Origin of the sequence: Candidatus Campylobacter infans, from assembly GCF_013416015.1 — a bacterium.
Taxonomy (GTDB): domain Bacteria; phylum Campylobacterota; class Campylobacteria; order Campylobacterales; family Campylobacteraceae; genus Campylobacter; species Campylobacter infans.
The window spans coordinates 1,434,272-1,491,942 of sequence record NZ_CP049075.1; the positions used below are offsets into that span (position 1 = coordinate 1,434,272).

General features: G+C 37.6%; 51 protein-coding genes and 1 pseudogene (2 of these 52 running past the window's edge). 16 read left to right on the forward strand and 36 right to left on the reverse strand.

Annotated elements, in window-relative coordinates:
* Both CINF_RS07205 and CINF_RS07210 read right to left on the reverse strand, forming a co-directional pair.
* Window positions 1-877, reverse strand: partial view of an ABC transporter ATP-binding protein gene (locus CINF_RS07205; protein ID WP_179975040.1) — the 5' portion only. It extends 338 nt beyond the left edge of the window; 877 of the gene's 1,215 nt are visible here — the first part of the coding sequence; its start codon is at window positions 875-877; its stop codon lies off the left edge, out of view.
* Window positions 874-1,665, reverse strand: a complete 792-nt coding sequence (locus tag CINF_RS07210; protein WP_179975041.1) for an ABC transporter permease — start codon at window positions 1,663-1,665, stop codon at window positions 874-876. Before CINF_RS07210 ends, CINF_RS07205 begins: the two co-directional genes overlap by 4 nt.
* Window positions 1,666-1,806: 141 nt before the next feature.
* On the opposite strand from CINF_RS07210, the gene gmd reads away from it, so the two are divergent.
* On the forward strand, window positions 1,807-2,844 hold the full coding sequence (gmd, locus tag CINF_RS07215; RefSeq protein WP_179975042.1) for a GDP-mannose 4,6-dehydratase: 1,038 nt from the start codon (window positions 1,807-1,809) through the stop codon (window positions 2,842-2,844).
* A gap of 72 nt (window positions 2,845-2,916) precedes the next feature.
* The gene (locus tag CINF_RS07220; protein ID WP_179975043.1) at window positions 2,917-3,519 is read left to right on the forward strand and encodes a UPF0323 family lipoprotein; all 603 of its coding nucleotides are present in this window, start codon (window positions 2,917-2,919) and stop codon (window positions 3,517-3,519) included.
* 188 nt (window positions 3,520-3,707) lie between these two features.
* On the opposite strand, the gene CINF_RS07225 is transcribed toward CINF_RS07220, so the two are convergent.
* The 7 genes from CINF_RS07225 to moaC form a co-directional block, all read right to left on the reverse strand.
* Entirely contained in the window at window positions 3,708-6,302 is a 2,595-nt protein-coding gene (locus CINF_RS07225; protein ID WP_179975044.1) for an efflux RND transporter permease subunit, read from the reverse strand.
* Window positions 6,299-6,913: a Tgt2/MlaC family protein gene (locus CINF_RS07230; protein ID WP_178697387.1), complete on the reverse strand. Its 615-nt coding sequence runs from the start codon at window positions 6,911-6,913 to the stop codon at window positions 6,299-6,301. Before CINF_RS07230 ends, CINF_RS07225 begins: the two co-directional genes overlap by 4 nt.
* Before the next feature lie 282 nt (window positions 6,914-7,195).
* Window positions 7,196-8,317 (reverse strand): ABC transporter substrate-binding protein, encoded by a 1,122-nt coding sequence (locus CINF_RS07235; protein WP_179975045.1) that lies wholly within the window; start codon window positions 8,315-8,317, stop codon window positions 7,196-7,198.
* Between the two features lie 21 nt (window positions 8,318-8,338).
* Entirely contained in the window at window positions 8,339-8,890 is a 552-nt protein-coding gene (locus CINF_RS07240; protein WP_179975046.1) for a c-type cytochrome, read from the reverse strand.
* 147 nt (window positions 8,891-9,037) lie between these two features.
* On the reverse strand, window positions 9,038-10,345 hold the full coding sequence (locus CINF_RS07245) for a major outer membrane protein (RefSeq protein WP_179975047.1): 1,308 nt from the start codon (window positions 10,343-10,345) through the stop codon (window positions 9,038-9,040).
* Window positions 10,346-10,676: 331 nt separating this feature from the next.
* On the reverse strand, window positions 10,677-10,931 hold the full coding sequence (locus CINF_RS07250) for an HP0495 family protein (RefSeq protein WP_179975048.1): 255 nt from the start codon (window positions 10,929-10,931) through the stop codon (window positions 10,677-10,679).
* Complete coding sequence (gene moaC, locus CINF_RS07255; protein ID WP_179975049.1) at window positions 10,928-11,425, reverse strand: cyclic pyranopterin monophosphate synthase MoaC; 498 nt, start codon at window positions 11,423-11,425, stop codon at window positions 10,928-10,930. The genes CINF_RS07250 and moaC overlap by 4 nt, the downstream gene beginning before the upstream one ends.
* 92 nt (window positions 11,426-11,517) lie before the next feature.
* Between moaC and dnaG the strand changes: the two genes are divergently transcribed.
* Window positions 11,518-13,221 (forward strand): DNA primase, encoded by a 1,704-nt coding sequence (dnaG, locus tag CINF_RS07260; protein ID WP_179975050.1) that lies wholly within the window; start codon window positions 11,518-11,520, stop codon window positions 13,219-13,221.
* Between the two features lie 300 nt (window positions 13,222-13,521).
* On the opposite strand, the gene CINF_RS07265 is transcribed toward dnaG, so the two are convergent.
* The 4 genes from CINF_RS07265 to CINF_RS07280 form a co-directional block, all read right to left on the reverse strand.
* Complete coding sequence (locus CINF_RS07265) at window positions 13,522-13,902, reverse strand: type II toxin-antitoxin system HicB family antitoxin (RefSeq protein ID WP_178697398.1); 381 nt, start codon at window positions 13,900-13,902, stop codon at window positions 13,522-13,524.
* Window positions 13,903-13,912: 10 nt separating this feature from the next.
* Complete coding sequence (locus CINF_RS07270; RefSeq protein ID WP_179975051.1) at window positions 13,913-14,131, reverse strand: type II toxin-antitoxin system HicA family toxin; 219 nt, start codon at window positions 14,129-14,131, stop codon at window positions 13,913-13,915.
* Between the two features lie 180 nt (window positions 14,132-14,311).
* Entirely contained in the window at window positions 14,312-14,890 is a 579-nt protein-coding gene (locus tag CINF_RS07275) for an aminotransferase class IV (protein ID WP_179975052.1), read from the reverse strand.
* Window positions 14,856-15,761: an aminodeoxychorismate synthase component I gene (locus CINF_RS07280; RefSeq protein WP_240156112.1), complete on the reverse strand. Its 906-nt coding sequence runs from the start codon at window positions 15,759-15,761 to the stop codon at window positions 14,856-14,858. Before CINF_RS07280 ends, CINF_RS07275 begins: the two co-directional genes overlap by 35 nt.
* Window positions 15,762-16,108: 347 nt before the next feature.
* Here CINF_RS07280 and CINF_RS09025 point away from each other — a divergent pair, with 347 nt between their 5' ends.
* Window positions 16,109-16,585: a type II secretion system protein gene (locus CINF_RS09025; protein WP_240156113.1), complete on the forward strand. Its 477-nt coding sequence runs from the start codon at window positions 16,109-16,111 to the stop codon at window positions 16,583-16,585.
* Window positions 16,586-17,402: 817 nt separating this feature from the next.
* Here the strand turns inward: CINF_RS09025 and CINF_RS07290 are convergent.
* The 5 genes and pseudogenes from CINF_RS07290 to CINF_RS07310 form a co-directional block, all read right to left on the reverse strand.
* Window positions 17,403-18,401: an iron-sulfur cluster assembly scaffold protein gene (locus CINF_RS07290; RefSeq protein ID WP_179975054.1), complete on the reverse strand. Its 999-nt coding sequence runs from the start codon at window positions 18,399-18,401 to the stop codon at window positions 17,403-17,405.
* A 9-nt stretch (window positions 18,402-18,410) separates the two neighbouring features.
* Window positions 18,411-18,848, reverse strand: coding sequence for a copper resistance protein CopD (locus CINF_RS07295; protein WP_179975055.1), 438 nt, complete (start codon window positions 18,846-18,848; stop codon window positions 18,411-18,413).
* 20 nt (window positions 18,849-18,868) lie between these two features.
* The gene (locus tag CINF_RS07300; RefSeq protein ID WP_178696211.1) at window positions 18,869-20,062 is read right to left on the reverse strand and encodes a NifS family cysteine desulfurase; all 1,194 of its coding nucleotides are present in this window, start codon (window positions 20,060-20,062) and stop codon (window positions 18,869-18,871) included.
* A 329-nt stretch (window positions 20,063-20,391) separates the two neighbouring features.
* Window positions 20,392-21,132, reverse strand: a pseudogene (locus tag CINF_RS07305) (pseudouridine synthase); the annotation flags it as partial.
* 96 nt (window positions 21,133-21,228) lie between these two features.
* The gene (locus tag CINF_RS07310) at window positions 21,229-22,182 is read right to left on the reverse strand and encodes a KpsF/GutQ family sugar-phosphate isomerase (protein ID WP_179975057.1); all 954 of its coding nucleotides are present in this window, start codon (window positions 22,180-22,182) and stop codon (window positions 21,229-21,231) included.
* 165 nt (window positions 22,183-22,347) lie between these two features.
* Between CINF_RS07310 and motA the strand changes: the two genes are divergently transcribed.
* From motA to CINF_RS07350, 8 genes are all read left to right on the forward strand, one after another.
* Entirely contained in the window at window positions 22,348-23,118 is a 771-nt protein-coding gene (motA, locus tag CINF_RS07315) for a flagellar motor stator protein MotA (RefSeq protein WP_178696217.1), read from the forward strand.
* A gap of 26 nt (window positions 23,119-23,144) precedes the next feature.
* Complete coding sequence (gene motB, locus CINF_RS07320) at window positions 23,145-23,876, forward strand: flagellar motor protein MotB (RefSeq protein ID WP_179975058.1); 732 nt, start codon at window positions 23,145-23,147, stop codon at window positions 23,874-23,876.
* A gap of 815 nt (window positions 23,877-24,691) precedes the next feature.
* On the forward strand, window positions 24,692-25,798 hold the full coding sequence (locus tag CINF_RS07325) for an ABC transporter substrate-binding protein (RefSeq protein WP_179975059.1): 1,107 nt from the start codon (window positions 24,692-24,694) through the stop codon (window positions 25,796-25,798).
* Window positions 25,799-25,812: 14 nt separating this feature from the next.
* The gene (locus tag CINF_RS07330) at window positions 25,813-26,871 is read left to right on the forward strand and encodes a FecCD family ABC transporter permease (protein ID WP_179975060.1); all 1,059 of its coding nucleotides are present in this window, start codon (window positions 25,813-25,815) and stop codon (window positions 26,869-26,871) included.
* Window positions 26,865-27,659 (forward strand): ABC transporter ATP-binding protein, encoded by a 795-nt coding sequence (locus CINF_RS07335; protein ID WP_179975061.1) that lies wholly within the window; start codon window positions 26,865-26,867, stop codon window positions 27,657-27,659. Before CINF_RS07330 ends, CINF_RS07335 begins: the two co-directional genes overlap by 7 nt.
* On the forward strand, window positions 27,656-28,096 hold the full coding sequence (locus CINF_RS07340; RefSeq protein ID WP_179975062.1) for a pseudoazurin: 441 nt from the start codon (window positions 27,656-27,658) through the stop codon (window positions 28,094-28,096). The genes CINF_RS07335 and CINF_RS07340 overlap by 4 nt, the downstream gene beginning before the upstream one ends.
* Window positions 28,074-28,976, forward strand: a complete 903-nt coding sequence (locus CINF_RS07345) for an ATP-grasp domain-containing protein (RefSeq protein WP_240156176.1) — start codon at window positions 28,074-28,076, stop codon at window positions 28,974-28,976. Before CINF_RS07340 ends, CINF_RS07345 begins: the two co-directional genes overlap by 23 nt.
* Before the next feature lie 784 nt (window positions 28,977-29,760).
* Window positions 29,761-30,240: a type II secretion system protein gene (locus CINF_RS07350; RefSeq protein WP_179975064.1), complete on the forward strand. Its 480-nt coding sequence runs from the start codon at window positions 29,761-29,763 to the stop codon at window positions 30,238-30,240.
* 697 nt (window positions 30,241-30,937) lie between these two features.
* Here CINF_RS07350 and CINF_RS07355 read toward each other — a convergent pair.
* The 5 genes from CINF_RS07355 to mnmG all read right to left on the reverse strand — a co-directional run bounded on the left by CINF_RS07355 (window position 30,938) and on the right by mnmG (window position 35,678).
* Window positions 30,938-31,912 carry a sensor histidine kinase gene (locus tag CINF_RS07355; RefSeq protein ID WP_179975065.1) on the reverse strand — a complete coding sequence of 325 codons (975 nt, stop codon included), beginning with the start codon at window positions 31,910-31,912 and terminating at the stop codon, window positions 30,938-30,940.
* The gene (locus tag CINF_RS07360; RefSeq protein ID WP_178695926.1) at window positions 31,909-32,565 is read right to left on the reverse strand and encodes a DUF234 domain-containing protein; all 657 of its coding nucleotides are present in this window, start codon (window positions 32,563-32,565) and stop codon (window positions 31,909-31,911) included. Before CINF_RS07360 ends, CINF_RS07355 begins: the two co-directional genes overlap by 4 nt.
* A gap of 185 nt (window positions 32,566-32,750) precedes the next feature.
* Window positions 32,751-33,128, reverse strand: a complete 378-nt coding sequence (locus CINF_RS07365) for an HIT family protein (protein ID WP_178695928.1) — start codon at window positions 33,126-33,128, stop codon at window positions 32,751-32,753.
* The gene (gene bioD / locus CINF_RS07370; RefSeq protein ID WP_179975066.1) at window positions 33,112-33,771 is read right to left on the reverse strand and encodes an ATP-dependent dethiobiotin synthetase BioD; all 660 of its coding nucleotides are present in this window, start codon (window positions 33,769-33,771) and stop codon (window positions 33,112-33,114) included. Before bioD ends, CINF_RS07365 begins: the two co-directional genes overlap by 17 nt.
* Before the next feature lie 29 nt (window positions 33,772-33,800).
* A complete protein-coding gene (gene mnmG, locus CINF_RS07375) occupies window positions 33,801-35,678 on the reverse strand; it encodes a tRNA uridine-5-carboxymethylaminomethyl(34) synthesis enzyme MnmG (protein WP_179975067.1) in 1,878 nt (625 codons plus the stop codon).
* Between the two features lie 144 nt (window positions 35,679-35,822).
* Here mnmG and CINF_RS07380 point away from each other — a divergent pair, with 144 nt between their 5' ends.
* On the forward strand, window positions 35,823-37,409 hold the full coding sequence (locus CINF_RS07380; RefSeq protein ID WP_179975068.1) for a flagellin B: 1,587 nt from the start codon (window positions 35,823-35,825) through the stop codon (window positions 37,407-37,409).
* A gap of 12 nt (window positions 37,410-37,421) precedes the next feature.
* On the opposite strand, the gene xseB is transcribed toward CINF_RS07380, so the two are convergent.
* The 8 genes from xseB to CINF_RS07420 form a co-directional block, all read right to left on the reverse strand.
* The gene (gene xseB / locus CINF_RS07385; RefSeq protein WP_179975069.1) at window positions 37,422-37,688 is read right to left on the reverse strand and encodes an exodeoxyribonuclease VII small subunit; all 267 of its coding nucleotides are present in this window, start codon (window positions 37,686-37,688) and stop codon (window positions 37,422-37,424) included.
* Window positions 37,672-38,820, reverse strand: a complete 1,149-nt coding sequence (metX, locus tag CINF_RS07390; protein ID WP_179975070.1) for a homoserine O-acetyltransferase MetX — start codon at window positions 38,818-38,820, stop codon at window positions 37,672-37,674. Before metX ends, xseB begins: the two co-directional genes overlap by 17 nt.
* 137 nt (window positions 38,821-38,957) lie before the next feature.
* Window positions 38,958-39,893 (reverse strand): thioredoxin-disulfide reductase, encoded by a 936-nt coding sequence (trxB, locus tag CINF_RS07395; protein ID WP_179975071.1) that lies wholly within the window; start codon window positions 39,891-39,893, stop codon window positions 38,958-38,960.
* 103 nt (window positions 39,894-39,996) lie between these two features.
* On the reverse strand, window positions 39,997-40,317 hold the full coding sequence (gene trxA / locus CINF_RS07400; RefSeq protein ID WP_178695942.1) for a thioredoxin: 321 nt from the start codon (window positions 40,315-40,317) through the stop codon (window positions 39,997-39,999).
* Window positions 40,318-40,378: 61 nt separating this feature from the next.
* Complete coding sequence (locus CINF_RS07405) at window positions 40,379-40,717, reverse strand: YraN family protein (protein WP_179975072.1); 339 nt, start codon at window positions 40,715-40,717, stop codon at window positions 40,379-40,381.
* Window positions 40,714-41,997 (reverse strand): homoserine dehydrogenase, encoded by a 1,284-nt coding sequence (locus CINF_RS07410; RefSeq protein ID WP_179975073.1) that lies wholly within the window; start codon window positions 41,995-41,997, stop codon window positions 40,714-40,716. The genes CINF_RS07405 and CINF_RS07410 overlap by 4 nt, the downstream gene beginning before the upstream one ends.
* Window positions 41,998-43,203, reverse strand: a complete 1,206-nt coding sequence (locus CINF_RS07415; RefSeq protein ID WP_179975074.1) for an LL-diaminopimelate aminotransferase — start codon at window positions 43,201-43,203, stop codon at window positions 41,998-42,000. It lies immediately after the preceding gene.
* A 322-nt stretch (window positions 43,204-43,525) separates the two neighbouring features.
* Window positions 43,526-48,010 (reverse strand): hypothetical protein, encoded by a 4,485-nt coding sequence (locus tag CINF_RS07420; RefSeq protein WP_179975075.1) that lies wholly within the window; start codon window positions 48,008-48,010, stop codon window positions 43,526-43,528.
* A gap of 249 nt (window positions 48,011-48,259) precedes the next feature.
* Between CINF_RS07420 and nhaA the strand changes: the two genes are divergently transcribed.
* On the forward strand, window positions 48,260-49,759 hold the full coding sequence (gene nhaA, locus CINF_RS07425; protein ID WP_178695952.1) for a Na+/H+ antiporter NhaA: 1,500 nt from the start codon (window positions 48,260-48,262) through the stop codon (window positions 49,757-49,759).
* Between the two features lie 151 nt (window positions 49,760-49,910).
* Here nhaA and CINF_RS07430 read toward each other — a convergent pair whose 3' ends face one another.
* Genes CINF_RS07430 through lysA form a run of 3 tightly spaced genes read right to left on the reverse strand, consistent with a single transcriptional unit; the run spans window position 49,911 to window position 52,860 of the window.
* Window positions 49,911-50,882, reverse strand: a complete 972-nt coding sequence (locus CINF_RS07430; protein ID WP_179975076.1) for an FkbM family methyltransferase — start codon at window positions 50,880-50,882, stop codon at window positions 49,911-49,913.
* The gene (locus tag CINF_RS07435; RefSeq protein ID WP_179975077.1) at window positions 50,879-51,640 is read right to left on the reverse strand and encodes an HAD-IIA family hydrolase; all 762 of its coding nucleotides are present in this window, start codon (window positions 51,638-51,640) and stop codon (window positions 50,879-50,881) included. The genes CINF_RS07430 and CINF_RS07435 overlap by 4 nt, the downstream gene beginning before the upstream one ends.
* On the reverse strand, window positions 51,640-52,860 hold the full coding sequence (gene lysA / locus CINF_RS07440) for a diaminopimelate decarboxylase (RefSeq protein WP_338025055.1): 1,221 nt from the start codon (window positions 52,858-52,860) through the stop codon (window positions 51,640-51,642). The genes CINF_RS07435 and lysA overlap by 1 nt, the downstream gene beginning before the upstream one ends.
* A gap of 122 nt (window positions 52,861-52,982) precedes the next feature.
* Between lysA and pheA the strand changes: the two genes are divergently transcribed.
* Complete coding sequence (gene pheA, locus CINF_RS07445; RefSeq protein ID WP_179975078.1) at window positions 52,983-54,149, forward strand: prephenate dehydratase; 1,167 nt, start codon at window positions 52,983-52,985, stop codon at window positions 54,147-54,149.
* A gap of 8 nt (window positions 54,150-54,157) precedes the next feature.
* Here the strand turns inward: pheA and CINF_RS07450 are convergent, their stop codons facing one another.
* On the reverse strand, window positions 54,158-54,823 hold the full coding sequence (locus tag CINF_RS07450; protein WP_179975079.1) for a class I SAM-dependent methyltransferase: 666 nt from the start codon (window positions 54,821-54,823) through the stop codon (window positions 54,158-54,160).
* 137 nt (window positions 54,824-54,960) lie between these two features.
* Between CINF_RS07450 and lepA the strand changes: the two genes are divergently transcribed.
* Window positions 54,961-56,763: a translation elongation factor 4 gene (lepA, locus tag CINF_RS07455; RefSeq protein ID WP_179975080.1), complete on the forward strand. Its 1,803-nt coding sequence runs from the start codon at window positions 54,961-54,963 to the stop codon at window positions 56,761-56,763.
* 245 nt (window positions 56,764-57,008) lie between these two features.
* Here the strand turns inward: lepA and CINF_RS07460 are convergent, their stop codons facing one another.
* On the reverse strand, window positions 57,009-57,671 hold the 3' portion of the coding sequence (locus CINF_RS07460) for a type II asparaginase (protein ID WP_179975081.1). 375 nt of this gene lie beyond the right edge of the window; 663 of the gene's 1,038 nt are visible here — the last part of the coding sequence; its start codon lies off the right edge, out of view; the stop codon is at window positions 57,009-57,011.

Consider the following 57,671-nt stretch of genomic DNA (forward strand, 5'->3'; position numbering starts at 1 on the left):
AATGCAATCTCACCCTTTGGCCTACGCTAAAAATTTCGCCCCTTTGCCCATTTTCATCACAAATATAAGCTTGCTTTATTTTGGCTTGGCCTGTGCCTGAGATTGTCATTACTCCATGCTCGCTTTTAATCTGCTCGATTTTTACGCCTTCTTTTTTAGAAATTAGCGCGTTATAATAATCAATCACCACGCTTGGGACATCATCTTTTAAAACCCTGCCCTTTTCAAGCAAAATAGCCCTCTGGCAAATGCTAGCAATAGCTGGCAAATCATGCGAGACTAAAAGCAAAGTCGTGCCACTTTCTTTTAGCTCTTTAATTCTAGCAAAGCTTTTATGCTGAAAATACGCATCACCAACGCTTAAAGCTTCATCTATTATTAAAATTTTAGGCTGCCACGCAGTTACAATAGCAAAAGCTAAGCGCACTTGCATACCGCTACTATATAATCTTACTGGCTTATAAAAATACTCGCCTATATCAGCAAAATTTTTTATATATTCTAATTTGTCGTTTATTTCATCTTTACTATGCCCCATTAATCCAGCCACATAATAAACATTACTAAGCCCATTTAATTCAGGACAAAAACCCATACCAAGCTCTAAAATCGAGCATATTGCCCCATTTGCTTTTATGCTACCACTGCTAGCTTTTAGCGTGCCTGTGATTATTTTTAATAAAGTTGATTTGCCAGCGCCGTTTTGGCCTATTATGCCTATGCTTTGTGCATGCTTTACATTAAAATTTACATCAAAAAGCACTTGCGCTTCATCATAGCTTTTACTAGCCATGCCAAACCAGCTAGCCACTCTTGCTAAGTTTGAATGATAGGATTTATAAATTTTGCTTATATTTTTTACTTCAAGAGCATTCATAGCGCATCTGCCATTTCTTCATTAGCTTTTAAATAAACAAAAATCCCCAAAACCATCATAAAAATCCCCAAAACCAAAGGATAAAGCAAGCCAAAAAACTCAGGCGCCTTATCATATAAAATTACATTATGATAGCCCTCAACTATCGCTGTGAGCGGATTAAAATACAATAAGCCTTGATAATTTTGTGGCAAAATATTTACCATATAAACAATGGGCGTCATCCAAAATAAAAATTGCGTCAAAATCCCTAAAATTTGTGAAATATCTCTTAAAAATACATTTATCACAGCAAAAAATAAACCCGCTCCAAAAGCCAAAAAAGCAGTAAGCAAGGCTAAAAGCGCGATATAAAAAATATTAAACCCCACAAAATGCCCAAGGCAAAAAAATATCAAAAACGAAGCAAAAATAAATACCGCATTATTTACCCCAGCACTTAATACCACAATTATAGGCAAGCAAATTTTAGGAAAAGCAATTTTTTTAATTATATTAGCATTAGCACTAAAACTATCCACACAGCGCAAGAAAATTTCATTAAATAACGCCCACATCATCATTCCAGCTATCAAATAAATAGCATAAGCAAAGCTAGAATCAACGCCTGGCAATTTCGCTCTCATCAGCGATGAAAGCACCAAAGCATACATCAAAACCTGCGCCAAAGGATTTAGCAAAATCCAAAGAGCGCCTAGTTTTGAGCGCGCAAAACGCGTGCTAAAATCCACTTTTACAGAACTAATTATAAAATGCTTATAAGTCCAAAGATTTTTTAAATTTTTCACTACAAAATCCTAAAAAAGCGCAATTTTACAAAATTTTAAATTTAATTTAGCTTTTTTAATCCCAAATCCTAGCCCAATTTTAAGCCAGGATTACTAATTTTTTAGCTATTATTCGCGCTTTAATTTTATTTGGAGGCAAAGATGAGCAAAATCGCTTTGGTTACAGGTGCCACAGGTCAAGATGGTGCGTATTTATCGCGGTATTTAGTGGATTTAGGATATAAGGTTTATGGTGGATATCGCCGCGCTGCTAGCACGAATTTATGGCGTTTAAATGAATTAGATCTAACAAATAATGAAAATTTTAATTTAATTGAGCTTGATATTACAGATCCGGTTAGTTGTATAAATGCCATAAAAGCGGCAAAACCAAATGAGCTTTATAATCTAGCCGCCCAAAGCTTTGTGGGCGCAAGCTTTAAAGAGCCACTTCACACAAGCTATGCTAGCGGAATTGCTGTATTAAACTTGCTTGAAGCCATAAGATTAAGCGATAAATCCATTCGTTTTTATCAAGCAGGCACTAGCGAAATGTTTGGCAAGGTTCAAGCCATACCACAAAATGAAAGCACGCCTTTTTATCCGCGCTCACCTTATGGCGTGGCTAAGCTTTATGGACATTTTATGAGTATAAATTATAGAGAAAGTTATGATATTTTCGCAGCTTGTGGGATTTTATTTAACCACGAAAGCCCGCTAAGAGGCTTAGAGTTTGTAACTCGTAAAATCACAAACACAGCTGCTAAAATCGCCCTAAATCAAGCACAATGCTTAGAACTTGGCAATTTAGACGCCAAAAGAGATTGGGGCTTTGCAAAAGATTATGTAGAGGGCATGCACGCAATGTTACAAGCCAAAAATGCCGATACTTTCGTGCTTGCAAGCGGAGTTACTACCACGGTGCGCGATTTTGTAAAGATGAGTTTTGAAGCCTTGGATATTGATTTGGAATTTAGTGGCGATGGAGTAAATGAAATAGCAAAGGATAAAAAAACGGGCAAAACGCTAGTTAAGGTAAATCCAGAGTTCTTTCGTCCAGCCGAGGTGGATTTATTAATAGGCGATCCATCAAAAGCAAAAGCGCAATTAAATTGGAGCGCAAAAACTAATTTAAATCAATTATGCCAAATGATGATAGAAGCGGATTTAAAGAGAATTGAAAGCGGGTTTAAATTTTAAAATTTGTAGCTTAAAATTTTGGCGAAATTTTAAAATTTTAATCTAAGCCAAAAATAAGCTAAAAGGACAAAAATGAAACATATTAAAAATTTTTCTAGCTTAGCTAGCAAGGCCGCAATAGCTGGCATTTTAGCCTCAGGACTTGTAGGGTGTGGCGATTCAACACAAGGCTCGCAAAGTAGCGGGCAAATAGTAAAGCAAAACGCCACAGTTTTCATAGAAAAAACGCAAAACGGCTACAAAATCGCCGATGAGTTTCCAAGCAATGAAACGCGCGTATTTTTACGCGAAAAAGATGAAAATGGCGTAATGAATGAAAGATTGCTAACCCAGACTGAAATGGACGCGTTAATGCGCGAAGAAAACGCCAAAATAGAAGCCGGCACAAGCGCACTTACAAATGGAGCGCAACTAAGTAGCGGTGGTATGAGCTTAGGCGAAGCGATTTTAGCAAGCGCAGCCGGAGCGATAATTGGCTCATGGATAGGCTCAAAACTCTTTAATTCACCAGGCTACAACGCCGCAAAGCAAGGCGCGTATTCAAATCCAAGCGCTTACTCTCGCAGCCAAAATAGCTTTAAAAATAACGCCGCAAAAGCCACAAATACCGGCAAAAGCGGATTTTTTGGTGGCAATAATAAAGCCACAGGCGCCACACCAAGTGCTGGCGGTTGATAATCTAATAATAATTTTAGCCTAGCAAGTAAGCTTTTATCCTAGCAAAATGCTTGAAATTTCGCCTTAATCATATTTCCTGCGTTTTGCTTGTATATTTTCAAACCAAGTCGAAATTTTAAAATGTTAATTTAAAAAAAGCATTGATTTTAAAATTTTAATTTTAAAAAACCAAAATTTTAAAATTTTTAAAATTTTAATTTAAAAAAAGAAACCAACATTGCTGGCATTAAAAGCAAGGCTGATGCAAGCATTAAAAACATAACCAAATCAGTTAAAAAGCCAAAATAAATCGTAGGCCAAAAATTACTACTCATCATCACGCCAAAACCCAAAAACACCGTAAAGCTCGTATAATACATAGCATAGCCGATGCTTGCGTGAGAGTTTATGATGGCGTTATGGCAAAGATTAGTGCTTAAAGCGCGCCTTCTTAGGCGCACCAGCTCGATTTTATAGCGGTGAATATAATGAATAATATCATCAACGCCGATACCTAGGCTAATTGCAGCAATTGTAATGCTCATAATATCCAAACTTATCCCAGCAAGCCCCATCAGACCAAAAACCCCGCAAAGTGGCACGATATTTGAAATAATAGCTATTAGCGATAATTTAAAAGATCTAAAAAGCACTAAAAAGGTAAGAAATAAGGCTATAACCACAAAAATTAGCGTATCAGTTTGTGAGCTTACAAGCGAGCCTAGCATATTATTGTATAAACGCATTACCCCGCTTACTTGCACGCTTACGCCGTCATTTGCTAGCAATTTATTAAGATCAGCTTCTAATGAGCGCAAAAACTCATCTCTTTTTAGCTTTTCATCACTATCGATGGTGCGAATGCTAAAATGGGCTTCATTATTTTCTATATTTACATATGGCGTTAATAAAAGCGCGCGCTGCTCGTCATTTAAGCCATTATACAAAAGTGCTAATGCCAAAGAATCCAAACTCCGCCCGCCATTTAAATCCTTGCCAAGCTCTAAGAGCGTATTAAGCGAGCTTACAGAGCCTACAAACTCACGCTTTTTTAAAAACTCATCTACTTTTTTAATAACAGCCATTTTGTGCGCGCTAAACCAGTATTTTGGATCGTTGGTGTTTTGGCTAAACTCATTTTCAAAACTAGCCAATTCATCATCATCGCTTGTTGATGGCTTGGCGTTATCTTTAAAATTTATAACAATATCAAGTGGCACGGTGCCACCAAGCTCTGTGTCAATTATTTTCATACCGCGATAAATATCGGTATTTTGCTTAAAATAGCCAATAAAGCTATTTTCTACCTCAAGGCGCAAAATTCCAAGCACCCCAAAACAAAAAACAATCAAAGAAAGCAAATAAATATATTTTCGCCCAATGCTTGAAATAACGATATTAGCACAATATTTCGTAAGACTAAAATGCCTCTCAAAACTCATTTTTGGCGCTTTTTTATTAAGCAAGCACATAATCGCACCAAAAAGCAAAAAAGCCAGCACCAAAGATATACAAATTGCCACACTCATCATAACCCCAAGCATAGCCACAGGGCGAATATCAGCAAGCATTAGCGAAATAAAGCCAATAACCGTGGTAAAAACCGCAAAAAAGCAAGGCTTAAAGCGTGAAATCAGCGTAAGATAAACTAGCTGAGCTTGATTTAACCAAGTTTTATTTATAGCAAATTCTCTATAAGCATTTATAAGATGAATCACCACAGATAGCGTAATAATAATAGCTAGCGCGGTGTAGTTTGAGCTAATTACAGTAATTTCAAAACCAAGCAAGCCAAAAAGCCCACTAGCCGTTAAAAGACTAAGCGCGCAAATAAAAATCGGCAAAATCACAAAACGCATTTGCTTATAAAAAAGCCACAAACAAGCCATCGCAAGCAAGGCAGCCGCAAACGAATACACCACTAAATCAGCCTTGACAAAACCAATCATATCATCAGCTATCATATTCATACCGCCTAGGAATAGCTGTGGAATAAGCGTGTTTTGCTTAGATGGAGCATTTAAAATTTCATTTGCTTTAAAATTTGAGCTTGAAGTGGAGTTTTGCTCGCTATTAAAGCTTATGCCGTTATATTTGGCTATTATGGCGCGAATTGCTTTTAGGCTTTCATGTTCGCTAAGCCTTAGGGCATCTCTGTATTCTTTAAACTCACGCTCTAAGGCTTTGAGCTTGATTTTTTCATCATCGCTGGCTTTGCCATCTTTTATTTTTTGCTTTAAAAGGTCGCGCTCTTTTATGTAGGCTTCGTATTTGTCGTTTGGTTCTAAATATATAATTATGCTAGTGGTTTTAAAATCCAAACTCACTAAATTTGCGCGATATAAGGGCGAGTTTAAAAACTCAGCCCTAGCGCGCGCTAAATCAATACCATCATCTTGTAAGTTTGGGATATGCTCTAAAAGCTGGCTTATATTTAATGGTTTATTTTGAAGCAATGGCGCATTTAGCAAACTTAGCACGCTTTTTACGCCCTTTATTTGCTCTAAATCCTTGCTAATTTGGCTAAGAAATTTTAAACTTGGCTGGCTCAATAAATCCATATTTGGAGTATAAGCCAAAACTAAAAAATTTGGCATCTCATAACGCTTGCTTACTTCTTTAAAAATTAGCAAGTCTTTATCGTTTTCAAGTAGTAAGGTTTGCGTTGATGCGTCTATTTCAAGCTTTGAGATATTAATGCTAAGCAAAGCACAAAAAATCAAGCAAAAAACAAGCACACTTTTAGGATAAGCTACTATGCCCCTAGCGATGTTTTTTAGGCTTTTATTTAAAATTTTCATTTATTGTTTGTGGGTTTTGGCTCTTTTTTGTCTAGCTCGTTCATGGCATTTAAACGCGATAAAATAGTATTAAAATCAGCCCTTAGCCCTAAATCCTCAAATTGCGCTTTATATGTTTGGATTAAACTAACGCCTAAAATATCCACATCATACACCAAATAATCATTTTGGCCATTTCGATGAAATTTAAAGCTTAATTTATAAGCCTCGCCATTTTGATTTGTGATTTGCGTGTGTAGAAAATAACGCTTTTCATTTGGGCGTTCATCGCCTGTGATGGTGATTTTTTCATCAGTGTAAAAAGATAATTTTTCACTTAGTGAAAATTTTAATCTTTCTTTAAATTTTTCTTGAAATTGCGCCTTTTGCGCATTATCTAGGCTTTTATAAATCTTGCCAAGCGCAAGCGCGCTCATTAGTTTATAATCAAAATATACATCAAAAAGCTTAAAAAGTTCATTTGATTTTTGCTCTATGCTCGCATTGCGCGCTAGTATTTCAAGTGCGGTGTTTAAATCCTTGCTAAGTTGGGGCTTAATCTGCTCTAATTCTAGCGCACACACTCGCACAGCCATCATCACAGCCAGCACACACAAAAATATTTTTTTCATTTTTTGCCTTTATTTTTTTTGAGATCTTGAATATTAAAATTTCAAAAACTTGGCATTATAAAATAACTTGTTTAAACTACACTAAATTTTAATATTTTTTGTTTTGCTAATTTATTTTTAAAATGAAAATTTTATTTTATCATTCATTTTTTATCTAAAAAGCATTAAAAAATTGAATTTTAAAATTTCAAAAAAATAGCCCAAGTCTAGTAAGCCAGCTAAATTAAGAGCGAAATTTTATAACTTTTAAAAAATAACGCTCAAAATTTAGCCAAATTTTAATTAAGGATTTACAGTATCTTTATAAGTAACCTTGCCGTTTTTGATTTCTTTTATAACGACTGAGCGCACGGCATTGCCCTTTTTATCGATATTTATATAGCCTGAAACGCCCTCAAATTTTTGTGTGTTTTTGATTTTTTGATTTATACAAATAGGATCGCTTGGATTATCACAGCGATTCATCGCATCAAGTAATAACAAATACGAATCCGCTCCAAGCGCTGTAAAACCTGGTATATCAGCACCTTTTTTGCTTTTTGAATACTCAGCAATAAAATCCTTGCTTACTTGCGTTGGAGGATTGGCACTATCAAAAACATCAGTATAAAGATAGCCATTGCTTGCGTCCCCAGCTAGTTGTAAAAAAGTATCATTTGATACTCCATCACCTGAGCCAAATACCGCTTTTACGCCTATTTGGCGGGCTTGGCGCACTAGCAAGCTAGCTTCTGGGTGATAAACCGGCACATAAACAATAGCCGGATTTAAACTAGCTATTTGAGAGACTATCGCCTTAAAATCTTTATCGCCACTGCTTATTTTTAGCTCATTAAGCACCTTGCCACCTGATTTTTCAAACTCTTTTTTAAACGCTCTTGCAAGCCCCAAAGAATACGAAGTGCTTTGATCTGTTACAATCACGGCACTTTTTAATTCATTTTTAATAGCAAATTTTGCAAAAGTTGTGCCTTGAAATGAATCCATAAAGGTTACGCGCGCGCCAAATTTTGCGCGATCTAGCAATTTATCAGCCGTGGCTGCTGGGGCTACTACTGGCACTCTTTTTTCTTCTGCTATTTGTAAGACTTGTTGGGTATTTGCTGTAACCATCGCACCTATTAGCGCGCTTACTTTATCTTCTGTAATTAGCCTTGTAGCGGCATTTGCCGTTTCTACTTTATCGCCTTTATTGTCGATTAAAACAAGCTTTATTGTATCGCCATTTTTTAGGGTTGGAGATATTTTATTGGCTATTTCGATGCCAGCCCATGCGGTTTGGCCGTATGCTGCCACAGCACCAGTAATTGGCATAATCACGCCTATTTTAATCTCAGCGGCATTTGCGCTAGCTAGAATAGCTGCCATACTAAAAGCAGAGATTACCTTATGAAAACTTTTCATTTTTTACCTTTCTTTTGGGATTTATTCTATATAAACGCCTTGTTTTGTTGGTTTTGTAGATATTGGCGCGTTGCCTTTGTTTGTGAATATTAGCGCATTTTCGCCTTTTAAATAAGCCACTATATCGCCCAAATCTCTATGGCTTACGCGCATTGCTGCTGGGCGCATTAGCTGTTTATTTTTGCCGCCATAAGATGCATCATCGGCGTAATTACCGACAATATCAACTATTTGTTTAGCACTTAATTTGCTTAATTTGCGCGATGAGCCAAAAGGCTTTTTTTCGCCTTTATTGCCGTGGCAATGCGCGCATTGTCTTTTATAAAGCTCTTGGCCGCGAGCAAGATTAAAATTTTGATTAGGATTTATGCCTATGTTTATTAAGCGTTTATCTACTTCGTCAGGCTGTGCTTTATAGATATTTACGCTTATATTATTGTCTTTTGAGTGCTTTTTTACTAGCTCTTGTAGCTCTTTGCCAAACTCGCCATCGGCATCTAAAATGTAAGAGTTCGTATCATTAGCCATCAAATAACTAAAAGCAAAAAACAGCGCAAATATAAGCCCTTTCATACCTAAGCCCTTTTAAAGTAAAAAATTTTAAGATTATACTAAAAGAATTTTTAAGAGAGTATAAAAATATGCTTATTTTAAACAAAAAAAGGGTCAAAGCTAAAAAGCCTTGACCCAAAAGCTTAACTTAACTTTGCATTAAGCAAATTAGAAGTTATAGCGAGCTTCAAAACGGAAGTGATGAGATTTATCTTTTACATTATCTTTTTTATTTTCAACCCAGCTATAATAGCTTGTGAAGTCTAGTTTTTCATTGTATTTATAGCCAAGGCGACCTACGATTTCTTTGTTTTTATCTTTTGATTGTGCGCCTTCGTATTTTACATCACCTTGAACATAATCAGCACCAACTGAATATTGATCCATTGTGTATTTAGCTGTTACAAACCAATATTTGTTTTCACCATTATATAAGGTGTAATCTAGCAAATCTTCACCAGCTACGATGAAACCGCCATTATCTTCAAATGATGAAAGACCATATCTATCATCTTTACCAAATTTTAAATAACCTGCATCAAAATCAAAGCCAGAAGCGCTTAAACCTGCTGTTAGACCCCAGAACATTGTTTTATCAGCTTTTGCGCCTTTAACTCCTGCAAATACATCATCTTTAAAGCCACCTTTAAGTGCTGTATAAGCAAGATTAGCTTTACCATGAACATTAAAATCATCGCTTATATCATAGTTAAGACCTAGATCTAATGCATATAAGAAAGTTACATTTTCTAAGTAAGCGCCCCAAAGTTGAACATTTACCATATCAAAATCACCAAGAGCTGCTACGCCATATAGATTTTGTTGGTAAGTATAACCGCCGGTACCACCTTTTTTAAGACCTACTATTTGGCCTAAACCGCTTGAACCGATATCGCCATCATCTTCTAAATCGTCCATTGCCAAAGCTGCAAAAGTCATACCATCTACACCACTATATACAGCTTTAATACCTGTACCTAGCATATCATCTGTAAAATATGTACCAAGTGGTTGGCGACCAGCTAGTAGAGTAAGAGCATCTACTTGATAGCCTACATAGTATTGGCGAACTGAGAATGACTCACCATTTGAGCCACCCCAACCATGAGAGCCAGAATTAACGCCTTGGCGGAAACCATTAACATTTGAACCTACATTTACATTTCTGTGATCACCAGAAATGTCGCGTGCATCATAGCGAACGCCTACAACGCTAAAGAAGTTATCATCTAGTGCAGCTTTGAAATTTGCATCTAATGTAAATCTATGGAAAGCATCACTATTTTTTGTTTTTGTTTCTTGATTAGTAGTTGCATTTTTTGTTGTATTTTCTGTGTTTGTGCTGTCATAGCGATAGCGACCAAAACCACTTACATCTACATCTTTAATAGCTTCTTCAAGTGGAGTAGCACTTGCCACGCTTGAAAGAGCACCTAAAGCCACAACAGCGGCCAAACTCATCTTAAATAGTTTCATTTTCTTCTCCTTTTAGAAAATTGTAGAGCGCATTGTAAAGGCTTTAAACTTAAATTTGACTGAATTTTATGAAATTTGTTACCGAGTATTTACCGAACTTATACCAAAAAGTAAATTTTAATATCTTTATTTAATGAAAAATAGGCCAAATTTTAAAAGTAGTTTTGCGGTATAGAGTAAAAAGCAAATTTTAAAATTTCCTAGCGGGTATTGGCTGGTATAGCGCTCATCCACTAGGTTATAGGGGAGAAGAAAACTGATGCGAAATTATAAATTCACTCAGTAAATACTTGGTAATTTTTCCGCTTGAATTAAAATTTTAATTAAAATTTCAAAGCACAAAAGCGCATTTGCTTTTTAATATCTCAAAAATTTCAAGTCTATGGGCTTGATTATTTACTAATAACATTATATTAAAACACTTGTATTTGGCATTTTGCTTAGATAATTTTAATTTATATTGGTGCGGGCTTAAAAGCTCATTAAAAAAGGCCTTTTCATCACAATCCACACTAACAAAAGCCTTATACTCCCACATACACGGATAATGTATCTTAGGCTCTCCAAAACACGAAATATCTTTCATTTGCTAGCCTTTATTTGCTCTAAATCATTATAAATATCGCCACTTTTTCCGCCATTTTTTTGCTCTAAGAAAATATCGCTAATTAGCATAGCTTTATCTACTGCTTTTAGCATATCATAAATATTTAAAAGCCCCACGCTTACAGCATGCAAGGCCTCCATCTCAACTCCCGTTTTACCCTGGCTTTTTACAACAACCTTTAATTTAAATCCTGGCAATTGGTTTAAAGGTGTGATATCAACATCTACGCTAGTTATTAAAATTTGGTGCGCCATCGCTATGCTTTTGCTTGTATTTTTTGCCGCCATAATCGCGCTAATTACGGCTGTTTGCATAATCGCGCCCTTTTTGCCCTCCCCGCTTAATCCTAGCTCATAAGCTTTTTGGCTCATTTTTATAACCCCGCTTGCAATTGCTGTGCGCTGAGTTATTTCTTTTAGCCCTACATCAACCATTTTAGGTAAGTTTTTTTCGTTTATATGCGTTAATTCCATACTTTGCGCCCCTTTTTGTGATTAGCTTCTAAGCAAAATTATAGCAAAGTTTTCGTATGATTTAGGCTTTAAAATTTTAAAGAAAGCTTGCCGTGATAAAAAGAAGTTCTATTGACAATCTAGCCGCCAGCATAGATATAAGCGATTTAATATCAAGCTATGTGCCACTTAAAAAAAATGGCGTCCATAGTTATGTTGGGCTTTGCCCATTTCACGATGACCGCTCGCCGTCTATGCATGTAAGTAGCGATAAAGGGCTTTATCATTGCTTTGCTTGCGGAGCTGGCGGTAATATTTTTAAGTTTATAATGGAGATTGAAAATATAGACTTTGCCAGCGCAGTTGAAAAAATCGCCGATATGTATAATATCAGCTTAGAATACAGCAAAAACGACAATACAAAAGATTACAAAAGCGCAGCAAATGTGCTAAATGAACTAAATGCTAGCTACAAACTAGCTCTTTTTAGCCAAGATGGAGCGCGCGCGTTAAAATACCTAAAAGAGCGCGGGATAAATGATGCGATGATTGAGCGTTTTGAGCTAGGTTGGGCTGGGAGCAGTGCTAAAAGCATAGCTTGCTTACAAAATGCAAATATCGCGCCCTCGCTTGCTCTAAAAGCTGGCGCAATTAAACAAAACCAAAAAGGTTATTATGCTAGCTTTATCGAGCGCATCAGTTTTCCTATTTATAATCATATTGGCACGCTAGTAGGTTTTGGCGGGCGCACGATTAGCGGACATCTGGCCAAATATGTAAATAGCCCACAAAGTGAAATTTTTGACAAATCACGCATTTTATACGGCTACGATAAAGCCAAAAATGAAATTTTCAAACGCAAAGAAATGATTATTTGCGAGGGTTATATGGATTGTATTATGTTGCATTTGGCTGGCTTTACTAACGCAGTGGCCGTGCTTGGCACCGCATTAACGCCTAAACATTTACCGCTAATTAAAAAAGAAAATATTAAAGTAATTTTAAGTTTTGATAGCGACACGGCTGGCGAAAATGCCGCTTTTAAAAGCGCTGGGCTTTTAGCCTTAAATGGCATAGATGGGCGCGCAGTGCTAATAAATGGCGGCAAAGATCCAGCCGAGCTAGTAGCTAGCGGCAAAGCTAATGAATTAAAAACGCTTTATAGTGGCGGGGTTGAATTAGTGGAGTTTTATATAAGAAAAACTATAAAAAATATGCCACTAAATAGCCCAAATGAAAAATTATTAGCATTAGAGGCTGTTAGGGCATTTACGCGTAATTTACGCCCTGAAATAATCGGCTTTTATGAGCCATTGGTTAGCAGCTTGCTTGGCATTGATATTACTAAATTAAACCTAGCTCAAAATAATAATCAAGCATTTAAAAACCAGCGCGCAAATTTCACCCCAAACACTCAAATTTTAACCCAAAATCCTTATAAAAACGCGCATTTGCCCCAAAGCACAAAAGACACCCTAAAACTTAGCATTTTAAAAAATATGCTCTTAGATGAAAATCTTTTAAATTACGCTAAAACCAAGCTAATTGCGGCGATGTTTGGCCAAGAAAGCGAGCATTTTAACGCAGTGATAAATAACCCAAACGATGAAAATAACGAGCTAATTCGCGCTTTAAAAATGGATGAAAGTTTAGAGCAATACGATTTTAGCGATTTTAAGCGCGCTATAAATCGCTTATTAATGTTGTATTTTGAGCGCAAAATCGCTGAAATTTTAGCCAGCACAGACGCCAACAAAAGCCAAAAAATCAAAGATCTTCGCAAAGCCATCGCAATCATCAAAAACGAAGGCATATAAATTTTAAAATTTAGCCCAAATAATTTAGCCCTTTTTAATCATCTATTTAATAAAAATTAAATTTATTATTAGAGAAATTTTGATTTTATTTAAATTATCAACCCAAGCGACATTTTTTTGTAAAGCTAATATCTAATTTGTTATTTTTACGATTAATTCATACTGTTTGGTATTATCATAAATTAAAATTTCATCACATAATGGCATAACTTTTAAAAAATTTTGTGCGCTTTTATAAACCTTTTATCTATCATAAGAGGCTTTATTATTAGTGCTTTAAGTGCCACGCACAGCACTTTATCACGCTTTCATAACATTATTTAAATAACTATCCATTCCCTTAAAAATCAAAGCCGAGCGTGAAATGCCAAGCTCTTTTGCATGGCGGTCTATTCTATCTATTACGCTTTGTTTTAGCGTTATGGCAATACTTTTTGTTTTATCGGTTTTTGCCTTTGGCTCGGGGATTTTTTTGCCACTTTCAATCAGCCCGGTTAGAGCCGATTTAAACGCTAGTTTTAAATCTTTTAAAGCTTCTACTTCGCTCTTGCCATCACCCCAAAATAAAGCCGTGCCTTTAAATTCAGGCATCATAGCACAGTAGCCACCACCGTCATTTTCAGGGATTTTTTCTATCTCTATTTTATAGGGCAAATTTAAATAATACTCTAAATCTTTCATCTTTCTTCCTTTATTTTATAGCTTTTAAGACCATTTTTACATAGTATATTTTCATAGGTTTATGCTTTGGCAGTGTTATTTGGCAGTCGTATTTTGCATAATTGTAATGTGAGCCGTTTATACCTTGCAAAATAAAACCATTTTTAAGTAAAATCTTTTCTAAAATCTCAAATCTTACATTTGTTGGGTTATTTTCTATCTCTTTTAGTAACTTTTCGTATTTACTCATAACAATTATGCCTTAATTTATGTTGATATAATATGATAATATCGCTTAATAATTTATAATATATTGTAATGTAAAAATAAAAATTTTCTATATTTTTTTTAATTAAACACTCAGCATTTTAACAAAGCCTTCATATTTATTTATAAATTTTATCAAAGACCTTTAAAGCAAAAGCAAATTTTAATAAATTTTAAACTCCCCAAGCTCGACAAAACCCATCATTGCGTTCATTATGCCAAGTTTTTTGGCCCTTAAAAGCATTGTTACATTTATATCTTCTTGGCTTAAAAATCCACTTTCAAGCAATCTTGCCCGCGTTGTGCCGTTTAAAAGCGGAGTTTTGGGCGTTAGCCATTTTTTGCCATCAAAAATAGCTAGATTTGCGATACTAGTATCAGTTATGAGAGAGTTTTTAAGCATTATAATCTCGCTAAATCCGTTTTTAGCGCGCTCAATCTGGCTTCTATTTAAATATTTTTTAGAATAATCAAAATTTATCTCTACTAATTTAAACTCGTAAAACTTGCGCATTTCATAAGGAAAATACTCCACGCCCACAAACTCGCCATCTTCGCTATAAATCACCTTTGCTCTAAAAATCCCTTTTTGCTTACAATTTAAAATTTGCCCAAAATCAAAACCAAGCGCGCCCTTTGTAAAACTCTTAGCCCTTAAAATATGAAAATCCAAGTTTTGCGCGATACCATCGCAAATTTTAATTGTTTCAAAAAGGAAAATAGATTTTTTGTATGAGTTCATTATATTCACTTTTTACATCGCTCATCAGCGTTATGCCTCCACCGCTATAAAAATACAATCCATCAGCCCTTTGCTTGATAAATCTAATCAAAACATAGCTTTTACAAACCTTGCCATCAAAATGTATAAAAACGCCTGTATAAAAGCCACGCTCACATTTTTCGCATTCTTTTATTATGCGCATTGTTTCGATTTTTGGCGTGCCTGTTATGCTCCCAGCTGGCAAAAGCGCGCTAAAAATTTCGCCCAAGCTAAGATTTTGCCTTAATTTCCCGCTAATTTGCGAGCTAGTTTGGTATAAATTTCCCACTTTTTGAATATACCTAAACCGCTCCACCCAAACCCGCTCGCAAACCCGCCCCAAATCATTTCGCATCAAATCAACCATCATCGCTGATTCGCTAAATTCTTTTTGGTTGTTTAAAAGTTTAGCCTTAGCATTTGCTACGCTCGCATCTATCGTGCCTTTCATAGGATAAGTATGGATAAATCCATCTTTTATCACCACAAAAGGCTCAGGCGTAAAGCACACAAAATCATCTTTTTTGTAAATAACCGCAGCGCCTTTTGCGTGAGAATAAATTTCATCAAGGTTTAAATTAGTTTTAATCTTACTAGCAAAGCAAAGATTTAAAAGATAGCTGTGGCCGTTTTTTTGGTATTGTCTAACCTTATCAAAGCGCGCCTTATAATCTTTAAATTCAAGCGGATATTTTTGTATAAAATGCTCGATATTTTTAGAATTTTTTGCATTTAGCTTAAATTTTATACCATAATCACTTGCTTTATTTATGGGGATTATAATATCATCATTTGGGCTATCATAGCTAAGCAAGGCTATAAACGGCTCATTTAAAAACGAATAATTCATCATTTGGCTTTAATCTTAAATAAAAGCGCATTCTACTACAAAAATCAAAACCTTACTTAAAATTTCAAAGTAAATTTTAAAAATTATTAAAATTTAGAAAATTTTAATCCCAAAAGCTATTAAAATTTATAAAACATTTACCAAATTTTAAAGAAATTTATTAAAAATTTTTTAAAAAATTGAAATTTTTTTTTAAAAAACTTTATGTAATTTAAGCTTAGTTTAACCCCCCCCCCTATAATTCTTGCGCTTGCTTGAAGCAGGCACTAAGCAGACGGTGGCTTACTCCAAAAAATCTCAATCATTGTGGCTGCCGTTTGTTTAGAAAATCAACAAAAGGAGTTCTTATGAAAAAAGGCTTTACTATGATTGAGCTAATTTTCGTTATCGTAATTTTAGGTGTTTTGGCGTCAGTGGCGATTCCAAGACTAGCAGCTACCAGAGATGATGCAGAGGTGGCAAAGGCGGCGACAAATCTTACTACGGCAGTGAGTGATATTACGGCTTATTATACGGCGAAGGGTAATTTTAACGGTGTTACAAGCGATTTTACCAAGATTACAAACGCACTAACTAAAGATGGCAAGCTTAAAGTAAAAGGCACTGTAGAATGTGTTAGCGTAACATTACCTGGGAACACTACTGGCAATCAACAATCAAGTAAAGTGCAATTGAAACTAACTTTTACAAAAGACGATGCCGTATGCAAACAGCTTACAAAATTGCCGGGTATATTAGCAATGTGCGGACAAAGCGATAAGACTGAACTTAGCAACACCACATGCGACATCCAAGTCGGTGGCTCGGGTGGCATACAATTCTAATCTAATTTAATTAAAATTTTAAATATTTATTTGAATTAAATTTCACCCCGTTAAATTTCAAAATTTAACGGGGTTTTTATTTTTATTCTTTAAATTTTAAATCTCAAAAATCTTTTTCAAAATCCGCGCAAAATTTAAAATAAAAAAAGCAAAACACACACAAAAAAACGCATTGTGAGTAAGCGGGTTTAGCGCATAGGCGCAAAACAGGCGCACGAATGGGTGCAAACAAAAAACGCGTGCCGTATGCCTGAGAGTGTAACGGGCGGGCGAACGCAAATAAAAAAGCACGCTATAAAGCATTAAATAAAAAAACGCAAAATCATAAATTTAAAATCTAAAATAAACACGAAATTTCAACATTTAAAAAATCCGTGCTGAATTTAAAATAGTAAAAAAATAATAAGAAATTTTTAAAAGAACCGCACAAAAAAATAATCAAAATTTTAAAATTTTAAAAATCCGTACAGAATTTAAAATAGTCAAAAAATAATTAAAATCTTAAAATACTAAAAGCAAATTTTAAAAAACAAGATTTGAAATATGCGTGTAAAAATATTAAAAAATTTTAATATTTTAAAATCCGTACATAATTTAAAATAGTAAAAAATAAAAATAAATTTTAAAATTTTAAATCGATATTAGAATTTGAAATATTAAAAAATAATCAAAATTTTAAAATTTTAAAACCCGTGCAGAATTTAAAATAGTAAAAATATTTAAAAATATTAAAAATTTGCGTAGATTTTAAACTAAATAAATTTTAAATAAAAGCAAAATCTACGCTAAGAATTTTAAGCAAAATTAGCAAAATCCATCACACTGGCATTACGCGGATATTTGGGCTTAGGGTTTCGTTTAGCACGCTTTCGATGGCATAAAGCGTGCCACCAGAGCTATGCGCGCAACCCCCACAAGCACCCATATAGCGTATATAAACATCGATTTTGCCATCATTTGATTTTTGTATATCCAAAATCTCTAAATCCCCGCCATCAAAATTTAACATAGGGCGGATTTGCTCGTCAATCACGGCCTCAATGGCTTTTAATTGCTTTACCATCGTAAGCTCATCAAAGCTTAAATCATCGCCAAAATCCGCGCCGCTAATTTTTGCATCGGCTATTTTGCCAAGATGTTCGGCCTCCATTTGCGCTCTGGTTTCAGCCAAAATATCCACCAAATAATACTCTCTTTTTTCATGCCCACCGGGCTTAATACAGGATTTACAAAATGCGCCAGCTTTTGTGTATTCGGTTATTTGCTCAACCGTGGTTAAATTATTTATTCTAATCACATCTTTAATCGTCCCAAGGCTTACCCTAGCGCATTCACAAACGATTATTTGATCCTCAAAATGCTCAGGATCCACGCCTAAATACTGGCTTGCTGCGCGTTTAATCACATCATAAGCCATCACCGAACAATGCATTTTTTGTGGTGGCACAGCTGGCGTGTCTGGCTCATCACGCATAGCGCGCTCTACATCTAAGTTTGTGATTTTTACGGCATCTTCTACCTTTTTGCCACGGCAAAGCTCAGCCATATAATCACTACTTGCGATCGCAGTGCCGCAGCCAAAACTTTTAAATTTCGCATCTTTAATAATATCGCTATTTGGATCAACCGCCCAGTATAAACGCACCGCGTCCCCGCAAGACTCCGCGCCAAAATCCGCCACGATTAATTTACAACCCATCGCCTCTGCTTGCTCACTGGTTATTTCGCCCATATTTTTGGGATTATTCATAGAATCTTGAACCTTTTTAGAATACTCAGCCCATATATTTTTGTTTATTAAATTGCCTTTTGCCATTTTTTCTCCTTAAATATAAAAAGCAAGTTTTGCTAAGATTATGATTATTGCGCCTAAGATTAGCACTATTTGGTGTAAGTATTTAGCATAAAAAATTTCTTTTTTCTTAATTTTCCACACAGCAATCGAAGTAAAAGCAAGCACAAAAATCAAAAGCCCCAAAAACATTTTAATGCTAAGAAGCGTGCTAAGAGAATTAGCAAAAAATGTAGCATCTTTAAAGCTTATGTAATTAGTAATCATACCAAAGCCCGTAATTACCAACAAAAGCAAGGCCACAGGCATAATTTTGCGCCCGCGTGGCATTACCACAGACCAGGTTTTATCGGCCCATTCATCGCCAAGGTGCTTTCTTACAAGATTTAAAAGCACCACATCGCAAAAAATATAGCCTAAAAATATAATCGCGCAAGTTAAATGAATGATAAGTAAAATTGGATAAAGCATTTTTTGTCCTTTTTAAAATTTTAAAGTCCGCTTTCATGGCCATTTGGCGCATACGCAAACGAACTAGAAATCGCCCTTAATCTATCCACGGCGGCCTTTATTTTTTCTATGGCGTAATCAATTTCTGCTTCTGTATTAAAACGCGATAAAGAAAGCCTTAGGGCAGTGTGAGCCAGCTCTGAATCCGCGCCTATTGCTTGCATTATTGGATTGCTCTCTAAGCTTTCACTAGCACAGGCTGAGCCAGTGCTAGCTGCAATGCCTGCTTGATTTAAATCCCAAAGCATAGCCTCGCCTTCAACCCCGCGAATTGACGCTAAAATCGTATTTGGCACGCGTTTGGCCCTATCGCCAACCACATAAACATCACTAATTGTTAAAAGCGCGTCTTCAAGTTTATTTCTTAATCTTTCCACATGCGTTTTTTCAACGCTTAAAAATTTCACAGCATTTTCCATCGCCTTACCCATACCAACGATACCAGCGACATTTAGCGTGCCTGAGCGTCTCCCGCCCATTTGCTCGCCTCCATGAAGTAATGGCGTAAGACTTGCTCCATCTTTAATGAAAAGCCCGCCAACGCCCTTTGGGCCGTGAAATTTATGCGCGCTAAAACTTAAAAAATCCACCCCGCTAACTTGCACATTTACAGGGATTTTGCCTATGGATTGAACCGCATCAGTGTGAAAAAGCGCGCCGTATTCGTGGGCTATTTCGCAAAGCTCATTTATAGGGAAAATCACGCCTGTTTCGTTGTTTGCGCTCATTATGCTAACAAGGGCTACATCATCGCCCATTAAATCTTTTAAACTTTTTGGGTTCAAGCTCGCATCGCTATTTACATTTAAAATACTTACCTCAACCCCAAGGCTTTGTAAAAAACTAGCCGTAGCAAAAACGGCAGGATGTTCTACACCAGAAATTATTATTCTGTTTTTTTCTTTATTTAAAATTTTATCAAAATATATGCCTTTTAGCACCCAGTTATTGCTCTCAGTAGCACAGCTAGTTATTACTATATCGTCATTATCTCTTGCGTTTATGCCAGCGTAGAGCTGATCGATGGCAGTTTTTAATGCGCCGTGAGTTTGTGAGCCAAAAAAATGCAAGGAATTTGGATTGCCGTATTGATCTTGTAAAAATGGCAACATTAGCTCCAATGCTTCTGGATCCAACATAGTGGTTGCGTTGTTATCTAAATACACTCTATTCATTGTTTGCCTTATTTAAGATAATTTTGGTCGAAATATTATCTCAAAATCGATAAATTTATAATAAATATTTTTTAACTAAAAATTTTAAAATTCATTTTTTAGGGTTTTGGTAGCGAATGCGTTGCGTTTTATTTGGGTTTGCTTGAATGTTTTTTAAAATTTGTAGCTTTTTTAGAAAAAGCCGGATTTGATTTAGAATTTATAGAATTTTCATTTTTTGCTGAGCGTGAAATTTTTTGCGCGTTTTTTGGCTCGTTGGATTTAGGATTTTTAGGTAAATTTTCTTTTTCATTTAAAGCTTTTATGCTTTTTTTAGGCTCTAAATTAGCCAAAAAATCGCGCAATCTATCATACTCGCCAGCCCCAAAATACCGCCATTTGCCCTCTTTTAGCGTATCAAGGCTAACCGCTCCAAAAGCCACTCTTTTTAAATCCATAACCTCTAAATCAAAATGCCCAAAAAAGCGCCTTAATTCTCTATTTTTGCCTTCATTGATAATCACGCGCAGACGCGTATATCCGCCACTTTGGCTAACTATGCCAAAAGCAACAAAAGGCGCAAAATCCATAGATTTTATGCGCGTTTTTGCGTGCGCGCCTTTTGTGGCATCTTTTAGGCTTAGCCCCGTTCTCATGGCCTCTTTTACTTCATCGCTTACGCTACCTTTTACCTTTAAATAATATTCTCTTTCTAAATCGCTCCCACTTAATGCTGTGGCGATTTTTGGCGCATCAGTTAGTAGCAAAAGCCCACTACTTGCATAATCCAAACGCCCAACAGGAATAAAATGCTTAAAGCCATTTGGCAAGCTATCATAAATCAGCCTGCGCCCGCGCGCATCGCTTTTGCTTACTAACTCGCCCTTTGGCTTATGATACACAATCACGCTATAATCATTTTTTACACGCACCGCGCGCGAATTGATACTTACTTTATCATTTTTGCGCACATCATAGCCTAAGTTTTCTAGCACGCGCCCATTTACACGCACTTTGCCAGCTTTTATTAATTCATCGGCCTCGCGCCTAGAATGGCCGGTATTGTGTGAAATGTATTGATTTATCCGCATTTTTTGCCCTGTAAATTAAAATTTTAAAATTTATAAATCGCCCAAGCTAGAAATTTTAAAATTTATAAATCGCCAAACTCTAAATTTTAAAATTTATCAAAGCCCAAGCGTGGTTAAATCGTGGATATGCACCACTCCCGCTACTTTTTTAGCCTTTGTGATGATTAAAATTTGTATTTTATACTGCTCTATCATTTTAAGCGCGTCATAAGCTAAAATTTCATCATCATCTAGCGTTTTTGGCTTGGTATTTGCATACTTTAAAGCCTTAGCGTCTAAGCTAAAATCCGCACTTTGCATGGCTCTGCGCAAATCCCCATCACTTAGCACAGCTTTTAGCGCGCCAGTATCATCAACTAATAAAGCCGTGCCTAATTTACCCTCGCTTATCGCATTTATGGTCTCGCGCAAGCTCGCATCTTGGCTAACTAAGGGCAAATTTTTTACTCGCATAATGTCGCTTAATTTTAAATACAGCCTTTTACCAAGCGTGCCACCAGGATGAAAAGACGCAAAATCATTTGATGTAAAATTTCGCATTTTCATCAAGCACACACACAGCGCATCGCCAAGAGCTAGGCTTAAAGTAGTAGAAACAGTAGGCGCAGCACCTAGCGGGCAAGCTTCTTTTAATATATCAAGGCTGATATTTACATCGCTTAGAGTCGCTAGGGTGCTAGATGATTTTGCCATAGAAATTATTTTAATTCCACGGCGCCTAATGTGTGGCATAATGGCTAAAAGCTCGCTGCTTTGGCCACTAAAACTAATAGCAAGCACGCTATCATTTTGGCTTATCATACCAAGATCGCCATGCATTGCTTCTGTGGGATGTAAAAAAAAGCTTGGCGTGCCTGTGCTTGCTAGGGTTGCGGCGATTTTTGCGCCTATATGGCCGCTTTTGCCTACGCCTGTTACTATTAGCTTGCCCTTTGTGTGAAAAATCTCTTCGCAAGCCTTGACAAAACTCGCATTTAGCATATTTTCGTGGCGTTTTAATTCGCTTGCTTCAAGAGCTAGCACATCTTTTGCGGTTTGCAAAATATCCATGTTTTGCCTTATTAAAATTTGGCCGCGATTATAGCCAAAATGCTTATAACTTCGCTTAAATGCTTAATTTTCTGCCAAATTTTATGTTTAGGTATAGCTTTTGCTTAGTTTCATCAAAATTTTGGCATAATTGCAAGATTTTATCACAAACAATAAGGCAAAACTATGGATTTAGCTACTATTCTTGGTATGGTGCTTTCTATTACTAGTATTTCAGTAGGCGATATTTTAGAAGGCGGTAACCCAATTCATGTTATTCATTTAAGCTCGTTTTTGATAGTTATCCCAACAGCTATGATGGCCTCAATGACAGCTACAAACAAACGCTATGTAGGCCCAGCATTTAAAGAGCTTGGCATAGTTTTTAAAGGTGCTGGCGTGGATTTAAATAAACGCATCGAAGAGCTAGTGAGCTATTCTACAATAGCTAGAAAAGATGGCATTTTGGCCTTAGAGCAAAAAGCCCAAGGCGTAGAAAATGAATTTTTAAAATCAGGCCTAAGTATGCTAGTAGATGGTCAGCCAATCGATGAAGTGCGCGAAAATTTAGAATTAGAGCTTGAAACCACAGAAAATTATTACCACGAGTGCGCGCATTTTTGGTTGCGAACTGGCGAGAGCTGCCCTACATTTGGGCTAGTTGGAGCGGTTATGGGCTTGATGCTAGCATTACAACTGCTTGATAATCCACAAGCTATGGCAGCTGGTATTGCGGGCGCATTTACAGCGACAGTTACTGGGATTATGGGCGCGTATGCGTTTTTTGGGCCTTGGGGCAATAAACTAATGAATAACGCAAAAGATTTAATTAAAGAGCGCGAGCTGATAATTGAAGCTCTTGTGGGCATAGCTGAGGGCGCAAACCCGCGAAATTTAGAGGCAAAATTATTTAATTTTCTTGAAAAATCACAGCCTCGCACTTCTCAGTTTAAATAAACAATAAAATAAATTAAAGGCGTAAAATGGCTAAAAAGAAAAAAGCTCCAGAATGTCCTGCTGGTGAAAAATGGGCTGTGCCTTATGCTGACTTTCTTTCTTTGCTTTTGGCGCTTTTTATCGCGCTTTGGGCTATTTCAAATGTAGATCAAGCAAAGGCAAATGCGATGACTACGGCGATGATTAAAATTTTTGAATTCCCAGATAGTAGTAGTGCTACCAAAAAGCAAGAAGGCGGCCGCCAAGGCAGATTAGAAAACGCAAACACCGCCACAGCACTAAATCAGCAAAATCAAGATGGCCAAACCATCAAAATCAATCGCCGCAATGAACGCTACAATATCGCCCTAGATCAAGCAGAAAATCAAATCGCGCTTGATTTACCAACCGAAATAAGATTTGATAATGCTAGCGCAAGCATTGATCGCGATGATATAAAATTATTTTTACGCACGGTTTCTATGATAGCTGCAAAACTGCCTAATTCTGTTTCGGTTGAAATTCGCGGCTTTGCTGATGACCATTTAGATGATATTGAAAATTACCAGCTTTCAGCCAAGCGCGGATTTAATGTGCTAAATCAACTAATCGCAAATGGAGTAGAGCCAAAACGCTTGCAATTTTTAGCCATGGGGCAAAATTACCGCGGCTGGCGAAGCGGCAAGGATTTAAAAATTGCCAAAATTTTCTTTAAAGTCGATATACGCGACCAACGCGCCCAAAAAAGCGTGCTAGATCTTATTAGCACCATAAAATAATGTTTTAATGCTGTGAAATAATATTTTAATGCTGTGAAATGATGTTTTATGCTGTGAAATAATGCTCTATGCTATGAAATAATGTTTGGCGCCCGCGCGCCCGCAGCGCCGTTATTTAAAAGCAATCCGCGCCCGCAAATTCTCAGCCACGCCCACCATACTCTTAGCCAAAATAAAATTTTAAAATTTTAATTTTATTACAACCCCCACAAACTAACCCAAATTTTAACCCACGCGCCACGCAAATTTTTATCCGCCAAAACACCAAAATTTTAAAATTTAATTTAATCCACGCGCCAAAAATCCAAACTCGCCACGCCTTTATAAAACCCACCCGCCAAGCATTATTTAAAAGCAACCCGCGCCCGCCTAGCTCTCAACCGCGCAACCGCCCCGCGCCCGCCACGCCAAATGCGCTAGCACTCTATCCTTGCAAAATTTTTTACACAACGCCCAAATCATCTTAAAATTTTTGCCTTTGAGTTGTGTTTGAGCGTGAATTTTGAGCAAATTTAAACGAATTTAGGTTTAACTTCGCAAAACTGCAAAAACTTAAAACTGCAAAAACCAAATTTGGTTTTTGCAGTTTGTGTTTTGGTTTTTCGAGTAACGGCGGAAAATTTCAAGTCTTCGCCTCGAAATTTAAGTACTTTTACTAATCGCAAAAGTGTTTGTTTTGATTTTGATAAAAAATTTTTTATAAATTTTTTGATATTTAATTTTATTTTAAGAAAGTTTTACTAAATTTTTATTTTTAATAATTAAAATCAAAAATAATTAAATTTCGTTTGCAAATTCTTTATAGGGAGGAAACAATGAAACAGAATTTAGCAAAATTAGTCTTTATCCTGCTTGGGATATTCATCGCAAATTCAGCCTTTGCGGAGGTAAAGGTTCTCAAAGATGTCTTGGGGCGCGAAGTTAAGGTAAATTTGCCCGCTAAACGCATAGCTTTGGGCTTTTACTATACTGATTTCATCGCTGTTGGCGGTGTAAAGGCACTTGACAATGTCGTAGGCTTTTCAAAAGCCGTTTGGACGGACTGGACACCCGCAAGCTGGGAGGTGTATAGCAAGGCTGTGCCTCGTCTTAACAAGCTTGCAGACTTTGGCGAGGCTGAGGTTGGCACTTTTTCGGTAGAAAAGGTGCTTGCTTTAAAGCCTGATTTGCTGATTTTAGCGGCGTGGCAGTGGCAGCTTTTGGAATTTGACCTTGAACCTGTCATTGAGGCGAACATTCCTATAATCATTTTGGATTATAACCGCGAAACGCTTGAAAGACACTTGCTTTCAACCAAACTTTTAGGCGAAATCACAGGCGAGAAAAAGAGAGCCGCAGAGCTTGCCAAATGGTATGAAGGCATAGCAAATGAAGTGCAAAGCCGCATAGCAAAGGCAAATCGCAAAAAGCCTAAAATTTACATCGAATTTGGCAACAAGGGACCAAATGAAGCGGGCATTACTTATGGCAAGGATATGTGGGGTTCGCTTATTGATTTAGCGGGCGGAGAAAACATAGCAGCGCCATTTGTAACGCAATGGGCGCCGATAAACCCCGAGCAAATCATCGTTTCAAAGCCAGAGGTTATAATGATAGCAGGGCGCGAAACAGAGCTTAAAAAGAACAAAGAAGCTATGGTGATGGGCATAGGAATTGACAAAAAAGAAGCCCTAAAAAGACTAGCAGCTTACAAAAAACGCCCAGCGTGGAATTCGCTCCCAGCCATTAGGCAAAACCGCCTTTATGGGCTTTATATGGGTGCTTCACGCAACCTAGCCGATGCAAGTATGATACAATACCTTGCAAAAGCCTTGTATCCTGACTTGTTTGAGGACATTGACCCGATTAAAACCTATGTGGATTTTCACAAAAAATATCTGCCGATAATCCCACAAGGCACTTTTGGCATTCGTGCTGAGTAAATTAAGGACAAATGATGAGCGAGCAAGTTCAAAGCGCACTCAAAGCACACAGAAAGCGTGAATTTAAACGCTTTGTTATCATCATCAGCTTTTTGGCTGTGGCTTTTGTCTCGCTCATTTTTGACATAGCCACAGGTCCATCGCTTTTGCCCCCACGAGAAGTTTTAGACGCGCTTTTAAGCCCTTTTTTCGATGACATAAGTGTCGATGAAACGACTTTGGCGATAGTTTTTGATTTGCGTTTGCCTATCGCGCTTATGGCGTTAGTGGTTGGCGGTGCTTTGGGCGTGGGTGGGGCTGAAATTCAAACCCTACTTAACAATCCTATGGCAAGCCCTTATACTTTGGGACTTGCAGCAGCAGCTGGCTTTGGGGCAAGCCTTGTCATAGCCTTTGGGAGCTTTGGTTTGCCCTTGCTTTTTGCTGTGCCTGTTGGGGCTTTTGTGATGACTATGCTTAGCGCGGCGGTGCTTTTTTCCTTTGCGGCTATGCGCCGTTTTAGCTCAGCCACACTTGTGCTAGTAGGCATTGCGCTTTTGTTTTTGTTTCAAAGCCTACTTTCGCTCGTGCAGTTTTTATCAAGCCCTGAAATTTCGCAGCTCATTTTGTTTTGGCTTTTTGGGTCTTTGCAAAAGGCAAATTGGATAAATTTAGCCGTGATTTTTGCGGTAAGCACACTTTGTATCGCCTCGCTTTTAAAGGACTCGTGGAAGCTCACGGCTTTAAGGCTTGGTGAGGCAAGGGCAAAAAGTATGGGCGTGAATTTAAACGCCTTGCGCTTTCGCACCTTGCTTATCGTCTCCATAATGACAGCCACAGCCATTTCTTTTGTCGGCGTTATCGGCTTTATCGGGCTTGTCGCCCCGCATATCGCTCGCACTCTTGTTGGAGAAGACCAAAGGTTTTTCTTGCCAAGTGCTATGTTTTGCGGTGCAGCCTTTTTGTCCATAGCCTCAGTGCTTTCTAAAATCATAATCCCCGGCGCACTCTTTCCTGTGGGTATCGTTACTTCTTTTGTCGGTGTGCCGTTTTTCTTTTGGATAATTTTATCAAAAAGGAAAAGCGTATGTTAAGGCTTGAAAATTTAAGCATTTATCGCAATGAACTTTGCGTGGCAAATGCCATAAACAGCGAATTTGAAGCGGGCAAAATTTATGCCATACTTGGTCCAAATGGAGCGGGCAAAACCTCGCTCATCTCGGCAATGTTTGGGGATTTAGCCTTTAAGGGCAGCATAGCGCACAAGCAAATGGAGTTAAGTCTCAAAAATCATTTCGCGTGGAAAAAACGCATAGCCTATATGCCACAAGATAGTAGCGTAGATGCGAGTTTAAGCGCGCTTGAAGTGGTGCTTTTGGGGCTGATTGACCAGCTTGGAATGTATGTGAGCGACACGCAAATTTCGCAGGCATTAAGCCTTATGGAAGAACTTGGCATTTTGCATTTAGCCAGCAGAGACATTTTAAATTTAAGTGGCGGGCAAAGGCAAATGGTGCTTTTTGCCTCCGTGCTTATCAAAGCGCCTGAAATTTTGCTGCTTGATGAGCCTGTAAGCGCACTTGATATGCACCATCAATGCGTCTTGCTCGAATGCGTGCGCTCATACACGCGCAAAGAAAAGCTCATCACTGTCATCATCTTGCACGATTTATCGCTTGCTTCGCAGTTTGCTGATGAACTTGTGGTGTTAAGTGATGCCAAAATTTGGGCGCAAGGCGAGGCAAAGGGCGTTTTAACGAAAGATTTAATCGAAAATTTATACAAAATCAAAGCCGATATTTTCTATGATGAGAGCAACAAGCCCGTCATCGTGGCAAAATCAGCACTTAAAACAAATATCTTAACAAAGGAGGAAAAATGAAAAAAATAGTTAAGATTATGTCAGCAACAGCGTTGCTTTGTGCCTTTGCTTATGCAAAGGATTACGAAGTCAAAATGCTTGATGTCAATGATGAAGGCACTATGGTCTTTGAACCCGGTTTCATTCACATACAAAAAGGCGACAGCATTACCTTTGTGCCGACACACAAAACGCACTGGGCTAAAAGCGTGATTGTCCCAGAGGGCGCAAGCAAATTTGAAAGCAAGCTAGATGAAAAAGCCACTTTTAAATTTGACACAGAGGGCGTTTATATCTACGAATGCCCGCCGCACAAGATGATGAATATGCTAGGCATTATCCAAGTAGGCAAGGCGACAAATGCAGCCAAAGCAAAAGCTGCCGTGCCAAAACTTGAAAAAAGAGTTAGCGAAAACAAGGGTCGCCTTGAAAAGTATGCCACACAAATCAAAGAATGATTTCATCATACTTTCGTGCAAGGACTACCCGCAGGGCAACTCAGCCTTGCAAGGACTTTGCGCGCACTTAAAGGCATTTTGGGCTGAAAGGGGCGTTGAATGCGAGGCAAAAATCGCCCCTTGGCGCGAGCTTGATTTAAAAAATTTAAGCTCAAATTCAGTGCTTTTGCCCTTAGCGGTGTGGGATTATAGCCAGCATTATGATGAATTTTTACGCTTTTTAGACGAAATCAAGCGTTTAAATCTTGCCGTTTTCAACCCCTTGCCCCTTTTGCGCTGGAATTTATCTAAACTCTATCTTAAAGAGTTAGAAAATTTAGGCTTTGACATAGTCCCAAGCCTTTTTGTGCGCCTAAGTCAAAATTCCATTGACGAAGCACTCAAACGCGCAAAAATGTGGCAAAATCCCATCATCAAGCCCCTTGTCTCACAAAGTGGCAACGGAGTTTTTAGGCTTGATGGGCTAAATTTAAACTCACTTTTTAAGGACAAACTCTTTAAAAATGGCTTTGTTTTGCAAGAATTTATGAGCGAGATTTCAGACAAGGGCGAGCTTTGCCTTGTGTTTTTTAACGCAAAATTTCACTATGCTATCACACGAAAGGTTGCTTGTGGCGAGTTTCGCGCAAATTCGCAATTTGGCGCAAGCATTCATCGCTGCGAAGTCGTGGAAAAAAGCTACCTTGACACAGCAAGGCAAATTTTAGCGCAAATGCCGCAAAAGCCGCTTTACGCAAGAATCGATTTCATCACACACAAAGGAAAAGCCCTTATAAACGAGGTCGAACTCATAGAACCAAGCCTTTATTTTGATTATGACAAAGGCGCCTTGCAAAATTTTTGCGAAGCTCTTTTTGCAAGCCTTAAACACCGCATTTAAAGCACAAAGGCATAAAATTCGGGTAGCATTTGCGCCTGCCAAATGGGGCAAAAATGATAATATGGCGGGTTGATTTGAAGAGAAAGGCTGTGAAGCCGCGGCAGTTTGGTCAAAAACGGGTTAATGCGTGGGTTGGCTGGGCGGCGTCTTAGAGCAAAACGCGTTAGAGCACCGAAGTGCCAAAATTTTAAAATTTAGCTTTTAATTCGCCCATATAAACGCCCAAATTTTAAAATGTGATTTTTAATCCGCCTGAAAAAACCAAAATTCACTCCGCCTTTATAAAACCCGCGTGCGCGCACACAGCTAGCCAAACCGCCCGCCCTTAAACCCGCGCCACGCGCCCGCCAATCAAATCGCAACGCCATTAAAATTTCGCGCCAAATTCTTAGCCAAAATAAAATTTTAAAATTTCAATTTAATTCAATGCACCAAAAAGCCAAATTCGCCACGCCTTTCATAAAACCCACGCCAAATTCTCAGCCACGCCCAAACCGCGTGCCAATCGAACTGCCCTGCCCTTTAATCTCACCACGCAACCACAAACCCAGCCAAAAAGCATTAAAATTTATAAAACATTTACCAAATTTTAAAGAAATTTATTAAAATTTTTTAAAAAATTGAAATTTTTTTTAAAAAACTTTATGTAATTTAAGCTTAGTTTAACCCCCCCCTATAATTCTTGTGCTTGCTTGAAGCAGGCACTAAGCAGACGGTGGCTTACTCCAAAAATCTCAATCATAGGGCTAGCGTTTGCTTAGGATTTCAACACAAGGAGTTTTCGATGAGAAAAGGTTTTACGATGATTGAGTTAATATTTGTTATCGTAATTTTAGGTGTTTTGGCGTCAGTAGCGATACCAAGACTAGCAGCTACAAGAGATGATGCAGAGGTGGCAAAGGCGGCGACAAACTTAACCACGGCGGTGAGTGATATTACGGCGTATTATACGGCGAAGGGTAATTTTAGCGGTGTTACAAGCGATTTTACCAAGATTACAAACGCACTAAATAAGAGTGGTCAGCTTTTAGTAAAAGGCAAAACAGAATGCGTCAAAGTCACATTGCCTACTAACACTACTGGTACGGGTCAATCAACCACAGTTAATCTTACATTAACTTTTCAGCCAACCGCTGATGCCGTATGCAAACAGCTTACAAAATTGCCAGGTGTATTAGCAATGTGCGGAGAAAGTGATCAGTCTGAACTTAAAAATAATACATGCAAAATCCAAATCGGTGGCTCTGGTGGCATACAATTCTAATATAATTTAATTTAATTAAAATTTTAAATATTCATTTTAATTAAATTTCACCCCGTTAAATTTTTAAAAATTTAGCGGGGTTTTTTATTTTTATTCTTTAAATTTTAAATCTCTTTATCTTTCAAAATCTACACAAATTTTAACCTGCAAAAAAAAGCAGACCTCACAAAAAAACGCGTAGTGTGCGTGGCTGAGAATGTAGCGCAGGCGAGCGCATTTTGCAGGGCAAATGGCATAAAAACAGGCGAGCGAATGGCACGAATAAAAAAATGCGGTGCGCGGGGCAAGAGGCGTAAAAATCAAGACGGGCAACGGCGTGCGAACAGCGCAGACTACAAAATGCGGTGCGCGGGGCGTTTTGTAAGTGTGACAAATTAGCGCGTGGCACGAATATAGCAAAAAAATGCGTGGTGAAAAACGCGTGGCAGGCGTGGCGCAAAACAGCATGGCTGAGAGTGTGGCGTGGCTCGGGCGCGCCAAAAAAAAACGCACTATGGCGAATAAAACGCGTTAGCGCATAGTTTTAAAATCACCAAAATTTTAAAATTTAAGGCATGATTTTTTTATTTTTATTCTTTAAAATTCTAAATTTCAAAAAAACTTTAAATTTTAATTTGCGATTTTTAAAAATTTAAAAATTTGAAATTGCCGAAATTTTAAACTTGCCAAAATTTCAAAACTACCAAAATTTCAAAATTTAAGGCAAGGTGATAGTAAAAATTTTTGGCTCGTTTTGTAAATCTAGCGCGCCTTTATGGGCGTTTATTATTTGCGTGCTAAGAGCTAGGCCAAGGCCGTTGCCTTTTAATTTAGTGGTTTTAAAAGGCTCATACATCACGCTAGGATCGATGCGCGCGCCACTATCGCTAATGCTAAAAATATGCTCGCCATCGCTAAATTTGTGGCTAATGCTAAGCTTGCCATACTCAGCCTCGCTTTCTTCAATAGCATCAATGCCGTTAAAAATAAAATTACTAAAAACAAGATCAAGCAAGTCAAAATCGCCAGTAATTTCGCCCTCAAAACCATCAAAACTAAAATCTATTTGCGCGCTAAAATCATAGCTTTTTACGGCATTTTCACAAGCAATTTTAAGCTCACTTAAAGCAAACTTGCGCTTATTTAAATGCACGCCCTTTGTAAAAAGTAAAGTGGCTTTAATAATGCGCTCCACGCGAAAAAGCGACTTTTGGATCTCTTCAATTAAAGCTATATTTTTTGGCTCGCTACGCTTTAAAAGAGTGCTGGTTAATAAAGCAATGGAGCCGATTGGATTGCGAATTTCGTGGCTTAAATGCGCTGCTATCGCGCCCATTGATACCAGCCTTGCGCTTCGTTTTTCAGCGCTTATATCTGTGGCTAAAATCACGCTATGCTCACCACTTTTGGTGATTTTAACGGCATAATAATGTCCGTTTAGCTCAATTTCTTGGCTTTTATTATCTGCTTTAATGCTAGCAAATACATCGCCATTAGTGCTTGCAAGGCTATTTTCAAGCACGATTTTGCCATTAGAATCCACAACCCAAAGAGCCGCGCCAAGGCTTTCAACTATTTGGCGCACAAAATTACGCATATTATCGTAGCTTGCGCTTAAAATTTTATATTCTTCTTCTACTTTATAAGTGCTTTGAATCAAGCTTTCTAGGGTGCTTTGAATATCTTGTTTCATAAAACCGCCTCAAAATCGTTTAATGAAAAAAGCCAAACATTTTGACCTTTATTTGTTATTAGCTCGCTTGAAAATCCACCAAGAGAAAAAAGCGCGTAATAATCAGGCTTTAAGCCACATTGCTCGCATTTAAATTGTAATTTAGTAAGCAAGGATTTACAAATTTTATGTTCTTTGTATTTTACCTCGCCAACTATTAGCTTAGAGCGCGCATTTACGAATATATCGATCTCAACGCCCTTTTGCCAGTAGCTTGAAATGGTATTTGGCTCTATATTTAGCGTTTTTGCTAAAAGCTTAGCACAAGCTTGCTCAAAACCAAAGCTATAAAAACGCTCTAAATTTTGCTTAATAAATTCTAAAATTTTTTGCCTTGCGCCTAATTTAGGGCTTTTAAGCAAGGCATTATCCGCACAAAAACTAAACCAAAAACGATAAAATCCCTTGCTAAATTGAACTTTATTTTGGATTTTATAACGCCTAATTTCACGCTTTAATTTTTGTCCTTTTATGCGAATAGGCGGGATTTGTGGCGTTTTTTCTAGTTTTAAAATTTCTAAATTAAAAAGCATATTTAAAATGCTTTTTGCATTATGCGTGCTTTTGCTTAGGCTAAAAATCCCGCGCTTTCCGCGCGCTACTCGTTTTAGCAAAATTATCGCATCGCTTGCTTGTTCTTTAAAAAGTTTATTAAAATTTCGCTCGATTTTGCTTGCTTGATTTAAAATTTGCTCATTTATAGCCTCTAAAATATCGCTATATTTACGCCCAAAATCAAGCCCTTCAAAAACAAAATAAAATTTTAAAGCTTCATTTAAGCTTAAATGTGAAAATCTGGCTAATTCTTTGATGATAAACTCTTTAATTGCTGATTTAAATACTCGCTAAATGCGCTAATATCTAGCTTGCGCCTTTGTGCTTGGCGTTGTTTTTGTCCCCACATACTTTGTGGCCAAAAGCTATCGTCTTTAAAGCGCGCTTGAATGTGTAAATGCACGCGCGGGACATAGTTTGCTAGGCTTGCCCAATTAATTTTATCTGGATGGTAAAACTCACGCAAAGCACGCTCACAGCATAATCCAACGCTAAAAAGATACGCCCTAAGATCACTTGGTAAATCGCTTAATTCTTTAAAAGGCTCGTTTGTAAAAATTTTAAGCCAGGGGATTTCAGCTATTTCTAGCTCTATAAAAAGTTTATCATCTTGGTAAATCATCAAGCACCCCTGAAATTAAAATTTGCTCTTTTAGCGATATACAGGCATTTTTAAGAGATTTTTCATCATCAAAATACAAAAGCTCAAAAAATTTTATGTGATTATAATGTTTTTTTAAAAAATCCTTGCTTAATTCGTCTTGGCAATTTGAAAAAATCACGCCTAAAAGCTTGATATTTCGCGCTTTTAAAACCTCTATGCTAAGTGCTGTGTGATTAATGCTACCAAGATATTCACAAGCTACTAAAAACACGCCAAAATCGTATTTTTCAACATAATCAATCATAAAATGCTCTCTATCAAGCGGAGTAAAAAGCCCGCCAGCAAGCTCAATTAGCAAATTTTCATTTTGTGCTGGCTTGATATTTAGGCCGTTTATGTTTAAGTTTTCTTTAATCATACCAGCGTGCGGCGAGCAAGCGTGGGCTAAATCAAAGCCTGCTTTATGGATTTTTATAGTTTTTAAAAAGCTAGGATTTTTAGCGCAATATTTTAAATTAAACTCAGCCATAAACTCACTATCACTTGGTGTGCCAGCTTGAATTAGCTTAAAATATTCATAGCCAAAACTAGCACAAAGCACCGCGCTAGCGTGCGTTTTGCCAGCGTTTGTATGAATGCTGGCTAAAAAAATATTTTTCATTTTTGCCCTTGTGGATTTAAAATTTTAAATTAAGTTTTATTTTTATTTAATTGCTTTATTGAAATTTGTAATATATCAATGGCCGCTGGCGTTATCCCGCTGATATTTAAGGCTGCGCCCAAGGTTTGTGGTTTTAGCTCATTTAGCTTGGATCTTACTTCATTGCTAAGGCTGGCAATGGCGTTATAATCAATATTTTCTGGTATTTTTGTGTGGGCTAATTCTTTCATTTTTGCTACTTCGTCTTTTTCTTGTAAGATGTAGTGATAATATTTTGCTTCTATTAAAATTTGCTCTAAGCTTTGCTGGCTTAAATTTTGAAAAAACGGATCTAGGCTTTGAAGTTTTTGGGTGTTAAAGCTCTTGCGCGCGGCGATTTTTTGTAAGCTTGCATTTTGGCTAATAGGCTCTTCATCTAAGCTTTTAAGCAAGGCTAGATTTTGTTTATTTGGCGTAATAATCTTGTTTAATAAAAGCTCCATACCGCGCGCTATATCATCTTTTAGCTCTCTTATGGCTTTAATATCTGCCTTGGTTAAAAGCCCAAAATTATAGCCATATTCACCAAGCCTTAAATGCGCGTTGTTCTCGCGTAAAAGCAAGCGAAACTCAGCCCTGCTAGTAAAAATTCTATAAGGCTCATTCGTGCCTTTTGTAACTAAATCATCGATTAAAACGCCAATATACGCTTCTTCGCGCCCTAAAATAAAAGGCTCTTTACCATTTAAAGCAAGGCTTGCGTTTATTCCTGCCATCAAGCCCTGCGCTGCTGCTTCTTCATAGCCTGTGGTGCCGTTTATTTGCCCTGCTAAATACAATCCACTAAGTGCCTTGCTCTCTAAGCTATGTTTTAGCTGGGTTGGCTGTGCGTAATCATATTCTACCGCATAGCCTGGACGCGTTATTTTGGCGTTTTCAAGGCCTTTGATGGAGCGTAGCATAGCAAACTGGACATCATAAGGCAGGCTTGTTGAAAGGCCGTTTAAATAATATTCGTTTTTTTGTGCAGTTTGTGGCTCGATGAAAACATGATGCCTCAAACGCTCGCTAAATTCATAAATTTTAGTTTCTATACTAGGACAATACCTTGGCCCTGTTGAGTTAATCTGCCCTGTAAATAACGGAGCGCGCGAAAAATTTGAGCGAATAATTTCGTGTGTGCGCTCATTTGTGTAGGTTATAAAGCAAGCTAGCTGAGTGGGATTAAAATTTTTTGTGCGAAAGCTAAAAGGGTGCGGTATTTCATCGCCATTTTGGGCTTCAAGCACGCTAAAATCAATGCTACTTGCTAGCACGCGCGGGCAGGTGCCAGTTTTTAGCCTACCTAGCTTAATGCCGTGATGCTCTAAGCTTAGGCTTAGTGCGCTACTTGCTAGCTCGCCTACGCGCCCAGCATTTTGCTTGGCTGTGCCAATGTGAATTAGCCCGCGCAAAAATGTCCCAGTAGTAATTATTAATTTTTTACAAGCATATTCATTGCCTATGCTAGTTCTTATGCCACAAACCTCGTTTTTATCGCCATTTTTACAAGATAAAATTTGCGTGGCTATTTCTTGGCTGATGTCTAAATTTGGCGTATTTAAAAGTAAATTTCGCATATAAATGCGGTAAGCATCCATATCGATTTGCGCGCGAGAACCACGCACAGCAGGCCCTTTGCTTTCATTTAAGATTCTATATTGAAGCCCGCATTCATCGCTAGCAAGCCCCATAGCACCGCCAAGAGCGTCTATTTCTTTAACCAAATGCCCCTTAGCCAATCCGCCAATAGCAGGGTTACAACTAGCTGCGCCGATTTGCTCGCATAAAATCGTAATTAGCAAAGTTTTTGCGCCCATTTTAGCACAAGCCAAACTTGCTTCAATGCCAGCATGACCGCCCCCAATGATGATTATATCATAACGCATTTTTGTCCTTATAAAAAAATCGCAGATTTTAGCAAGTTAAAGTTTAAAAATACAAATCTTAAAATTTTAATAAGCTCAAATTAAGAAATTTTAATTTGGAATACTTCTTGCTAAGGCGTTTAAAATTTTGAAAAAGGACTCAAAATGAGTTTTCGCATAAACACTAATATTTCAGCTATGAATGCCTACACAAATGCAAGTGCGACAGGCAGAGAGCTAGATGCAAGCATAGCCAAACTTAGCTCAGGCCTAAGAATAAATAAAGCAGCCGATGACGCCTCAGGTATGACCATAGCAGATAGCCTGCGCGCGCAAGCTAGCGCATTAGGCCAAGCCATAGCTAACGCAAATGACGCAATAGGTATAGTCCAAACTGCCGATAAAGCAATGGACGAGCAATTAAGCATTTTAAATACCATTCGCACCAAAGCGATCCAAGCAGCCCAAGATGGCCAAACCACGCAATCACGCGAAGCCCTACAAAGCGACATTTCAAGGCTACTTGAAGAGCTTGATAACATAGCAACCACCACTAGCTTTAATGGCCAACAGCTCTTAAATGGCAACTTCTCCAATAAAAATTTCCAAATCGGCGCATATGCCAATCAAACAGTTCAAGTTTCAATCGGTGCTACTGCTAGCGATAAAATTGGCCTTACACGCTTTGAAACCTCAGCGCCAATAGCCTATATAAATAGCGGACTTTCGCAATTTGAGCTTGCCCTTAGTTTATCGGGCATTGATGGCTATCCAAATGGATATAATTTCCAAAACATAGCCGGCACCGAGCTAAAAGAACACGGGCTTAAAGCAGTGGCAGATAGATTAAACGCGGTGTCTGATTTAACGGGCGTTTCGGCTAAGGTGATGAATACGCTTACTTTTTCATCCACAGTTCAAGCAGGCAAAATAACAGGCCTTACAATAAATGATATAAGCATAGGCATAGTAGAAACAAAATCTGGCGATTCAAACTCAGTATTAGTAAATGCGATAAATAAAGTAAAAGAACAAACAGGCGTTGAAGCTAGCGTAAAAGATGGCAAACTAACCCTAAATGCCAAAGATGGCAGGGCGATTAGATTTAAATATGATGAGGGTGGCAGCGCAGTTGGCGGAGCATTTAGCGGTGCTGGTAAAGATATAAAAGATGTGGCAATTTTAGGGCGTTTAACCTTAGTGCGCCAAGATGCTAGGGATATTGTTTTTAATATCTCAGCCGCAGCCAATAATCTAACCGTTTCAGCCGTGAATTTAGGCAATAGCATAAGCAGTGGCTACACAATCAGCGATACAAAAGCATTTAGTGGCACAGCAGCTAGCCAAAAAAGCATAAGCTTAAAGGATCTAAATACAGGCATAATGTCTTCAAGCATAGCAGATGCCTTGGGGTATTTTGCTGCTGGTGCGCTAAAAGGCGACCAAAGAAGCGGAGTAACGACTTATTATGGCGCACAAGCTATGGTAAGTGTGGCAGAATCAGCCCAAAAAGCCCTTGATAGAATACGCTCAGATCTAGGATCAGTTCAAAACCAGCTCCAAAGCACAATTAGCAATATAACAGTAACCCAAGTAAATGTAAAATCTAGCGAAAGCCAAATCCGCGATGTGGATTTTGCCACAGAAGCTAGCAATTTTAACAAATACAATCTCTTAGCCCAATCAGGTAGTTATGCCATGAGCCAAGCAAACACAATCCAACAAAATGTTATGAGATTATTACAAAACTAAACGCCCAATGATTTAACTAAACAACTCATCATTTTGCGCGCTAGTATCGTTTAAAGCAGAGTTTTGCTCGCTAAATCCATTTTGTAAATTATATTTAAAATTTTGAATTTCTAATTGTGCGTTTTCTAATAGCTCGCTAGCATCGCGGGCTATTAATGAGCCTTTTTTAAAAAGCTCAATGCTATCTTTAAGCGTGGTGTTTTCATCATTTAACTTAGTTAAAATTTCTTCAATTTCTTGTAATTTTTCTTCAAAACTTGCGCTATTTAGAGTTTTCATTTAAGAACCTTTTTATGTGTTTTGTTGTTATGTCGTTTTCTACCAAAAAAGAATCATGCCCATAATCGCTATGCTCGCAACTATAAAAATGCTCTCTCCCAAGCTCGCTTAAAGCTTGGCTGATTTGCTCCATTTCATCAGGCATAAAAAGCAAATCCCCGCTAAATGCTAGCAAATAAAAGCGCGCCTTGCTTAATAAAAGCGCGTTTTTTAGGCTATTGTAATGGCGCGTGCTATCAAAGTTATTCATCATTTTTACCACATACAAATAACATAGCGGATCGTATTTTCTAGCAAAATTATCGCCATTGTATTGCATATAACGCTCAATTTCATAACGCCCAAAAAGCTCATAAAGCCCGTCCGTGCCAGAGTAATTGCGCCCAAATTTTTTAGCCATTGAATGCGGGCTTAAAAAGCTTATATGCCCTGCCATTCTGCCTATGCTTAGCCCGTTTAAGCCATTTTCTTTAATGTGCTCTTTATCATAATAACCGCCCATAAATGCGCTATCGCGCACTATTGCTTCTGTGGCGATTTTATTAAAGGCTATCGCCCAAGGTTGCGTGGCATAAGTGCTAGCTAGGATCATTATATTATCGCAAAAATGGCTTTGTTCTATGCCAAAGCACAACGCTTGCATTCCCCCAAGACTCCCACCTATAATAGCGCGCGCTTTTTTAATCCCCAAACGCTCAAATAAGCGCATTTGTGCGCGCACTACATCGCTAATTGCAAGCACAGGAAAGCGCAATCTATACTCACGCCCTGTGCTAGCCTCAACGCTTAGCGCATTCGTAGAACCGCCCAAAATACCGCCATTTGCGCCCAAAATACTCACACAAATCACAAAATATTTATTTGTATCAATAGCCTTATTTGCCCCAATTACATCGTCCCACCAGCCTTTTTTACGCTCGCCCTCATAACGCCCAGCCGCGTGGCAATTTCCACTTAATGCATGGCAAATAACAATGGCATTATCTCCATTAAAATGTCCGTAAGTTTCGTATTCAAGCCAAAAATCACTTAAAATCCGCCCACTTTCAAGGTTTAAAATTTCATTAAAATATTCTTTGCGGGTTTGAAGGTTTAGCCCGTCATCGTTGCTAAAATACTCTTTATCTTGCATTTATTTTGCCTTGTGATTTTAAGCGCGGATTGTAGCATAATTTTAAAATTTTGGCTCTTTTGATTTTAAAGTAAGTGCGCGCTAATCTACCAAATAAAAATAGCGCGCATAAATTTTAATTTATTGCGCGACTTAGTTTAGTGATGATTTCTAAGATATTCAATCGCATCAAGTGCGGCCACGGCACCATCGCCAGCAGCGCATACTACTTGTTTTGGCGCATCTTGGCGCAAATCTCCACACGCCCAAAGCCCAGGCAAGCTAGTTTGCATTTTTAGATTTACCTTTACATTGCCTTGTGGCGTCATTTCGCAAATAAATCCGCCATTATTATCGCTTAAAACATTATTTAAAACATCAAGCCCTACAAAAACAAAAATCCCCGGCACTTCTATTTGGCGCGTTTTGCCATCTTTATAACTTAATCTTAGCCCCGTTACTCCGCTTGAATCGCCCAATACTTCATCAACCACAGCATTTAGCACAAATTCTATCTTTTCGCATTTTTTAGCGCGCTCAACAGAATTAGGCGCTGCTCTAAACTCATCTCGCCTGTGTATTAAATACACCTTAGAGCAAATCTCGCTAAGATATAAAGCTTCTTCAATTGCTGTGTTGCCACCGCCTAAAACGGCTACTTCTTTACCTTTATAAAAAAATCCATCACAAGTAGCACAAGTGCTAACGCCTCTGCCAAAAAACTCATTTTCGCCCTTAATGCCTGCTCGGCGTGGCTTTGAGCCAGTGCATACTATAACGCATTTTGCTTCTTGCTTACTGCCATCTTCAAAATGCAAGCAAAAGCCATTTGAAATTTTCTCAACCCTTTCAACGCTTTTCATTTCAATTTTTAGCCCAAAACGCGTGCATTGCTCGCTCCAAGGCGCCATAAAGCTTATGCCATCAGTTACAACGCTAATGCCTGGGTAGTTTTCTATTTCTGAGCTACTTGTGATTTGACCGCCTGGCATACCTTTTTCATACATTATCACATTTTTTAATCCGCCACGCGTAGCATAAAGCCCAGCCGTAAGTCCAGCTGGCCCACCGCCAATAATCGCTAAATCTATCATTTATTCTCCTTTAATTTATTTAATTAAAATTTTAAAATCTAAAAGCTTAGCTAAACAAACTAAATTCAAATTTGCCTAAATTTTAATTTAGGCAAATTTAAAATTACAATAAAGAATTGATTTTATCAGCAATTACTGCCTTGCTTTGAGCGCCGATTAAGGTTTCTTTAATCTGGCCATCTTTAAAAAATACCATCGTAGGAATTGAGCGAACGCCAAACTCCGCGGCTAAATCTTGCGCTTCATCAGTATTTACCTTACAAATTTTAGCCTTACCCTCAAAATCACTAGCAAGCTCGTCAATCACAGGTGCTAGCATACGGCAAGGTCCGCACCACGGCGCCCAAAAATCCACAAAAACAACACCCTCTTTAACAAGGCTATCAAACTGCGCTTTATCAGCGATCTCTATGTATTTTCCCATTTTTTCTCCTTTTGTGAGTTAATCTTACTTAAATTATAAAAGTTAATTTGTAACAAAATCGCTAAATGCTGATATTTTCAAGCATTGTGATAGTATCTTTTTGCACACAAATTAAATCTAATTGATAATTTAAATTAAATTGGGATTGTAATAAATAAAAGTTAATAGTTTTTATTAATTTTGCCATTTTTTTGCTAGTTACTCTATTAATGGCTTCATAATCGCCATTTGTGGCTTTAACCTCGATAAAATGCAAGTTTTGCCCTTTTGTAGCGATTATGTCTATCTCCCCAAAACGGCTATGAAAATTGCGCTCTAAAATTTTAAAGCCATTTTTTTCTAAATATCTTACAGCCTTGCTTTCAGCATTAAAGCCAAAAACATAATCTTTTAAGCTCATTTTTCTATTCTTATCATAAAAGGCTTTGAAACTACAAAATTTTCACGCCCGATTAGCTCCAAGCTTTTAAGCACATTTGCTTGCTTACAAGTGTGAGTGGTAAAATACACGGTTGTATCGGCTTTTGATGAGTTTGGTTTTTGTAAAAAGCTATCTATTGAAAGCTCGTTTTGGCTCATAATATTTGTGATTTTAGCAATTACGCCAAGCTCATCATGCACGCGCAATCTTAAATAAAATTTACTCATCAAATCATCGCTTTTTACTAAGCTTAGCCCGCTTTGTAAGCTAGTATCTTTATAGCCTAACATCGGGCTTTTTATTTTTCTTGCTATGTCGATTAGATCGCTTATTACAGCACTTGCTGTGGGTTTTGCGCCAGCACCTGCGCCATAATACATACTCTCACCCACGCAATCGCCCCACACACTAACAGCATTCATCACCCCATCGACCTTAGCTATCATCTTAGAATGCTCTAAAAGCGCAGGATGAACGCGCAACTCTAAACTTTGTGCGCTTTTTTTAGCTATGGCTAAGAGCTTAATAGCATAGCCAAACTCTTGGGCAAAATAAATATCATCGCTACTGATATTTTCAATGCCTTCAATCAAAATATCATCAGGTTTTGCGTTTAATTTATAAGCAATGCTAGCTAAGATTAAAAGCTTATGGGCTGCATCAAACCCGCCTATATCAAAGCTAGGATCAGCTTCTGCGTAGCCTAATTTTTGCGCGCTTAAAAGGGCGTCTTTAAAGGCTAGGCCATCTTTCATCATATTTGTTAAAATATAATTGCTAGTGCCATTTAAAATGCCTGTGATTTGCTCTATATGATTAGCTGAAAGCCCCTCGCGCAAGGCTTTGATGATAGGAATTCCCCCAGCCACGCTTGCTTCAAAACCAAAAGGCGTATCCTTAGCCAGCATTTCAAGCTCGCTTCTATGATAAGCCAAAAGGGCTTTATTTGCTGTAACTACTGGCTTTTTGCGCTTTAATAATGTGCTTATTAACTCTCTTGGCAAATCCACGCCTCCAATTAGCTCTACAAACACATCTATATCATCACGCATTAAAATTTCATCAGCATTAGTGCTTAATGTAAAATTTGCTAAATCATAAGCCTTAATTGCTTCTTTTGCCTTGGCTAAATCACGCACCAAAGCAGCCACTGGGATTATTTGCTCGCCAGCTCTTGCGGTGATGATTTTTTGATTATTTACTAATACATCTAGCACGCCCTTGCCTACCGTGCCTAATCCTAAAATTGCTATTTTCATTTAATAATCTTTTAAAAATTTTTTTATATTTCTTGCTGCTTGATGTATGCGGTTGTCATTTTCTATAAAGGCGATTCGCACATATTCATTGCCTTGTGCGCCAAATCCTATACCAGGACTTACTGCAACATTTGCCTTTGTTAAAAGTAGTTTTGAAAATTCCTTTGAGCCAAGAGCTAGCATTTTTGGCGGTAATTTTGCCCACGCAAACATACTAGCTGGGCTTTTTTCCACTGGCCAGCCAGCCGCACTAAATGCCTCGCTTAATACATTTCTGCGATGCTCGTAATTTGCTCTAATTTGCTCTACGCAATCTTGTGGGCCATCAAGGGCGACAGTAGCTGCTACTTGAATAGGCGTAAACATACCATAATCAAACCAAGATTTTATTTTTTTAAGCGCGCCTACTAGTTTGCGGTTACCACATACAAAGCCCACGCGCCAGCCTGCCATATTATAGCTTTTTGACAAAGTATAGCACTCAACAGCCACATCCATTGCGCCATCAACCTCAAAAATACTAGGCGTTTTATACCCATCAAACCCAAGCTCAGCATAAGCTATATCACTAATAATATAAAATCTTTGCTCTTTTGCTGTGGCTACTAAACGCTCATAAAAGCTTTTATAGCAAATAACAGTGGTTGGATTGTGCGGGAAATTTACTACTACATATTTTGGGCGTGGCATACTCTCATCTAAAACATTTTGTAAATTTTCAAAAAAAGCATTTTCATCTAATTCAAATTTTTGTGTATAAGGCAAGGGCATTTTAGCCACATTGCCACCAGCGATTAAAAAGGCTTGCGTGTGTATAGGATAGGCAGGATCTGGCACGATAGCCACATCGCCCGGATTTGTGATGGCTTGAACTAAATGCACAAAACCCTCTTTTGAGCCAATCGTTGCGCATGCTTGCGTATCAGGGTCAAGCTCAACGCCGTATTTTCGTTTATACCAATTACAAATAGCCAAACGGAGCTTATAAATCCCCATACTTACGCTATAACCTTGCGTTTTGTCTTTTTGTGCGCTTTGGCAAAGTTTATCAATTATATGCTGTGGCGTGCGACCATCTGGGTTGCCCATAGAAAAATCAATCACATCCTCGCCAGCGCGCCTAGCAGCCATCTTAATAGCATTAACCTCAGCAAAAGCATAATTTGGCAAACGCTCAATTGTGTTAAATCTAATTTCTTCAAACATCTTAGCCCTTTTTGTGATTTAAGGCGCGTATTGTAGCAAATTAACGCTTATTTGCGCTTATATTAAAAATTTAAAAAATAGAAAAAAAAATTTTAAAAATTTTTAAAAAGCAAGTTAAAAAAAACAAAAAATTTTAAAAAAGAGAATTTTAAAAATTTTTAAAAAGAAATTTTAAAAACTCAGTAAAATTTTAAAAAGCAAAAAAGAATTTTTAAAAAATAAATTTTTAAAAGAATTTGCGCGCCCAAAAAAGCGCGCAAAAGAAAATAAATTTTAAAAATAATTTGCGCGCCCAAAAAAGCGCGCAAAATTTTAAATCATCTTACCAAGCAATGCGCCTTTGTGTAGGGCGAGTTCTTGCTTTGTCTAAGATAGTTGAGCCTTGGCCTTGTTGATTGGTCCAATTAGTGTTTGCGTTTTCAAAACCTCTAAATTGCGTGCCAACATCATTAGCATCTAATGGATAACATTCCCTTATAAAGTTACAATAAGTCTTAGCAATTTTTTTATCATCGCCTTTTAGTTTTACTTTCACAGGCTTAGTTACATCATTTATAGTTAAAAAATCCCCGCTTTGCATATTCGTTGCTTTAAGGCCCACAACGGCATTTTCATAGTTAAAAAATGAATCTGCCAGAGCGTTTGAGAAAGCATCGCGTCTAATGCGGTAGTAATTTGCATAACCTGGGATTATATCGCCTAAAATGCCATCTTTTTGTAAGGATTTTGCTACTTCTTTATCGCTTGAATACGCTGCTAAGAACACGGCATTATCTTTATTTATGCCTACTTCTTTATTAGGCGCTATTAGCGTTACATCTAAAATAACAGCCGCGCCAAAAGAATCATACATTACAGAAACGCCCTTTGTTTGTAGCCATTTATTTGGGGCGTCCGTTGTTACTTCTAAATCTTCAAGCATACCCTCAGCCCTTACAGGTTCAGCTGGTTTTAAAGAATACTTGCCAAAGCCCTGAGCCACTACTAAGCCGATTTCTTGGTCTTGTTCGCCTTTTGTTTTATCGCCTTTTTTGACATTTTTTAGCTCACTCATACCATTTACAAAGCCATTTGCATACATTGTAATATCTGCTACGCCTTGCTTGCCATTTTTTGCTGGGGTTTGGACTAAATCTTGCCAATGGGTTTGACTACCATTCATTTGGTCATATTTGCTTTTAACATCATTGCTATTATAAATTAGCTTAGAGCCCTCGCCTTTTGCTATGTAGTGATCTTTATTTATAGTATTGCCACTTTCGCATTTTTCTCTTACTTTTATTGCGCCATTATTGCCATCAATCTCAATAAACTTGCTACATTTTGGAGCCAAATATAAAGTGTCTAAATCTTTGCTTTTGATTTTAAATCTAAAATCATCTTTTACCAAAATATCATCGCTTTTTAAATTTTGATGTGCGATTTTTGGATTTAGCAAGTTATTTAGCACTAATACCCTTTTGCTAGTCATCGCAGTGCCATCATATCTGCTCAAAAAGTTATTTGCTAAGATATCTGCTTTGCTAGCACCTGTTGCGCCTACTTGGATTTTAAAAGCAGAGTTTTCTACGCTATCATCGCAGTTTGTAGGGTCTGAGTATTCAGCGCATTTTGCTCTGTTATATAGAAATTTATTTGAATGATAAGGGTTGTTATTAAGCGCGCCACTGCCTAAGACGGCGTTGATTTTTATCATAGCTGGCTTAAAGCTGTAAAATGGCAAGCCCTCCCATTCTAATTTTGTGTGAGCGTAATTACTATCATCACGAAATTTTATAGCCTTTCTGCTCTCATCTACTACGGCTATATCGCAACCATATAGATAATATTTCATTTTTTCATCAGAGCTTAATTTATTAAAATTTGTAGAGTCTAAATAGCCTTTGCCTTTTGTTCTAAAATCGCTATGCTTATTGTTGCTAGTTCTATAAACAGAGCCTACTTCATCTAGGGCGCATAATGGCTCTTCTATGTCGCTATGCGTGGTTTTTAAGTTTTGTGATAATAAGGTAAAATCACTATCTCTTAAAGCTAGGATTGTTTTACCCGCATTATCATAAGCTAGATATCTTTTATTTTCAAAGCTATCAGTATATACGAAAAATGGATTTTTTTCTCCATTTAAATCACCCCATACACTGCGGCAAACATTAGCCGTAAAGCAGTTATCTATATAATATGGCGAGTTTTTAAAGGTATCAACGCATTTGCCATTACTACCATATAAATAGCATTCATCTTTTTTTACTAAGTCTAAATAAGGAATTTCAGTGTAGCTTAGCTCGTCATATCTTGCGTATGTGCTAGTTAGTAGGCCTTTTAGGTTGGCTTTTAGATTTAGGCCTTGTATTTCATCACCATTGGCATCTACTGCTTTGATTGTTATTTTTTTGGCTTCGCCTGTTTTAGATTTATTAAAATTTATAGATTTTAATTTTTCATTTTCTTTTTTATCGTCTAAATAGGCTAGCTCGGCTGGTGAGTTTAGAGTATTTTTATCACCGACATTTTCAGGGTATTTATAGCCTGCGTAAAGCTCACCATCTACTTTTGTGGCTGTGTAGTATAAAGGCCTTGCATCAAAGCGGAAATGGCGTTGTGCGGATTTTACTCCGTTTTTTGGTTCTTGGCTTCTATATAAATATTCTTGCCCATTTACATCTGTGTAATCTAATGCGCCTTGACTAATTGGATAGTTTTCTGCACCACTACTCCATCCATCTAAAAAGCCACCACCGCTTACTCTACCTGGTTTTGAGCGCCAAGCAGTTGGGAAAGAACATTTTGTATTAAGCGATAAATCCTTGTATGTTGCGCCTTTTGTGTTTAAAATTTTTAGGCTTGCTAGCTGAAAGTTATAAGCAAAGTCGTAGTATAAACCAGAGGCTGAAAAAGCATTCCAATCATTACTGCCATATTTGCCTTTATTATCTTGGTAATCGCTAAGGTCAAATCGGCAGTGAATATCTTTGCCATCTTTAATGTTAAAATCTTTTGATTTTATGGTGAAATACATATTATCGGCTTGTTCTTTTTTGTTTATATCGGTTTCGCCACCTTCTACGCTTATACTAACAGCTTTTTCACTACCTATTCTATTACCATTACTACCTAAAACATAACACATAGCTCTTTTATTTTTAAAGTAAGAAATTTTTGGTGCTGAGTAATACCCGCCTGTTTGTGTGCTTGCATTTACTATTCTAAATTTTGCTTCAAAATCAGGCAAATTTCTACCATTATTTTTATCTTTATTTGCATATTCTCTTAAAGATAAGGTAAAAATTTTAGGTGCTTTTACATAGTGCCTGTATTCACATTTGTTATGAGCCCACCATAATGTACAACCGAGAGGACCACAAATATCGCCAGACAAGTTACACCATGCATCACGCTGGCAACCACGTCTATCATTATATTGTTCTATAAATTGTCTTCTTTCAAAATAAAAGGCGTTTGAGTATATAGTACTCTTAACATAAAATTCTTCCCAGCATTTTTCTTCAAAATTAAGCAAGACTTCTCCACCATTATTTCGTTTATAAGGTTTAAAAGTTTCTTTTGCGGTATTATTACCACCATCTGGTATGCTTAAATAGCCATCGCCCCTATTACTATGTTTTTGCCAATCACCCAAAATTCTATTTTCACATTTTGCTCCGGTTTTTCTACAATCTAGCTCGTCTTTTATATTATCAGCTTGACCGCAAGCTGCCCAAAGAAGTTGCTTTTTCCATGTTCGCCCTTGTTTTTCTTCCCATTCATAATTACACATTACTTCCTTGCATTTTCTGCATTGCTCGCTATTGCTATTTTTGCATTGCTCTGCGCAGTTATTTGCGCATGGGCCAGAAATCGTAGCTCCATTACCTGTGTTGCATTGATATTGACCATTTGCTAGCATTCCAGGTGTGCAAAACTCCGGCAAAACATCTTCGCGCCCTATTATTAAAGTAGGCAGGTTGTAGGTGGATTTTGCATCGCTTTGATTATAATTAAAGCCTGTTAGCCCGCTTTCAGTGTATCCAACATACGGCTCATTTACGCGCTTTACAGACATTCTAATGCCGTAAATATGGCTTTTTGTTTTATCATCATCTTTGTTAGCCTGCGTTTGGCAATCTGTATATTTAGAATCCGTTCTAATCGTTAAATAATGAATGTTGTTAGAAATAGAATTACAATTATTGTTTTTGCAGTCGTTATCTGGGATTATTACTTTAAATTGCCTTGCGGTAACATTTTCTTTATCAGTATCTATACCTCCATTGTTAGCATTGCCAGTTTGTTTGCAGCGTCCGTAATTTATACCTTTTTCTTCTTGCGCGCCTGATTTTTTGGATACTAAAAAGAAGTTTAGCCCATCGCTTTTATGCTTGCCATAAATGCTTGGCGGAGTGGCTCTTTTCTTGTCGATATATTCTCTTAGCTTACCATCTTTTTGAACTTCGCTAGCAAGTATGGATTTAGCCATATTCATATCTATTATAACCTCAATATAGCCACCTCTTTTATTTTGGCTATCTTTGACCTTTTTAGGATTAACCAAGCCGATGGTGTAGAATTGCCCCCTGTCATATTTTAATGGACCCGTGCCACCTATATCCATTACATAGTTTTTGTTGTCGCTTAGTTCTAGGTAATTTGTGCCGTTTGTGCCATTGGTATTTTTAAAAGAAATTTTATTATCTTTTGGTAGCCAATCGCTGCTAGCCTCTGAAACAAATATGATATCGTCCATACTAGCAGCAAACGCCATACTTGATGTTAGCATTAAAGCAACTAGGGCTTTAAAAATAGCTTTCATAAAGCCCCCCCCCCCCTGACTTCACAGGAGTTTTACTAAAAGTTCGCATGTGTGTCCTTTCGCGTGATGTAGTGTAAGGCTTGGAGTTTAGCTAATATCTAATAAATTATAATAAATTTGCTTAATTTATAAGAAATTTTAATAATTTATAATTAAAGCGCGAAATTATTAAAATTTTAGCTTAAAAGTTAAGGATTTTTGATAAAATCCCGGATTTATAAAATTTAAGCAAATTTCAAGGTTTTTGTGATGCAAACTGGCCAGCCAAAGCATAGAATTATTATCCATAAATTTCCTATTCAAACCACGCTGTATATTAAAGAAAAACTACAACGCGGACTAACAAATTTTATAAACCACGAATCTTTTGGCGGTATTTTGCTGTTTTTTTGCGTGGTTTTGGCTATGGCTGTGGCAAATAGCGAGTATAAAAATATTTATTTTGCCTTATTAAATGAAGAATTTGGCGCGTTTTTTGGCAATCAAAAAATACAAATTAGCGTGGGGCATTTTGTAAATGATATTTTAATGACGCTGTTTTTTGTGATGGTTGGGCTAGAAATGAAGCGCGAAGTGCTTTATGGAGAGCTTGCTGGCTTTAAAAGGGTTAGCTTTTCGGTGCTTAGTGCTGTGGGCGGAATGCTAATTCCTGTGATATTTTATTTATATTTTAACTACAACACCCCATCAGCTCACGGCTTTGGTATAGCTATGAGCACGGATACTGCCTTTACTCTTGGTGCGATTTTACTGCTTGGCAAGCGCATTCCAAATGTGGTAAAGATTTTTTTGGTTACGCTTGCTGTTTTTGATGATTTGGGTGCTGTTTTGGTGATAGCATTTTTATACACGGCTAATCTTAATCTCCAATGGCTTTTAATCGCTGGGCTGTTGGTTTGTTTTTTGATTTATTTAAATTATAAAGATACAAAATATTTGCTTAGTTATATTATAACCGGGATTTTGCTGTGGATTGCGGTTTTTAATAGTGGCATTCATACCACAATAGCTGGCGTGATCTTAGCCTTTGCTATCCCCGGGCGTTCAAATATCCGCACAAAATACTTCACAAGCATTATAAATATGCTCGAAGAATGGAACAAAATGCTTGTCAAAGAAGGCGCGGGGATTTTACAAAAAGATGAAAAAGCGCGCGGATTTGTGCGCGATTTTTTTACCGGGATTATGAACTTTTTTCGCCAAGATAGCAGTAAAAAAATCGATATCCAAGAAACCAGCAAACAAGTCCATATGCTAGATACCATCGCCAAATACTCAAACTACGCGCAAAATCCGCTAGTTAAAATGGAGCTGATTTTACAGCCCATTTGTGCTTATTTTATAGTGCCGGTTTTTGCTTTTTTAAATGCTGGGGTTAGCCTTGAAAATGGCGTAGATTTAAGCTCTAATGGCATTTTGTATGGGACGGTTTTGGGGCTGGTTGTTGGCAAACCACTTGGGATTGTGGCTTTTTCTTTTATAAGTGAAAAATTAAATATCTCCGTGCGCCCAACAGGGCTAACTTATAAGCATATTATCGCTGTGGGCGTGCTTTCTGGCATTGGCTTTACTATGTCGATTTTTGTGGCTGGGCTTGCTTTTAGTGATAGCGAGCAAATAGCAGCGGCTAAATTGTCTATTTTGATTGCTTCATCAATTGCGATAATTTTAGGCGTGATTGTGCTGTATTTTGCCACAAGCCAAAAGAAAAATAGACGCGAGAATTTATTTAATGAAAGTTTAAAATAAATTTTAAATTTACGCTTTTAAAATTTGCTTTTGTTATTTTAAATTTAGCACGGATTAAATTTTAAAATTGGCCTCAAATCTGCTAAGAATTTGGCGTAATTTTAAAATTTGCTTTTTAAATTACGCTTTTAAATTTTAAAATTTGTGTGTTTTAAATTGGCTTATTTTTTAAAATTTCTAAAATTTCGTTTATTTTGCCTTGAATGTTTTGCCCGTTGAATTGCCCGCCGATTAATTGTATAAAGGCGTATAAGAGCTGGTCTTTAAGGGCGTGTTGCTCGTTATAAAAGCTCGTTAAAAGATTTTCTAAATACACACCTTGTGGCGTGCTTGAATGATTAAGACGCAAAATCGCCATATCGCGCGCGATTTTTTGGCGCCATAGGTTTTCATCGATTGCGCTAAGATGCATAAATAAATGCGTTGGCGCGCCCATATCCCACATAGCAAAATGCGTGTAATTAAGAGATTCTAAGATATCGGCATTTTCATTTAAGGCTTGGATTTTTTGGCTTTCAAGGTAGATTAAGGGAGTGTTTTTAGCAATTAGCTTTTTTGCGCCCCGTAGAGCAGCTGGCTCCATGCCCTCGATATCCATTTTAATAAGAGAAATTTTTTCATTTATATTTAAATCATCAATCAAACGGCATTGCACACTTAAAGAATTGCTTAAATTAGCACCCCGTGGCGTTTTCTTCGTGGCTTTTGCCATACTCATACCGCCAAAATTTTCTGGGATCTCACAATCAAAATGGCAAATTTCATTCTTATCGCTTACGCCACATTCTATAACTTTTATAAGATTATCAAAACCATTTATTTGTATGCTTTTTTTAGCAATTTCGCTCATTTTTGGGTTGGCTTCTATGCCAATTACTCTATAACCAAGCGCTGCAAAAAATAAGGCGTGATTGCCTAAGTTCATTCCCACATCAAGCACGGCTGTATTTTTGTTAGGATCTACGCGATTTAATTGCCTTGCCATAGATTTTAGCATTTCGTATTCATAGGGTTTTTTTGTGTGAGTTATTATGCGCTCTATTAGGTTTGTTTGGCTATTTGGCAAATACATTTTATAATTTACATTAAACTCAGCCAAATTTAATTCAACAACATCATTCATTTTAGTCCTTTTTGTAAAAATTCGCCTACATCGCTATAAACAGCGTCTATTAGCTTAGGATCTACGCCCGTGCTTTCTAGGCTAGCCACCTTGCCACTTAAAACTAAAATAGTTTTCATACCAAGCTCTTTTGCGCCGATTAAATCGCCCTTGGCATCATCGCTGATTATGCTTATTTCATTAAAATTTCGCGCTCTAATAAGCTCTTTGGCTTTTTGATAATACGCCAAGCTTGGCTTGCCAACGGCTATGGCTTGCGCGCTGGTGGCGTATTGAAGCATTTTACATATTGCGCCAACCCCAGGATAAAGCCTGCCGTGCTTTTTGTAAATGCTAGTTTCATGCATGGCAATTAGCTTTGCGCCTTTTTGAATTAGCTCAATCATACTAGCAAACTCGTCAAAACCAAAATCACATCCACTAGCGATTATCACGGCCTTTGGCGCATTTAAATCCTCGCTAAAACCTAGCTTTTTCATAGTGGCTTTAAACTCGCTAGCACCAAAAAGAGCCACATTTGTAGGCTTTAAAATTTCATCAAGCACGCAAAAAGGATCCAAATAAGCCCCATCTTTTATCTCCAAGCCCAAATCCCGCAAAACTCCCAGAAACTGGGCACTTTGAAATTTGGTGTTATTTGTAATCACGCAATAAGGCAGGGCTTTTTTATTTAAATAAGCAATTAGCTCGCAAGCCCCATTTAATGGTGTTTTATCGCTATCGCTTATAAGCGTGCCTTGAACATCTATAAAATACATTATAAAAATTCCTTTTCATTTTGGATTAAATCTTCAAAACTTTCTTTTTTGCCGATTTGGCGCACCTTGCCATCTTCGATGGCGATTTGAGCGCATCTTGGGCGCGTGTTGTAATTACTAGCCATACTAAACCCATAAGCGCCAGCACTTTTTATTAGCAATAAATCCCCGTTTTGTAATTGTGGCAAGCTAATATTTTTAGCTAAAAAATCACCGCTTTCACAAATTGGGCCTACTATATCGGTTGTAGAAAAGTTTTCATTTGGTTTTTGAATGCTAGCTAGGCTTACGCCGTGATGTGCGCTATATAAACTAGGCCTAATTAAATCATTCATCGCCCCATCAACTATTACAAAACGCTTGCCATTTTGGCTTTGTTTTTCATAAAGCACGCTAGTAAGTAGCTCGCCAGCATTTGCCACAATATAACGCCCAAGCTCGCATAAAATCGTTAAATCCTTGCCTTTTAGCGCGCCTAAAATGCCTTGTGCGTATTCGTATAAATCTGGCTCTATTTCATTATCATAGCGCACTCCAAGCCCGCCACCTACATCAAAAAATTTTATCTCAATCCCAGCAGCTATTAGCTCAGAGGTAAAATCGCTCACTATATTTGCTGCCTCAATAATAGGCTTAATATCGCATAGCTGGCTGCCGATATGAAAATGCACGCCAATAGGATTTAAATGTGCGCTTTTTTGGGCGTTTAAATACATTATGCGCGCTTGATCTATGCTTACGCCAAATTTATTTTCATTTAATCCTGTGGAGATGTAAGGGTGAGTTTTAGCGTCTATGTTAGGATTTATTCTAATTGAAATATTTACGATTTTGTTTAGCTCTTTGGCGATTTGTTCGATACTTTCAAGCTCGGCAGGGCTTTCGGCATTTAGCATTAAAATTCCAAAATTTATAGCTTGTTTTATTTCGCTTTGGCGTTTGCCAACACCTGAAAAGATGATTTTATAAGGTTTTGCGCCAGCTAGTAAGGCACGGCGCACCTCACCTATACTAACGCAATCAAACCCCGCGCCCTGGCTGGCTAGAAGCTTTAAGATGCTTAAATTTGAGTTTGCTTTTAGCGCGTAGCAAATCAAGGATTTATGGGCGATGAATTGATCTTTAATGGCTTTATATCTTGCTTTAATCATATCAAAATCATAAATATAAAGCGGAGTATCAAAATCTGCTCTAAGTGCGTTGTAATCAATATTTGTCATATCTAGCCTTTAAAATAAAGCGCGTATTTTAGCTAAAATTTTTTAAATTACAAATTAGCCAAAATCGCCTTAGCAAATTTTAAATAATATGCTATACTCACGGCTTTTAAGTAAGGATTAAAATGGATATAAATGAATTAAGGGCGAATATAGATAAAATTGATGATGAAATTTTAATGCTTTTGCTAAAACGCTTGGAATTTGTAAAGCAAATTGGCGCCATAAAGGCTAAAACTGCCCAAACAATCTACCGCCCTGAGCGCGAAAAACAAATACTTGATAGATTAAAAAGCAAAATATTTAAAAGCTGTGAAAATTTTAATATAAAAGCAGATTGTAGCCAAAACTGCGCTGATAAAAACATTCAAAAAGCCATAAATAAAAACAACAACGAATTAGATCCAAATATGATAAATAAAGCCATTGAAAGTATGTTTTATGAAATTTTTGCTCTTTGTCGTAATGTAGAATCCCCGCAAAAAGTAGCATTTTTAGGCCCATTTGGCACCTACACGCATGAAGCAGCAAAATCTCGCTTTGGCGTGCTTAGCTCGTATTTGGCTCTAAGCACGATAGAAGCGGTTTTTAAAGAAGTATCGCGCGGGGCGTGTGAGTTTGGCGTGGTGCCGATTGAAAACAACACAGAAGGCGCGGTAAATATCACGCTTGATTGCTTGAAAATTTATGAAAATGCCAAGATTGTGGCTGAGATTTATTTAGATATTCGCCATGTCTTAGCTAGTTTTGCTGATGATTTTAGCAAGATTAGGTGCATTTATTCTCATCCGCAAGCCTACGCGCAATGTAGGGATTTTTTAAACTCTCACGGGCTTAGCCAGATAGAGTTTATCCCCACTAACTCCACAGCCCTAGCCGCAAGCAAAGCAAGCACGGATAAGATGGGCGCAGCTATTTGCTCGCGCGTAGCAGCTAGCCTAGAAAATTTGCCAATTTTACAAAATAGCATTCAAGATCACAGCACAAACCGCACGCGCTTTTTTGTGCTAGCGCGCTTTAAAAACGCACCAAGCAATGCCGATAAAACAAGCATTTTAGCCTACACCAAAAATAAACCAGGCGGACTTTTTGAGCTTTTGGGCTTGTTTAAAAATGAAAATATCAATATCACAAAACTTCAAAGCCGTCCTACACAAAGCTTTAAAAGTATGTTTTATTTGGATTTTCAAGGGCATATTGATGATGAAAATGTATGCCGTGCCATAAATAATGCTAAAAATAACGGGCACGAAATACGCTTTTTAGGCTCTTATATTGACCAAAATAATTAAAATTTTAATTATTTTGTAAAAGTTACCATTAAATCATCATTTGCGTAGGCGTTATTTTTGAAAGAACGCCTTAGTGTGTTTATATCTAAATCATTAAAATTTGAATAAATTCTTTTTACTTCATCTTCATCAAAATGATAAACCCTCATACCATTTTCACAAAATCCTGGCATTGTTTCGTCTTTTATATCTATGATTACTTCGTATCTATTGAGCTGTTTTGCGTGAAAATGCCTATAATCTCTTATGCTTCTTAAAATCAAAAAAGCCTTTGCGCCTTTTTTTAGCACTCTATAAATTTCTTTTGCGTTTTGCTCGATTTGGGCTTTTGTGCCATACATCAAAACCCCAATAAAACAAAGCCCATCAAAAAAATCATCTTCAAAAGGCAGCTTTTCTAAGCTCGCAACTTCTAGCACGCCGGGTAAATTATGCTCTTTAAGCAAAGATTTAGCTTGCTTTATAGCCTCTTGGCTAATATCGCAACCATAAGCTTTAAAGCCGTTTTGGGCTAAATAATACATATGCCGTCCGCTGCCACAGCCTAAATCTAAAATCCTCTCACCGCCTTTATAGTTTCTTACCATAAAAGAAACCAAAGGCTCATTTGGGTATTTAGAGCGCGAAAAGCTATTTTGATATAATTGCTCCCAAAGTTTTGTATTTTCGTTCATTGTTTCTCCTTTATTTTAAATAAAAGTTAATAAATTTTAAAATTTCAAATTATATAAAATAGAAAAAAAAAAAAACTTAAATTTTCATTTTTTGCATAAATTAGCTACAATTTGCGCTTTTAAAATAAAGGCAATAAATGAGTAAAATTCGCAATTTTAGCATAATCGCACACATCGATCACGGCAAATCCACCTTGGCTGATTGTATTATAAGCGCTTGTGGTGGCATACAAAATCGCCAAATGAGCGCGCAAGTAATGGATACAATGGATATAGAAAAAGAACGAGGCATTACGATAAAAGCGCAATCTGTGCGCCTAAATTACTGCTATAAGGGCGAAAATTTCGTGCTAAACTTAATAGACACCCCCGGGCATGTGGATTTTAGCTATGAAGTAAATCGCTCGCTAGCAAGCTGTGAGGGCGCGCTTTTAGTAGTTGATGCTAGCCAAGGCGTCCAAGCCCAAACAATAGCAAATGTCTATACCGCCATTGAATACAACCTAACAATAATCCCAGTAATAAACAAAATCGATCTACCAAATGCCGATGTGGAGCGCGTAAAAGATGAAATAGAGCATATCATAGGCATTGACTGCTCTAATGCTGTGCTAGTAAGCGCAAAAAACAATATAGGCATAGATGAATTACTAAGTGCGATTTGCGAGCAAATCCCATCACCAAAAAGTTCTAATGATATAAACCAGCAAAATCCGCTAAAAGCCTTGATTTATGATAGCTGGTTTGATAACTATTTGGGCGCGCTTGCTTTGGTGAGAATTTTTGATGGCTCTATAAAAGTAGGCGATGAAGCGCGAGTAATGGCCACAAATGAACATCACACCGTGCTTGATTTGCTCTATCCTCACCCACTCTCACCCATTAAAACCAAAAGTGCGAGCGAGGGCGAAATAGTAATAATCGTAATGGGCTTAAAAAGCCTAAGTGCCTTACAAGTTGGCGATACAATCACCCTTGAAAATAACCGCGCCAAGCAAGCAATAGCTGGATTTAGCCCGGCTAAGCCTTTTGTTTTTGCGGGGCTTTATCCTATTGATACTGATAAATTTGAAGAGCTAAGAGATGCGCTTGAAAAATTAAAATTAAACGATAGCGCAATTAGCTATGAGCCTGAAACCTCGCTAGCACTAGGCTTTGGCTTTCGCGTGGGCTTTTTGGGGCTTTTGCATATGGAGGTGGTTAAAGAGCGTTTAGAGCGTGAGTTTAGGCTGGATTTAATAGCCACCGCGCCAACTGTAACCTACCGCGTCCAAACCACCGCCGGAGATGAAATTTTAATTCACAATCCTTGCGAATTGCCGCCTACAAATAATATAAGCACGATTTTAGAGCCGTTCGTGCATGCTACAATCATAACCCCAAGCGAGTTTTTAGGCAATATCATCACGCTTTTAAACAAACGCCGAGCAATACAAACCAAAATGGATTACATCACGCAAACTAGGGTTTTGCTTGAATACGACATACCGCTAAATGAAATTGTGATGGATTTTTATGATAAATTAAAAAGTGCTACAAAAGGCTATGCTAGTTTTGATTATGAGCCTTGCGGATACCGCCCTGGACGCCTTATAAAGCTTGATATAAGAGTAGCAGGCGAGATTGTCGATGCTCTATCAATCATCGTGCCTGAAATAAATGCCATGAGCAAGGGCAGGGATTTAGTAAGTGCAATGAAAGAAATAGTCCCAAGACAGCTTTTTGAGGTGGCAATCCAAGCTAGCATTGGCTCTAAAATAATCGCGCGCGAAACCGTAAAAAGCGTAGGCAAAAATGTAACAGCAAAATGCTACGGCGGAGATATCACGCGTAAAAGAAAATTGCTCGAAAAACAAAAAGAAGGCAAAAAACGAATGAAAGCCATTGGCAAAGTAGCCTTGCCAAGTGAGGCCTTTTTAAGCGTGTTAAAGATTGATTGATAAATTTTAAGCCTTGATTTGCCTGGCGAAATTTTGAAATTTTAAAATTTTAAGCTTGTGGTTTGCCTTGGGCGTTTGTGCGCGTTAAAATTTTAATTTATTTTGCGCGCTTGCGTGGCGTTAAAGTGCTTTGAAATTTTAATTTTGTGCGTTAATTTGCGTTAAAATTTTAATTTTGCGCGTTAAAGCGCATTTGAAATTTTAAATATTTAAAGCCCCGGGTTTAACCTGGGGCATTTGAAATTTTAATATTTAAAATACATTTGTTGTATTTTTGCTGTGTCGTTTGTTTTAGTAAGTGCTAGCATTAAAAGCACGCGAGCTTTTGCTGGGCTTAGATTATCAGCTACGATAAAACCGCTTTTTTCATCGTTGGTTTCACCATTTAGCGTTACTTCGCCGCTGCCAACGCGACTTGAACGAACTACTTTTATGCCCTTGCTTACAGCTTCTTCTAAGAGATTTTGGCTATCAGGATAAAGACTGCCATTACCCATACCAACGCTTATTATGCCTTTTGAGCCGTTTTTTATTAAATAATCTATAATGCTTGCGTTATCATTAGCGTGAGCATAAATTATATCAACTTGTGGCAATTCATTTAATTTGCTTACATCAAATTCGCTTTTTTTGGTATGCGCGCGAACTGGTGCTAAATAATATTTCACATTACCATAAAACACGGAGCCGATAGCACCTGTATTTGGGCTTTGGAAAGTATCAACGGCGGTGGTATTTGTTTTTTGTACTTCTCTTGCGGCGTGGATTTTATCATTCATCGCTACTAGCACGCCTTTTGCCTTGCTTTCTTTATTTATAGCCACGCTTACGGCATTATAGATATTTAAAGGGCCATCAGCACTCATAGAGCTTGAATTTCTCATCGCACCCACTAGCACCACTGGCTT

What these genes read in the sequence shown, in the direction of transcription:
- gmd (WP_179975042.1), top strand. Translation starts at nt 1,807, where the DNA reads ATGAGCAAAATCGCTTTGGTTACAGGTGCCACAGGTCAAGATGGTGCG.
- CINF_RS07220 (WP_179975043.1), top strand. Translation starts at nt 2,917, where the DNA reads ATGAAACATATTAAAAATTTTTCTAGCTTAGCTAGCAAGGCCGCAATA.
- CINF_RS07225 (WP_179975044.1), bottom strand. Translation starts at nt 6,302, where the DNA reads ATGAAAATTTTAAATAAAAGCCTAAAAAACATCGCTAGGGGCATAGTA.
- CINF_RS07230 (WP_178697387.1), bottom strand. Translation starts at nt 6,913, where the DNA reads ATGAAAAAAATATTTTTGTGTGTGCTGGCTGTGATGATGGCTGTGCGA.
- CINF_RS07235 (WP_179975045.1), bottom strand. Translation starts at nt 8,317, where the DNA reads ATGAAAAGTTTTCATAAGGTAATCTCTGCTTTTAGTATGGCAGCTATT.
- CINF_RS07240 (WP_179975046.1), bottom strand. Translation starts at nt 8,890, where the DNA reads ATGAAAGGGCTTATATTTGCGCTGTTTTTTGCTTTTAGTTATTTGATG.
- CINF_RS07245 (WP_179975047.1), bottom strand. Translation starts at nt 10,345, where the DNA reads ATGAAACTATTTAAGATGAGTTTGGCCGCTGTTGTGGCTTTAGGTGCT.
- CINF_RS07250 (WP_179975048.1), bottom strand. Translation starts at nt 10,931, where the DNA reads ATGAAAGATATTTCGTGTTTTGGAGAGCCTAAGATACATTATCCGTGT.
- moaC (WP_179975049.1), bottom strand. Translation starts at nt 11,425, where the DNA reads ATGGAATTAACGCATATAAACGAAAAAAACTTACCTAAAATGGTTGAT.
- CINF_RS07265 (WP_178697398.1), bottom strand. Translation starts at nt 13,902, where the DNA reads ATGAAAGATTTAGAGTATTATTTAAATTTGCCCTATAAAATAGAGATA.
- CINF_RS07270 (WP_179975051.1), bottom strand. Translation starts at nt 14,131, where the DNA reads ATGAGTAAATACGAAAAGTTACTAAAAGAGATAGAAAATAACCCAACA.
- CINF_RS07275 (WP_179975052.1), bottom strand. Translation starts at nt 14,890, where the DNA reads ATGAACTCATACAAAAAATCTATTTTCCTTTTTGAAACAATTAAAATT.
- CINF_RS07280 (WP_240156112.1), bottom strand. Translation starts at nt 15,761, where the DNA reads ATGAATTATTCGTTTTTAAATGAGCCGTTTATAGCCTTGCTTAGCTAT.
- CINF_RS09025 (WP_240156113.1), top strand. Translation starts at nt 16,109, where the DNA reads ATGAAAAAAGGCTTTACTATGATTGAGCTAATTTTCGTTATCGTAATT.
- CINF_RS07290 (WP_179975054.1), bottom strand. Translation starts at nt 18,401, where the DNA reads ATGGCAAAAGGCAATTTAATAAACAAAAATATATGGGCTGAGTATTCT.
- CINF_RS07295 (WP_179975055.1), bottom strand. Translation starts at nt 18,848, where the DNA reads ATGCTTTATCCAATTTTACTTATCATTCATTTAACTTGCGCGATTATA.
- CINF_RS07300 (WP_178696211.1), bottom strand. Translation starts at nt 20,062, where the DNA reads ATGAATAGAGTGTATTTAGATAACAACGCAACCACTATGTTGGATCCA.
- CINF_RS07310 (WP_179975057.1), bottom strand. Translation starts at nt 22,182, where the DNA reads ATGGATATTTTGCAAACCGCAAAAGATGTGCTAGCTCTTGAAGCAAGC.
- motA (WP_178696217.1), top strand. Translation starts at nt 22,348, where the DNA reads ATGGATTTAGCTACTATTCTTGGTATGGTGCTTTCTATTACTAGTATT.
- motB (WP_179975058.1), top strand. Translation starts at nt 23,145, where the DNA reads ATGGCTAAAAAGAAAAAAGCTCCAGAATGTCCTGCTGGTGAAAAATGG.
- CINF_RS07325 (WP_179975059.1), top strand. Translation starts at nt 24,692, where the DNA reads ATGAAACAGAATTTAGCAAAATTAGTCTTTATCCTGCTTGGGATATTC.
- CINF_RS07330 (WP_179975060.1), top strand. Translation starts at nt 25,813, where the DNA reads ATGAGCGAGCAAGTTCAAAGCGCACTCAAAGCACACAGAAAGCGTGAA.
- CINF_RS07335 (WP_179975061.1), top strand. Translation starts at nt 26,865, where the DNA reads ATGTTAAGGCTTGAAAATTTAAGCATTTATCGCAATGAACTTTGCGTG.
- CINF_RS07340 (WP_179975062.1), top strand. Translation starts at nt 27,656, where the DNA reads ATGAAAAAAATAGTTAAGATTATGTCAGCAACAGCGTTGCTTTGTGCC.
- CINF_RS07345 (WP_240156176.1), top strand. Translation starts at nt 28,074, where the DNA reads ATGCCACACAAATCAAAGAATGATTTCATCATACTTTCGTGCAAGGAC.
- CINF_RS07350 (WP_179975064.1), top strand. Translation starts at nt 29,761, where the DNA reads ATGAGAAAAGGTTTTACGATGATTGAGTTAATATTTGTTATCGTAATT.
- CINF_RS07355 (WP_179975065.1), bottom strand. Translation starts at nt 31,912, where the DNA reads ATGAAACAAGATATTCAAAGCACCCTAGAAAGCTTGATTCAAAGCACT.
- CINF_RS07365 (WP_178695928.1), bottom strand. Translation starts at nt 33,128, where the DNA reads ATGATTTACCAAGATGATAAACTTTTTATAGAGCTAGAAATAGCTGAA.
- bioD (WP_179975066.1), bottom strand. Translation starts at nt 33,771, where the DNA reads ATGAAAAATATTTTTTTAGCCAGCATTCATACAAACGCTGGCAAAACG.
- mnmG (WP_179975067.1), bottom strand. Translation starts at nt 35,678, where the DNA reads ATGCGTTATGATATAATCATCATTGGGGGCGGTCATGCTGGCATTGAA.
- CINF_RS07380 (WP_179975068.1), top strand. Translation starts at nt 35,823, where the DNA reads ATGAGTTTTCGCATAAACACTAATATTTCAGCTATGAATGCCTACACA.
- xseB (WP_179975069.1), bottom strand. Translation starts at nt 37,688, where the DNA reads ATGAAAACTCTAAATAGCGCAAGTTTTGAAGAAAAATTACAAGAAATT.
- metX (WP_179975070.1), bottom strand. Translation starts at nt 38,820, where the DNA reads ATGCAAGATAAAGAGTATTTTAGCAACGATGACGGGCTAAACCTTCAA.
- trxB (WP_179975071.1), bottom strand. Translation starts at nt 39,893, where the DNA reads ATGATAGATTTAGCGATTATTGGCGGTGGGCCAGCTGGACTTACGGCT.
- trxA (WP_178695942.1), bottom strand. Translation starts at nt 40,317, where the DNA reads ATGGGAAAATACATAGAGATCGCTGATAAAGCGCAGTTTGATAGCCTT.
- CINF_RS07405 (WP_179975072.1), bottom strand. Translation starts at nt 40,717, where the DNA reads ATGAGCTTAAAAGATTATGTTTTTGGCTTTAATGCTGAAAGCAAGGCT.
- CINF_RS07410 (WP_179975073.1), bottom strand. Translation starts at nt 41,997, where the DNA reads ATGAAAATAGCAATTTTAGGATTAGGCACGGTAGGCAAGGGCGTGCTA.
- CINF_RS07415 (WP_179975074.1), bottom strand. Translation starts at nt 43,203, where the DNA reads ATGTTTGAAGAAATTAGATTTAACACAATTGAGCGTTTGCCAAATTAT.
- CINF_RS07420 (WP_179975075.1), bottom strand. Translation starts at nt 48,010, where the DNA reads ATGAAAGCTATTTTTAAAGCCCTAGTTGCTTTAATGCTAACATCAAGT.
- nhaA (WP_178695952.1), top strand. Translation starts at nt 48,260, where the DNA reads ATGCAAACTGGCCAGCCAAAGCATAGAATTATTATCCATAAATTTCCT.
- CINF_RS07430 (WP_179975076.1), bottom strand. Translation starts at nt 50,882, where the DNA reads ATGAATGATGTTGTTGAATTAAATTTGGCTGAGTTTAATGTAAATTAT.
- CINF_RS07435 (WP_179975077.1), bottom strand. Translation starts at nt 51,640, where the DNA reads ATGTATTTTATAGATGTTCAAGGCACGCTTATAAGCGATAGCGATAAA.
- lysA (WP_338025055.1), bottom strand. Translation starts at nt 52,860, where the DNA reads ATGACAAATATTGATTACAACGCACTTAGAGCAGATTTTGATACTCCG.
- pheA (WP_179975078.1), top strand. Translation starts at nt 52,983, where the DNA reads ATGGATATAAATGAATTAAGGGCGAATATAGATAAAATTGATGATGAA.
- CINF_RS07450 (WP_179975079.1), bottom strand. Translation starts at nt 54,823, where the DNA reads ATGAACGAAAATACAAAACTTTGGGAGCAATTATATCAAAATAGCTTT.
- lepA (WP_179975080.1), top strand. Translation starts at nt 54,961, where the DNA reads ATGAGTAAAATTCGCAATTTTAGCATAATCGCACACATCGATCACGGC.